Genomic DNA, 57671 nt, shown 5'->3' on the forward strand with positions numbered 1-57671 from the left:
GTGTCTATATAGAAAGCGCCCGGGGGGGGGCGCGGGTCGCGCGCCCCCGCCCGCCGGGCCGGGCCAGCGGGCCGGGCCCCCCCCACCGAAAGGCGGGCCCCCCCCCCCGTCACTTGCTCCCCTCCCCACCCATCCCGTGCACCGGAGAGGACTCCCCCCGTGCGAAGAACACGCATCCTCACGGCCGTACTCGCCCTCGCCGCCGGACTATTGGTCGGCACCCCGCCCGCACTGGCCGCGGACACCCCCACGACGACCACCGCGAGCACCCCCACGAAGACGCTCGCGGCGGACGCGTACACCTGGAAGAACGCCCGTGTCGACGGTGGCGGCTTCGTCCCCGGCATCGTCTTCAACCGCTCCGAGAAGAACCTCGCCTACGCCCGCACGGACATCGGCGGCGCCTACCGCTGGGTCCAGGCCACGAAGAGCTGGACGCCGCTGCTCGACTCGGTCGGCTGGAACGAGTGGGGGCACACCGGCGTCGTCAGCCTCGCCTCCGACTCCGTCGCCCCGGACAAGGTGTACGCGGCGGTCGGCACGTACACCAATGGCTGGGACCCGACGAACGGGGCCGTCCTGCGCTCCGCCGACCGCGGGGCGAGCTGGCAGAAGACCGATCTGCCCTTCAAGCTGGGCGGCAACATGCCCGGACGGGGCATGGGTGAGCGGCTGGCCGTCGACCCCAACAGGAACAGCGTGCTCTACCTCGGCGCGCCCAGCGGCAAGGGGCTGTGGCGCTCCACGGACTCCGGAGTGAGCTGGTCGCAGGTCACGGCGTTCCCGAACCCGGGCAACTACGTCCAGGACTCCACCGACACCAGCGGCTACGCCTCCGACAACCAGGGCGTCGTCTGGGTCACCTTCGACGAGTCCACCGGCACCCGGGGAAGCGCCACGCAGACGGTCTACGTGGGGGTCGCCGACAAGGACAACGCGGTCTACCGCTCGACGGACGCGGGCGCGACCTGGTCCAGGCTCGCCGGACAGCCGACCGGTTACCTCGCGCACAAGGGCGTCCTCGACGCCGTGAACGGCTACCTCTATCTCGCCTACAGCGACAAGGGCGGCCCGTACGACGGCGGCAAGGGCCGGCTGTGGCGGTACGCGACGAAGACCGGGACGTGGACGGACATCAGCCCGGTGGCGGAGGCCGACACCTACTACGGCTTCAGCGGGCTGACCGTCGACCGGCAGCACCCGGGCACCGTGATGGCGACGGCGTACAGCTCCTGGTGGCCGGACACCCAGATCTTCCGGTCCACGGACAGCGGCGGGACCTGGACCAGGGCGTGGGACTACACGTCGTATCCGAACCGGTCCAACCGCTACACGATGGACGTCTCGTCCGTGCCCTGGCTGACCTTCGGCGCGAATCCCTCGCCACCCGAACAGACCCCCAAACTCGGCTGGATGACCGAGGGGCTGGAGATCGACCCGTTCGACTCGGCCCGGATGATGTACGGGACGGGCGCCACGATCTACGGCACCGAGAACCTCACCGACTGGGACAGCGGGAGCCAGTTCACCGTCAGGCCCATGGTCCAGGGTCTGGAGGAGACGGCCGTCAACGACCTCGCCTCTCCCCCGTCGGGTGCTCCGCTGCTCAGCGCGCTCGGTGACATCGGCGGCTTCCGGCACACGGATCTCACCAAGGTCCCCTCGATGATGTACACCTCGCCGAACCTCACCAGCACGACGAGCCTCGACTACGCCGAGACCAACCCGAACACGGTGGTACGCGTCGGCAACCTCGACTCCGGGCCGCACATCGGCTTCTCGACGGACAACGGCGCCAACTGGTTCGCGGGCAGCGACCCTTCGGGCGTCACCGGCGGCGGCACGGTGGCCGCGGCCCCGGACGGCAGCCGCTTCGTGTGGAGCCCGGCGGGCACCGGGGTGCAGTACACCACCGGGTTCGGTACGTCGTGGTCCGCGTCGAGCGGTATCCCCGCCGGTGCGGTCGTCGAGTCGGACCGGATCGACCCGAAGACGTTCTACGGCTTCAAGTCCGGCACGTTCTACGTGAGTTCGGACGGCGGCGCGACCTTCGCCGCGTCCACGGCCGGCAACCTGCCCGGCGGGGACAGTGTGCGCTTCAAGGCACTGCCCGGCACCAAGGGCGACATCTGGCTGGCGGGCGGCGCGAGCGACGGCGCTTACGGGCTGTGGCACTCGACGGACGGCGGCACGAACTTCACCAAGCTGTCGAAAGTCGACCAGGCCGACACGATCGGCTTCGGCAAGGCGGCGACCGGCTCCTCCTACCAGACGCTCTACACCAGCGCGAAGATCGGCGGCGTACGCGGGATCTTCCGCTCGACGGACAAGGGCGCGAGCTGGACGCGCGTCAACGACGATGCCCACCAGTGGGGTTGGACCGGCGCGGCCATCACCGGGGACCCGCGGATCTACGGGCGCGTGTACGTCGCGACGAACGGGCGCGGGATCATCTACGGCGACACGTCGGACACCGGGGGCGGTGACGGTGGCGGCGGTACGGACCCGACACCGCCGTCCACGGGGGCCTGCACGGTGACGTACAGGATCACGAACCAGTGGCAGGGCGGCTTCCAGGCGGACGTGGCCCTCACCAACACCGGCTCCACCGCCTGGAGCGGCTGGAACCTGGGCTGGTCCTTCACCGACGGCCAGAAGATCACGCAGCTGTGGAACGCCGACCACACCCAGTCGGGCGCGGCGGTGACGGCCAGGAACGTGGGCTGGAACGCGAACGTGGCCCCCGGTTCGACGGTCGGCTTCGGCTTCACGGGGAGCTGGACGGGGACGAACACGAAACCGTCGGTCTTCAAGCTGGGGGGTCAGGCCTGTGCGGTGAGTTGAGCCTGCGGCCCACCGCCCTCAGGGGTACTCGTCCGCCGGTCCCACCGGGTCGGACGGGTCCCCTGAGCGTCGGGGGGGGTCCCGAGATGATCACAAGTGCATCACCTCCTCCACCTGACACTCACAGATCCTTCACACCCCCCGATATCGTCACCCCACCACGAACCATCCCTGGGGGGATCCATGTCGTACAGCCAGCCGCCGTCGTTCGGAAACGGGTGGCAGCCCGTCCCGCCCGGACAGGCCCCGCAGCCGCCGCGACCGCGCTGGGCGCGCAAGCGCTACGTACTGCCGACCGTCGCGTTCGCGTTCTTCCTCGGTGTCGGCGCCGGCGCCGGTGACAGCGGTGACGGCGGACAGAAGACCAACACCACGAAGGCCGCTGCCGAGAAGGTGCGGCCCACCCCCACCGTCACCGTCACGACGACCGCGACCGCGACGGCCACGGCGACCGCGAAGCCGAAGCCGGCCCCGACCGTGACCGCGACGAAGACCGTCAAGGTGAAGGTCACCGTCACCGCGCGCGCCGCCTCGGGCAGCGGCTCCGGCGGCAGCGGCAGCAGTGGCGGTGGTGGAACCAGTGTCAGCACCTGCTCGATCACCTCGAACGCCGGCAACTGCTACTCGGCGGGTCAGTACTGCCGCAACAGCGACCACGGCGCCACGACGACCACCGCGGGCGGCACCAGGATCACGTGCGCGTACCGCTCGGGCGGATGGCGCTGGACGTACAGCTGACGGCATCCCGCCGCCCCGGACCGCCCGGCGGGCGCGAAGCTCGGCCCGGCTGGTCGCGGGCAGCCGCAGAACCTCCCGTGGGGAGCCGGGAGGAGCGGCGGGCCCCGTGAAGAGCACAGCTCAGGCGGGGTCCGAGGGGTGGCGGTCCGGGCCCGGAAGGGCCAGGAAGGTCACACGCACACCATGCATCAGGAACCGGCCACAGCAATAGAGTCCGGCCGAAAATCGCTCGCGTGAGTCGTGTGAGCCGCCGGGACGAACCGGTGGCGGCTCCTGGCCGGGCCTCCTAGTTTGTGCGTTCGTGACCGATGAACGGAAAGCGCGCCCGGACCGGCTCGGCCTTGGCCGGGTGTTCGACGAGGTACCGGAGCTCTACGACCGGGTCCGGCCGGGATACCCCGACGAGCTGTTCGCGGACCTCACCGCCGTCACCGGCATGGACGCGAGGTCGTCGGTGCTGGAGGTGGGCTGCGGCACCGGTCAGGCCACGCGGTCCCTGGTGGCGCTCGGATGCTCGGTGACCGCCGTGGAACCGGGCACCGGCATGGCCGCGCTCGCGCGCGAGCGGATCGCGGCCCTCGGGGGCGCCGGCGTCGGCGTCGGGATCGGGATCGAGACGTCGACTTTCGAGGAGTGGGACGACCGGGGGCGGCGCTTCGACGTCCTCGTGGCCGCGTCGTCGTGGCACTGGGTCGACCCGGCGATCGGCTGGCCGCGAGCGCACGACGTGCTGCACCCCGGAGGCTGGGCGGCGCTGCTCGGCCACGTCGTCGTCCGCAGGCCGGGAGAACCGGAGGTCTACGCCGAGACCTCCCATCTCCACGAGCGGTTCGCCCCCGGCAACCCCGACTGGGGGCATCCCCCGCTGGAGGACGAGGTGCGCGCCACCGACGACGGCTGGGGCCTCGTCGAGGACCCGGGAAGGCTGTTCGGCCCGACGATCGTGCGCTGGTACCCGACCGTCCAGTGGTTCGACGGGAACGGCTTCGCCGATCTGCTTCGCTCGACCTCGCTGTACCGGCGGCTCGACCCGGAGATCCGCGAGCCGCTGCTCGACGCGATCGCCGAGCACATCAGGACCCGGATGGACGACCGGGCGGCACGCCGCTATCTCACCGTCCTGCGGGTCGGACGGCGCGCCGAACGAGGCGAGGGGACCGCGAACCAAGGACGCCGTCCAGCCGTACCGAGTGTGCGAGGCATGGCTCAGCGAGAACAGTGACGCCGCCGGCTACCTGGGCGAGCACGGGCACGACAACCGCCCGTGACAGCAGCGAGCCCCGCCGGGCATCACTCCGGCGGGGCATCAGCAACAACCCGACTAGCTAGTCGTTGTGTTGACAGCCACTCTACGAGCCGCCACTGACAACGGGGTCACGCTCCTGGCTTGGCGTCAGCACGTCGGCCCATGACCCGGTGCGCCTTCCCCAGCGATCTCGTGGTGGCACATCGGGACCGAGGCCGGCCGGCCGGGCAGGCAGCCAGGCAGGCAGGCAGGCAGGAATTGGCCACGCCCCCGGCAACGTAACTTCCGGTGCGGGCCCCCTGCAGGGGCCGGGAACCGTCCAAGTAGGCGGCGCCCGCGAGGAATCGGTCGACGCGGTTGCCGTAGGAGTCGCCCCAGGACGAGACCGTGCCGCACGCCGGGACGGCGTGGACGGAGTCCGCCTGCTCCACACCGTTCACGATCGCGCGGACCGTGCAGTCGGCCTGCGCGGGCTCGCCCGTGTGGAAGTAGTTCGTGGAGCCGCTGACCGGGGCGGAGTTGACGTTGGTGCCGACGCGGTAGACGTTGAACGGCACGTCGTTCGGGTCGGTGCCCAGCCGGCGCCAGCCGATCAGGTTGCCGCTGTCCGTGTGGACACTGACGACGCCCCGGTCCAGGGCTTCGACCTGTCTCGCCGTGGCCGCCCGGGCCGGACCGGCGCCGAGGACGGTGAGACCGGCCGCGAGGAGGGCCGCGACCGCCAGGGCCGAGCCGATCGCGCGTCCGCGGTGCTGCCGTTGCGGGTGCCGCACGGTGGATACATCCTGAGAGGACAGACTGCTTACGTCCTCTCAGTCGCCTCTGGCCGCACGGGAGTTGTCGCCTCGCGGCAAGCACGCTCTACACGTATCTGCGGGCCAGTTCCGCGACCGTTTCGGCTATGTGGGCGCGCAGTTCGGGCGGTGCCAGAACTTCGATGGCCGTCCCGAGGCGCAGGAAGTCGTCGTGGGCCTGGTCCAGGGACTCGACGGGGACGGTCGCACGGGTCCAGCCCCGCTCGTCCGTAAGCCCGTTGGCCGCTACGGCCTGGCCGGCGGGACCGTTCAGGACGGCTCCGGGCGCGATCCGCACGACCGCCTCCGCCCGGTGCAGCCGTTCGTGGAAACCCCGTTGATAAGCGGTCCAGTACGCCGCGAGGTCGAATCCCTCGGGCCGGGTGAACTCCGCCTCGGAAGCGTGGAGTTCGAGGATCTGGTCCACGCGGTAGGTACGTGGCCCCGGACCCGCGACGACGTACCAGCGGCCCGCCTTCAGGACAAGCCCGTAGGGTTCCAGGCGGCGCTCCACGTCGGTGGGTTCGCGCCAGCGGCGGTAGCGGATGTCGAGGACCCGGCCGTTCCAGACGGCGTCGGCGACCGCGGTGAGATACGGGGTCGCGTCGGCGTCCGCGTACCAGCCCGGCGCGTCCAGGTGGAAGCGGCCGCTCACCCGGTCCGCGTGCTCGCGCAGTTCACGCGGGAGGGCGGCCCGCACCTTGAGCTGGGCGGCCGCGAGCACCGCGCCGAGTCCGAGTTCGGCGGCGGGTCCGGGGACCCCGGCGAGGAAGAGCGCCTCGGCCTCCTCGGTGGTGAGACCGGTGAGGCGGGTGCGATAGCCGTCGAGGAGGCGATAGCCGCCCGCGTGTCCCGCGTCGCCGTACAGCGGGACGCCCGCCGCGCTCAGCGCCTCGACGTCCCGGTACACCGTCCGGACCGAGACCTCCAGCTCCTCGGCGAGCTGGGCGGCGGTGAGTCTGCCGCGGGTCTGGAGCAGCAGCAGGATCGAGATGAGACGGCTGGACTTCACTGACACAGGATGTCAGTGAAGCGGGCCTAGCGTCCCAGCCATGGCTTCAGCTTCCTCCACACCGTCCACCGCTCCAGCGGTGGTGTCGGCCTCAGTGCCCTCCGCGGCATCCGATGCGTCCGTGTCTTCCGGCGGCTCCGTGTCTTCCGGCGGTTCCAGGGCTTCCGGCGGCTCCGGGGCTTCCGCGATCTCCGACGCGTCCCCGTCCCGTGCGGCCTTCAGGGAAAAGTTCCTGACCGTGCCGCCGCCCGTCGAGATGGCGGGACGGCGGATCAAGCGGTACCACGTGACCGCGGACCCCGCCGGTATCGAACCGGAGGTCGAAAGGGCGGCCTACGCGATCCTGCCGCGGCTGCTTCCCGAGCCGGACGGCACCCCGCCCGCCACGTTCGTCGTCCTGCACCGGGGCGCCGACGACGGTGCCTATCTCAACGCGTACAGCTGGGTGTGGGACAACGTCCTGCACTTCCGGGGCGCCGCCGCGGGCCAGCCTGTGCTCGGCTGCCCCGACCGGGACCCGACGAACTTCGTCGTCACGGAACGCCCGTGGATCGGCTGCGTCTGGGAGCTGCCGCCGATCCTGCACGAGCGGGACGCCTGGGTACGGCATCTGCTCGCCTCCGAAGTACCTGACCTGGCCGCCTACTTGACCGACTCCCTGCCTGAAGGAACCACAGGAGACCGCGCATGAACGACGTCCGGGACAACGTGTCGGCCCTGAACGGCTTCGACTTCCTCCACGGCGACTGGGACGTCGTCAACCGCCGTCGTACGGACTTCCTCGACCCGGAGAGCGACTGGGAGGAGTTCTCCGCGGTCAGCCGCTGCTGGAACCTGTTCCGCGGCGCCGCGAACATCGACGAGATCGACGTGCCGAGCCAGGGATGGACGGGCCTGACGCTGCGGCTCTTCGACATGGAGACCGGGCGGTGGTCGCTGAACTGGTCGTCCAGCCGCAGCGGCCGGCTGTTCCCGCCGGTGCTCGGGCGGTTCGGACCGAACGGACGCGGCGAGTTCCACGGCGACGACACCCATGACGGGAAGGACGTGCGGGTGCGGTTCGTTTGGTCGGGGATCTCAGAGACGACGGCCCGGTGGGAACAGGCCTTCTCCGTGGACGGGGAGAAGACCTGGCTGACCAACTGGACCATGGACTTCACCCGGAGGAAGGCCCTCTGACGCCGGACCCGGGCCGGTTCGCACGAGTTCAGTTCCTTCGGAAGGCCCGCAGGGTGAAGTCCGGTTCGCGGCGCGGGACATCGGGTCCGGGCAGGGTCTCGATCCGCTCGGCCAGCCGAGGTCCGCCAGCCGCGTAGAGCCGTCCGTCGCGGATGTACCGGGCCACACGGCGCGGGGTCCGGCCCTGGCCGTGGCCGCGGAAGAGGGCCGTGCCGCTCGGGACCAGGCCGTGCTCGGCGGCGTACGCCGTGACCCGTTCGTTCGCGTCCTCGGCGTGCTCGGCGCGACAGAGCGCGGTCAACGCGTCGATGTCGCTGCCGACATGGTGGGCCGCCGCCTTGTCGACGGTGGTGACGAACACACCGCCGGGCCGCAGGACACGCGCGGCTTCGGCGACGACGGCCCCCGCGTCGTCCAGCAGATGGAGCAGCCAGACGGCACACACGGCGTCGAACGAGCTTTCCGGGAAGGGGAGTCGGCGGGCGTCGGCGCGGACGACGGCTCCGGGGAGGCGTTCCGCCGCCCGGCACGCCATGCCGTGGGCCGCGTCCGCCCCCGTCACTCGCAGCGCCGGCCGTCCGGCGGCGAGTCCGCTCGTCACGATGCCGGTGCCGCAGGCCACGTCGAGCAGGCTGCGGGCATCGTCGGGGACCAGGGCGAGCACGGCGGCCGCGGCAGCGGCGGCCCGTGGTTCGCCGCCGCGCGTCGCGTCGTAGCGGTCCGCTTCCTTGTCGTAGTCCAGCACGGAGGTCAGCTCGCCCCGTGTCCCGGCGCGAGTTCCTCCACCCTGCGGGCGAGATCGAAGTCGAGCACGGTGACGGCACCGCCGACGCTGTGCGTGTTCACGGTGAGGGCGATCGTGTTGTAGCCGAGGGTGAGGTCGGAGTGGTGGCCGAGCTCCTCCTGCACCTGGGCGATGTGCACGACCATCGCGGTCGCCGCGAAGTGGGAGCCGAGCCGGTACGTACGGGCGAGCCGGTCACCATCCAGCGACCAGCCGGGCAACGCCGCAAGCCGCTCCTCGATCTCCTTGGGCTCCAGCGGTTCGACGGCCATGGACGTAATCCCTTCGTACGGCGGGTGAGGCGCGCGGGGCGGGGGGCCGGGGTGGCGCAGGGGACGGACCGGCGGCGAAGGCCAGGCGGGCCGACCCTTCACCCAGCGTGCCACAGCCGTCACCCCTCGGCAGGGCACACGGGCCGCGGCGGCTCGCCGCGACGGCCGGACGGGTGCCGACCGGTCACCGCCCCGGCACATCGCCGGTGCCGGGCGCCCGTCGGCGGCGGGGCCGAGGGTCGCCGGGCGTCACCGTCGGCGTTCCTCGGGGCTCGCCCCATGGGAGAGCTGCGAAAAGCCTCGGAGGCCGTCGACCCCCGGCCCACGATGTCCCAGGAGCGCTGCGACCTCGGGCGCCCGGCGGCCGGACGGGACCGGCGGTCACGCCGCACGCCCGGCGGCCAGGAGGCCCGGCGCGCCCCCGGTGGCCGCACGAGCGCATACTCGGCATCGGGAACCAGGGGGAAAGCAGTATGGGAATCGATGGCATCGCCGCCGCCACGGACGACGAGCTGTTCGTGAAAGCTCTGCAGGAGATCAGCGCGGAGGACGGTTCCGTCCCCTGCCTGGTCGCCCTGCACGGACGACCGACCCGGTATGTCTTCGAGCCCGCTGCGCAGTTGCTCGCGTGCGAGGAGCCGACGGAGCGGGAACTGGGGGCGCGGGTTCTGCGCGAGCTGGGCCCCTACGACAGCGAGGGCCGCCGGCCGTTCACCGCGGAGACGATCGAGATCGTCGTGGCGGAGATGGCCGACGAGCCGGACCCCTGCGTCCTGGGATGGATGATCTCCGCGCTCGGCCACCACAACGCCGAGGAGACCCTCGACCTGGTGCTCGGCCACCAGTGGGACCCGGCGCAGCCCGTCCGCTTCGCGGTGGCCGCCGCGCTCCCCGACCTGGCCGACCGCGAACACACCCAGGACCGGGTCGTCGAGGCCCTCCTGGAACTGGCCGAGGACGGCAACGAGGCGGTGCGCTGGTACGCCCTGTGCGCGCTGTTCAACGAGACGGCCGGAATCACCGACGAACAGAAGATCGCGTGGGCCACCGCCCTGGCAGAACGGGGCGACACCGAACGACGTGCCCAGCTGCGCCACCTCGGCACGGCCCTCGACGACCATGCCGATAGCGCCCTGCGCGACGCCCTCGAGCAGGCACAGGACGTCTGAGTCACCGCCTCACCTACCGCGCCGGGAGCGGCCAATATTCAGGAGAAAGCCATTTCCCGACCGAACCCCGTGCCGCGCATCGGCACAGCAACGATCGATAGGGCCGGAATCCTCGCCCTTCGGGGCGAGGAGCATGTCAAGGTCTTCACATGAGCCCTGTCCCGTCCGGTTCCCCCGCCGTCCCCCGTACCTCGGCCGACGGCGGTGTCGGGCCGCTGCTGCGCGGCTGGCGGGAGCAGCGGCGGGTCAGTCAGCTCCAACTGGCCCTGCGGGCGGACTCCTCGGCCCGGCACATCAGTTTCATCGAGACGGGCCGCTCGCGCCCCAGCGAGGAGATGGTGCTGCGGCTCGCCGAACACCTCGACGTGCCGGTCCGCGAGCGCAACGCGCTGCTGCTCGCGGCGGGTTACGCCCCGCGTTACGCGGAGACCCCGCTGGACGACCCGTCGATGGACGCGCTGCGCGAGGGCATGGAGCGGCTGATCCAGGGCTACGAGCCGTATCCGGCGCTGGTGGTCGACGCGACGTACGACGTGGTGGCCGCGAACCGCGGGATCGCCCTGCTGCTGGACGGTGTCCCGGAGCGGCTCCTCGTGCCGCCGCTGAACGCGATGCGGCTGACGCTGCACCCGGAGGGCCTGGCGCCGCGCATCCGCAATCTGCGCACCTGGCGGGATCACCTGCTCGCCCAGATGGACCGGCAGATCGCCCTGCGCCGTTCGGAGCCGCTGCGCGCGCTGTACGAGGAGGTGGCGGCGTATCCGGTCCCGGACCGGGACGCGGGGGCGGACGACGACGAGTCGCTCGGTCCCGTCCCTCACTTCGCGCTCCCGCTGCGGATCGAGCACGAGGGCCGGGTGCTGTCGTTCATCTCGTCCATCTCCACGTTCAACACCCCGATGGACGTGACGGTCGCCGAGCTGGCCATCGAGACGTTCCTCCCGGCGGACCCGGCGACGGGCAAGTACCTTCATTCGCTGCACTCGTGATGTCTCGTCACCGGGCGGGCGATTACCGGTGACGGTGGTGCGGGGAGGGAACGGAGCGCGGACGGAGACTTACGAGGCGTCATATCGCGCTGCTTGTAGTCGGGTTGAGGCCAAACGATGATGGTTCCGCACGGACATGGCACACTGCACCCATACTTCGGCGCGTGGGGAGGCGTGGCGTGAGTGAGCGGCGGCCGGCGCCCACGGTGGGGCAGGTGGTCCTGGGCCGACGGCTGCAGGAGCTGCGCGAGACCGCGGGCCTGAAACGGGAAGAGGCGGCGCGTGTCCTGAGGGTCGCGCCGGCGACCGTGCGCCGGATGGAGACGGCCGAGGTCGCCCTCAAGATCCCTTACGTGCAGGTCCTGTTGACGACGTACGGCGTCTCCGACGACGAGGTCGAGATCTTCGTGGCGCTGGCCGAGGAGGCCAACGAGCCGGGCTGGTGGCAGCGGTACCACGACGTGCTGCCGGACTGGTTCAGCATGCACGTCAGCCTGGAGGGCGCGGCCCGGCTCATCCGCAGTTACGAACCGCACTTCGTGCCGGGGCTGCTGCAGACCGAGGAGTACGCGCGGGCCGTACTGGAGGCCGGGACCGTCGGGCAGACGGGCGCCGAGGCCATCGACCGGCATGTGGCGCTGCGCATGAAGCGGCAGGCGCTGCTCACCCGCGAGGAACCGCCCCACCTCTGGGTGATCATGGACGAGACGGCTCTGCTGCGTCCGGTGAGCATCCGGGGTGAGGTCATGCGCGAGCAGATGGACCGGCTCCTCGAATGGGTCGAGCTCGATCACGTCACGCTCCAGGTCGCGGAGTACGCGGCGGGGCCGCACCCGGGGACGTACACCTCCTTCGCACTGTTCCGCTTCGCCGAGCGGGAGCTGCCGGACATCGTCTACAGCGAGTACGTGACCGGCGCTCTCTACCTCGACGCGCGTGAGGAGGTCGCCCTGCATCTGGAGGTGCTGGACCACATGTCCGCCCACGCCGCCTCCGCCGAGCGCACCAAGGAGATCCTCCGGGAGTTCCGCGACCGCTACTGAGCGGGTCCCGATCCCGGGGCCCCGTCCCGGGTGCTCCCTCCGTCCCCTTCGCGCTCCTCGTCCACGATCTCCGCGTCCACCACGACGTCGTCGTCACCCGCGCCCGGGGCCTGCCCGGTGGGCGGCTGTTCCTGCGGGGCCGACCCCTGCTGGGCCTGGGCGTACATGGCCTGGCCCATCTGCTGGCTGACGGTGGCCAGCCTCTCGACGGCGCCGTGCAGGGCGGCGGTGTCGGTGGAGGAGTCCTCCAGGAGCTGTTTGAGTTCGTCGGCCGCGGAGGCGACCTGGGCCCTGGTGTCCGTGGGGATGCGTTCGTCGTTGTCGCGGACGAACTTCTCGGTCTGGTACACGAGTTGCTCGCCGTGGTTGCGGGTCTCGGCCGCCTCCCGGTTGCGCCGGTCCTCCTCGGCGTACTGCTCGGCCTCGCGCACCATGCGGTCGATGTCGTTCTTGGGCAGCGCGGAGCCGCCGGTCACGGTCATCTTCTGCTCGCGCCCGGTGGCCAGGTCCTTCGCCGAGACGTGGGTGATCCCGTTGGCGTCGATGTCGAAGGCGACCTCGATCTGCGGGACCCCGCGCGGCGCGGGCGGCAGACCGGTGAGGTCGAAGACGCCGAGCTTCTTGTTGTACGCGGCGATCTCGCGCTCTCCCTGGTAGACCTGGATGCCGACCGAGGGCTGGTTGTCGGCGGCCGTCGTGAAGATCTCCGAACGCCGGGTGGGAATTGTGGTGTTGCGCTCGATGAGGGTGGTCATGATGCCGCCCTTGGTCTCGATGCCGAGGGACAGCGGGGTGACGTCGAGGAGCAGGACGTCCTTCACGTCGCCGCGGATCACACCGGCCTGGAGTCCAGCGCCGAGGGCCACGACCTCGTCCGGGTTGACGCCCTTGTGCGGGTCCTTGCCGGTGAGTTCCTTCACCAGGTCGGTGACGGCGGGCATCCGGGTGGAGCCGCCGACCAGGATGACGTGGTCGACGGCGGACAGCTTCACACCGGCGTCCTTGACGGCCTGGTGGAAGGGCGTCCTGCAGCGGTCGAGCAAGTCGGCCGTCAGTTCCTGGAACTGAGCGCGCGTCAGTTTCTCGTCGAGGTGCAGCGGGCCTTGGGTGGTGGCGGTGATGTAGGGCAGGTTGACGGTGGTCTCGGTGGACGAGGAGAGCTCGATCTTGGCCTTCTCGGCACCCTCGCGCAGCCGTTGCAGAGCCATCTTGTCGTGTCCGAGATCGATGCCGTGCGCGGCCTTGAAGCGCTGGGCGAGGTGCTCGACGATCCGCTGGTCCCAGTCGTCACCGCCCAGCCGGGTGTCCCCGTTGGTCGCCTTGACCTCGATGACCCCGTCGCCGATCTCCAGGAGCGAGACGTCGAAGGTGCCGCCGCCCAGGTCGAAGACGAGGACGGTCTGCTCCTCGCCGCGGTCGAGCCCGTACGCGAGGGCCGCGGCGGTCGGCTCGTTGATGATCCGTAAGACCTTCAAGCCCGCGATCTCGCCCGCCTCCTTCGTGGCCTGGCGCTGCGCGTCGTCGAAGTAGGCCGGCACGGTGATCACGGCGTCCGTGACGTCCTGGCCGAGGTAGGCCTCGGCGTCCCGCTTCAGCTTCTGCAGGACCCGAGCGGACAGTTCCTGGGCGCGGTAACGGGTGCCGTCGACGCTGCCCTTCCCGGGAAACCGCCAGTTCACATCGCCCATGTACCGCTTCACGGACCGCGCGGTGCGCTCCACGTTCGTCACGGCCTGCCGCTTGGCGACCTCGCCGACCAGCACCTCGCCGTTTTTGGCGAAGGCCACCACCGAGGGCGTGGTGCGTGCTCCCTCGGCGTTGGCGACGACCGTCGCCTCACCGCCCTCCAGGACTGCCACCACCGAGTTCGTCGTACCGAGATCGATTCCGACCGCACGTCCCATGTCCGTCCCCTTCCGCCCCGGCTCTGCCCGCCCTCAAGCACAAAACCTGTGTTCTCGCTTGTCAATGGCGCGGACGGCCGTACCGGGTCGGACACGCCGGTGCCGCGCCCCCCACAGGGAGGGCGCGGCACCGGTGTACGCGCGTCAGGCGAGCTTCGCCGACAGGGTGATCGTCGTGCCGGTCAGGGCCTGGCTGACCGGGCAGTTCTTCTTGGCGTCCTCGGCCGCCGCGACGAAGCCGTCGTTGTCGAGACCCGGCACCGTGCCCTCGACCGTGAGGTGGATGCCGGTGATGCCCTCGCCGGGCTGGAAGGTGACGTCGGCGTTGGTCAGGAGCTTGGTGGGCGGCGTCCCGGCACCCGCGAGGGCGTGCGACAGCGCCATGGAGAAGCAGCTGGAGTGGGCGGCCGCGATGAGTTCCTCGGGGCTGGTCTTCCCATTCGCGTCCTGGGCCCGCGACGCCCACGTCACCGGCTGCTCGCCGATGCCGGAGGAGTCGAAGGTGACGACGCCGCTGCCCTCGAGCAGGTTGCCTTCCCACACGGTGTGTGCGGTGCGCGTGGTTGCCACGGTGATTCCTTTCGGGAGTGGTCCCGTTGCCGGGGTCCGTGCCTCCCATCCGATCACACCTGGGCCCGGTGCACCCCGCGCTTCGGGCGGCGACCTGCCGGTGCGTGTCCGGGATTTCGTCGCCGAGGGCGGTGGAAGGCCCGCCGGGACGGCGCGGCGGGAACTCAGATCACCCGGAAGACCGGCCCGCGCGCGGTGAACGGGAGCCGCGCGCCGTGCGGGATCAGATAGGCGTGTTCGCGCCGCACCCGCAGCACGTCGCAGTATCCGTCCGTGATCACCAGGACGGGCGCGCCCGGCGGGAAGTCGTCGGCACGGTGCAGCAGATCGATGCCCGGTTGCAGCACGGTGCCACCGCGCCCGTGCACCCGTACGCGTCCGGCGATCTCCGTGACGGGCAGATAGCCCGCGTCGTGCGGGGCGGCGTCGCAGAACACGACGCGCGCGGCCGGTACGTCACGGGCCCCGGCGTACGAGGCGATGGCGCCCAGTGCCTTGCCGAGCAGGGTGCGGTCCATGGAGGCGGAGGTGTCGAGGACGACGCCGAAGGTGCAGCGGGCGATCTCCTCGGGCGGGAACCAGCGGCCCGCGCGCGGGATACCCGGGGTGGCCGCCTGCCGGCGGGAGGGACGGGCGTACGAGCGCAGCGGCTCGGGGCGGGGCACGAACTCGTCGAACCAGCGGGCGAGTCGGGCGTCCCAGGGCAGCGGCGGATGACTGAGCGCGCGGATCTCCTCGACCAGACCGCCGGGGAGGAAGCCGCGCTCCTGCCGCTGGTGCAGATCGAGGCCCCGGGCCAGGCCACGCCGGTAGAACTCGTCGAGGTCGACGTAGTCGCGCGCGGAACCGAGCGGTCCGCCCAGGATGTCACCCACGCCCTTGCCGCGCAGGGTGGCCAGGCGGCGCACGCGGCGCAGGTCTCCGGCGATCCGGTCGTACACCTCCTCGGCCGACAGGTCCTTCAACTCCGGGTCGTGGAGCAGCCCTTCGGGCATCGTGCCGACCTGCATCTCGCACAGCCAGCCGTTGATCACGTAGTCGGCGGCGACGTTGAAGAGGTACGGGTCCCGGGTGCCGCGGCGGTCGCCGTGGCGCAGGGCGGCGTGCAGCATCTCGTGGGCTAGGACGAACCGCCATTCCTCGTCGTCGAACCGGCGCAGCGGGTTGATGTAGATCTCGGCCGCCTCGGTGTCCACGGCGGCGACGGAGATGCCGTGGGCGCGGGCGAGTTCGGCGTCGGCGACGAGGGTGATGCCGGCGGCGAGGCCACCGAGCAGCGGGTAGGAGGAGACGAACCAGCTCAGCGCCCGCTCCCAGGGCCGGAGCGGGGTGGGCCCGTCGCCCAGGGAGACGCGTCGTCCGCCCGCCACGTCCATCGCGGCGGCCATGGTACGGGTCAGCGCGTGCGCGAAGGCCACCTGCCAGTCGGTCGGAGTGGCTCCCTGCCAGGTGCTCCAGGACACGAGGACCTGGTCCGGGGCGCCGCCCGCCGTACCGCAGTGTTCGTACCGGGGCGGGATGCCGTCGCGGCGCCAGGCGGCGGCGAGCCGTTCCTCGTCCCCGTCGGGGTAGGAGTCCGGGAGGTCCTCGGGGGTCAGCCGCGCCGAGAAGCCGCGCAGGAAGCGGTTCACCACCACGCAGCGGGCTGCGAGGTCGACGCGGTCCGGCTGCTCGCGTTCGCCCGTCGCGGCCGGGAGATGACCGAAGCCCAGATGGATGACGGCGTGCGCCACGGCCCAGGCCCAGGTGACGGGGTCGGCGCGCCGGGTCGGGTTGACGTGCACGGTCCCGTTGGAGTCGACGGCCACCAGCCCGTCCCGGGGAACTCTGGCGCACGTCTCCTCCCGGCAGACGCGGAAGTTCACGGCGTCCAGCGCCGGGTTGGTCCGTACGAGCCGCATCCCCTCGGCGAACGCCTCGGCGGCGGGATCGGGCTTGGCCCCGGTCCCGGCCTTGCGGGAACGGCTCATCGCCGCGCCTCGACCAGACGCGGCATGTCCCGGGCGGCCTCCACCAGGAACCACGCGGGCAGGACCGGATTGCCGTCGGCGTCCGAGGCGATGACGGTCTGGGCGACCTCGACGGATATCTCCGCGAGCTGGATCAGCAGGGACTTGGCCCGGTACGCGGTCTGGCGGGCGTTCGCCGGGATGTGGTCCCGGCCGGCCGGGAGTTCCTTGATCAGACGGCCGCGGAAGGACTCCGCGAGGTAGTAGAGGAGGTCGCGGTCCTCCATGCGGGAGGGCCAGCGGGCGTCGCCCTTGAGGACGGCCTCGATGCCGAAGCGACTGCGCACGATCTTGACGTAGCCGCAGAACGCGACCGCGTGCGCCGGCGTCAGGGTGCCGTGGGCGATCACCTTCAGGGTCTCCTCGTCGAGCCCGTCGCCGAAGGAGCGCAGCGCGTCGGAGAGCATGTGCCAGGAGCGCGGCGTGGAGAAGGGCTCCTCGGTCTTCGGCGGCTTGGACCACAGGTGGTCGGGGCGGTCGGTGACGTGGTCGAGCACCCAGGGGTGGATGTCGTTCGCGGCGGCCCAGACGAGCCAGTCCTTCGGAGAGGCCTCCAGATGAACATGCGTGAGGCGGTTGACCAGCGCCGAGGCGATCGGGCGGGCCAGCGCGTTGTCCGTCGCGCGATTGCCCGCGCCGATCACGATGGAGCCCTTCGGCAGCTCGTAGTCACCGATGCGGCGGTCCAGGATCAGCGAGTAGAAGGCCTTCTGCACATCGGGGGTCGCCGCGTTCAGCTCGTCCAGGAACAGGCAGTACGGCTCGTCGCGGGCGATGGCCTGCGGCGGACAGAAGACGGAACGCCCGTCGCGGATCTGCGGCACACCGATCAGGTCCTCGGGCGCGAGCTGCGTACCCAACAGGCTCACGCACTCCAGCCCGAGCGATTCAGCGAACTCCCTGACCAGGGAGGACTTTCCGATGCCGGGGGCGCCCCAGAGGAAGACCGGCCGCACGGTGGCGAGACCGAGCAGCAGCTCCGGGACACGGGAGGGAGTGACGGTGACGGCTGCCTGCACAGGCGGGCTCCTTGACAGCGTGAGAGGGACGGGAGAGGTGCGAAAGATGGGAGAGGTGCGAGGGACGCGCGCGAGAGCGCGGCGTGCGATGCCCACAGTGTGGCTACGGCGGTACGCCCGCCGCCTCCCATTTTCCGTCGCACACGACCCTTCGCGGCCGGTGAACAGGACGCCTTCGCCCGGTGGTCGGAACGCCTTCGGCCGGTGGTCGGGACGCCTTCGCCCGGTGGTCGGAACGCCTTCGGCCGGTGAACGGGACGCCGCACGTCCCCTCGCGCCGGAATACCCGCTCAGGCCGCCCGCTCGTCCGGGCGGGACGGCAGCGGGACTTGGGCGCCGTCGCACTCGCGCAGCCAGCGCCGCAGCACGTCGTGCACGCGCTCGGCGCCGACGAGTGCGGCGTCCGCGCCGACCGGTGGGGACAGGGTCAGCGGGGAGAGGAGGAACGGGTGCCCCTGGGCGCCCCCGAGCCCCCCGTGCGAGCCGATCTGCTCCTCGAAGGCGAGGACCTCGCCCTCCACCGGGTCGTACCAGGAGTTGACCATGATGTCGGCGGTGTGCGGGAACGTGTGCGTGCGCCGCACCGCGGCGGCGGCGCCGGGGCCGAAGTCGGCCAGCGGGCCAGGGTGTTCGTCGTCGAGCCGGCCCACCGGCACCTCGGCGCCGTGCGCGCCGAGGACGAGGCCGCCGTGCTCCTCGCTGCGCACCAGGAGGAAGCCGACGCCGGGGTGGTTGGCGAGCGTGGACAGCAGCGCGGGGTGACGCCGGTCGATCTCCTCCCGGCTCATCCGGTGCGGAACGTCCGGGAAGGAGACGAGACCGAGGTTGCCGGAGGCCAGAACCAGGGGTTCGGAGCGACGCCCCGCCGGTCCGCGCCACTCCTCGCGCTCCTCCACCGGCCGGCGCAGCGCGGCCCGGACGGCGGTCCGGGCCTCGGCACCGCTGTGGGTGCGCCGGACCTTGCGGGGCACGGGCAGCCCGCAGCCGGCCCGGACCAGATGGCCGAGGCTGAGGCCGTACCTGTTCAGGAAGGTCTCACCCGGGCTCTGGCCGTGGTCGGAGAGCACGACGACGCGGTAGGGCCGCGGGGCGTGCTCGGCGACCTTCTCGATCAGCGCGAGCGAACGGTCGAGCCGCTCCAGGATCCGCTCGGCGTCCCGGCTCCGCGGCCCGGAGTGGTGCGCCACCTCGTCGTAGGCGACCAGGTCCGCGTAGACGGCGTTGCGTCCGGCGAGCATGTCGCCGATCACCGCGGCGACCACGACGTCCCGTTCCACCACGGTCGCGAAGGCGCGGACGAACGGATACAGACCGCCGCGTCCGACGCGGGGCCGTCGTCGCTGGAGGCGGGCCCGGGTGGACTGGCCCGTCTCCCTGAAGACCTCGGCCACGAACGACATGGCCGTACGGACGGCGTTGGCCGGGTCGGAGAAGTACGCGAAGTATCCGGCCCGTGAGCGGTTGTCCCGTCCCCGGCGCGCGGCCACGGACAGCACGAGGGCGAGCTCGTCGGCACCGCCGCCGAAGAGGTTGCCCCGGCTCGCTCCGTCGGCCGTGAGCAGGCCGCCGTCGCCGGTACGCGCGACGGCCCGTCGCTGGAGCTCGGCGGCACCGGTCGGCCGGTTGCAGACCATGACCTCCTGGGTGTCCTTCTCGTACCAGCGGAAGGCCGGGACGTCGTGGTTGGTGCCGTGCAGGATGCCGAGCTGGCTGGCGCCGGTCTGGCTGGACCAGTCGGTTCTCCACGGGATGAGCCGGTGGCTGGGACGGTTCCCGTCGAGCCATCGGGCGGCGGTCGGCATGAGCCGTTTGCCGATCGCCTCCCGCAGCACGTCGTGCCCGACGCCGTCGAGCTGGAGGAAGACCACGCCGGGGGTCGAGGGGCCGGGCCGTCCGGCGGCGCGTCTGCGGCGCCGGTCGGCGAGCCGGTAGAGGCGGCGCCGGTACGCGTCGTCGTCCCGTACGGCGAGGGCGGCGCCGGTGGCCGAGGCGACGGCCGACATGACGGCGGCCACGACCACGGCGGTCTCGGGCGCCGCCTCGCCGTGCCCGGAGGGGTTGAGCCGCAGGGCGATCAGCAGCAGCGAGCCGTTCAGGAAGAAGACGAGCAGGCCGAGCACGAACGCGGGGACGAGCAGCAGGGTCCGCACGAGCAGGGGCCACACCAGCGCCGACAGGAGGCCGAAGACGCCCGCGCCGGCCGCCGCGGTGACGGCGATCCGTGTCGCGCTGTCCCCGCTCTCCGACTGCAGCCGGAAGTCGGGCAGCGCACCGGCGAGGACGAGCATCGTGAGCGTGGACACGGCCCACACCGTGATGCTGCGCCCGGCCGCGCTGGCGAGGCGCCGCCAACGTCCTTTGTCCACGCCCAGTCCACCTCACGTCCCGGCCCGCCCGGTCCGCGCGGCCTTCTCCCACCCTGTCACAACGGCCGGAGATCCCCAGAAGTCCCCAAATAGCCGCGAGAAGTGCCGTGAGAAGTGCCCGAGAGCTGCCTCGACGGGCTTCCCCGTGCGGCGGTGAGGGTTCAGCGGCCGTCGTAGCCGGCGGTCGGCATCGACAGGCGGCGGTGGACCCTGGCCTTCATCTGGGCGTCGTACGACGGTTCGGCGGTGCCGACGGTCTCGACCCGGACGCCGCGGCGGGCGCACTCGGCGGTGAACTCCTCCACCGAGGCGAGGGCGCGCTCCAGCACCCGGCGGCTGGGCGCGACGAACAGGTCCACGAGACCGGCCTCGACGTCCGCCCACAGGCTGCGGTGGTCGGGGCGCAGTCCGCGTACGAGAAGTTCCCGGGTGACGACGTAGCCGTGCTCGGCGGCCCAGCGGGCGCACATCGCGTGCTGGCTGCGGGAGTCGACGAGAAAGGGGTCCTCGTCGAGCTCTTCCAGAGGGGTCAGGCTCGCGATCGCCATGACGCGGAGCGACGAGGAGTGCGGCGGCGGGCCGCCGTGCTCGTGCGGGCGTGTGAGGGCGTGCGCGCCGGAGGCACCGCGTGCGTCTCCCATGGTGTCCCCCTCACCTCCTGGTTTCGCCGCAGACCCTACTCCTGCCCGTAGGCTCGGGGGGAGTCGTGCGAAGGAGGCAAAGAGGTGCCGGTGGAGATCACCTGGTGGGGGCACGCCACCTGCACGCTGGAGGACTCCGGGACACGCGTGCTCACCGATCCCCTCTTCGCGCGCCGGCTCGCGCACCTGCGGCGCAGGCGCGGGGCGCCGCCCCCTCCCCCGGCGGCGGTCGCGGACGTCGCGCTGGTCTCCCATCTGCACGCCGACCATCTGCATCTGCCCTCGCTGGCACGGCTGGCCCCGGGCACCCGGCTGCTCGTGCCGCGCGGTGCCCCGCGTTCGGTGCCCGGGCTGCGCAAGCTGCGCCATCTGCGGCTCACGGAGGTCGCGCCCGGTGACCGCACCCGGGTCGGTGACCTGGCCGTACGCACGGTTCCGGCCCGACACGACGGGCGCCGGCTGCCGATCGGACCGCACCGCTCTCCCGCCGTGGGGTATGTGATCGAGGGAGAGGCGCGGACGTACTTCGCCGGGGACACGGGGCTGTTCGCGTCGATGGCCGAGGAGGTCGGTCCGGTCGACGTGGCGCTGCTGCCGGTGGGCGGCTGGGGCCCGTATCTCGGGGAGGGGCATCTGGACGCGGGGCGCGCGGCGGAGGCGCTCGCCGCGTTGCGTCCGCGCAGCGCTGTGCCGGTGCACTACGGCACGTTCTGGCCCATCGGGATGGATGCCGTGCGCCCCCATGAATTCCATGCGCCGGGCGAGGAGTTCGTACGCCTGGCCGCCGAACGTGCGCCCCAGGTGGCGGTGCATCTGCTGAGCCAGGGAGAGAGCGTACGTCCGGAGGCCGCTCGGTGATCTTCCTGGCCGCCACGGCGCCGGTCGTGCCTCCGGAGTCCACTCAGCAGGCGATCGGCTATCCGTCGCTGTTCCTGCTGGTGCTGATCGGCGCTCTGGTGCCGGTGGTGCCGACGGGGGCTCTGGTGAGTTCGGCGGCGGTGGTGGCCTTTCACCAGGAGTCGCCCTTCGCGCTGCTGACGGTGTTCCTGGTCTCCTCGGTGGCCGCGTTCCTCGGCGACATGTCGCTCTACTGGCTCGGGCACCGCGGCATGGGCTCGAAGAACGGGTCGCGCTGGCTGGAGGCGATCCGGGAACGCGCCCCCGAGGACCGGCTCGCTCAGGCACAGGAGAAACTCGACGACCACGGCATCGCCGTCCTCGTCCTGTCCCGCCTCGTTCCGGCGGGCCGCATCCCGGTGATGCTCGCCTGCCTGATCGCGAACATGCCGCTGCGTGTCTTCGCCCGCGGGGACGTCCCGGCCTGCCTCGCGTGGGCGGCCACCTACCAGATCATCGGCATCCTCGGCGGATCGCTCTTCCCCGAGCCGTGGCAGGGCGTGGTGGCGGCGGTGGCGCTGACCGTCGCGATCAGTGTGGCGCCGAGTATGTGGCGCAGGTTCCGCCGTACGAAGGCCTCCTAGGGGGCGCGCTCGCCGTCTGCTACGAGGGGGCGGTCACCGCTTCTCCCGCGGGGCTCTGCGGGGAGCGCTTCACTCCAGCACCCGGGACCCTCCCACCGCCAGATCCCACAGGTTCTCCCGGGCCAGGCCCGCCCGCTCCCAGGCCGCCCGCACGCGCCGCAGGGGTTCCAGGACCGGTTCGGCCGAGAGCACGAAGGTGCCCCAGTGCATCGGGGCCATCCTCCGCGCGCGCAGGTCGACGGCCGCCTGCACGGCCTCCTCGGGGTCGCAGTGCACGTCGCTCAGCCACCAGCGGGGGTCGTACGCGCCGATGGGCAGGAGGGCGAGGTCGATCCCCGGGTGGCGCTGCCCGATGCGGGTGAACCACTGGCCGTAGCCGGTGTCGCCCGCGAAGTAGACGCGCCGCCCCTCGGGTGCCGTGAGCACCCAGCCGCCCCACAGGGAGCGGCACGTGTCGGTGAGGGTGCGCTTGGACCAGTGGTGGGCGGGGACGAAATCGAAGCGGACACCTTCGAGTTGGGCCGCCTCCCACCAGTCGAGTTCGGTGACCCGGCCGAACCGCCGTCGCCTGAACCAGCGTCCGAGCCCGGCTGGTACGAACACCGGTGTGTCACGCGGGAGTCGGCGCAGGGTCGGGGCGTCCAGATGGTCGTAGTGGTTGTGGCTGATGACGACCGCGTCGACGCGCGGCAGCGCGCTCCAGGCCACTCCGACGGGGGTGATCCGGGCCGGGGTTCCCACGATGCGGCGGGACCAGACCGGGTCGGTGAGGACGGTGAGCCCGCCGATCCGGATCACCCAACTCGCGTGCCCGGCCCAGGAGACGGCGACCGTCCGGGCGTCCACGCCGGGCAGCGGTCCCGGCGCGAAGGGCAGCAGCGGGATCTCGGCGAGCCCTTCGGCGGACGGGCGCGGCGCACCCTCGCGGGCGAGCCGCGCGAAGGCCCGCAGCCCGGGCAGCGGCGCGGTCAGCCGGTCCACGAAGGACCGGGGCCAGACGCGCCGCTCACCGAGGGGACGCGGCTCGGCGAGCGGACGGGGCTCGGCGAGCGGCGGCGACGGCGGAGGAGAGGGAAGAGGAGGAGGGAGCGCGGCGGGGTTCCCCGGCGCGGGGGCGGTCGCGGCCAGGGGATCGTCGGTGTCCTGCGGCTTCGTGCTCGTGGTCGACTCGGACTGCTGCGTCATCGCGGAGGCTCCCGTCGCTCTGCGTCGTCGCGGAGATCGCCGAAGGCCGACCCCAGGAGGGTCAACGCGCGGTGCACGTGCGGCAGTTCCAGCGGCGAGGGGGAGTCGAGGGATTCCTCCCGCTCCTCATCGGTGGAGCCGAGCAGTGGTCCGGTGCCGAGGCGGAAGCGCAGGGAGGCGAGGTCGTCGCCGAAGCGGTGTCCGCCCGGCGCGGGCATGCCGAGCCGGGCGGAGAGCCAGTCCTCCAGGTCCTGCGCGTCGCCGACGCCGTGCGCGCCGAGGGCCGAGCGGAGCGGGCCGAGGTCGACGTACAGGTGCCGGCCGGCCTGCGGGGGTCGCGCGACGGCGCCCGCGGCGGTGACCAGGCGGTGGGCGGCGTCGGCCACGCGCGCGTGCAGGCGTACGGCGGCGGTGAGCCGTTCGGTGATCGCGGCGGGCTCGCCGAGGGCGTACGCGGCCGCCGCCGCGACCGGTTCGGCGACGCGCGCGCCCAGCACGGTGAGCACGTCGAGGACGCGGGAACGCAGGGACGCGCCCGCCTCGTTGTCGGGGAAGCGGGCGACGGCGGCGGGCCAGCCCTGGGGCAGGAAGGCACCCGCGAGATCGGAGATCACGCAGACGTCGTCGGGGAGCATCTCGGCGGGGCTGAGCAGCACGGTGTCCCGCGGCTCGTGCAGGGTGTCGCGCCAGGTCTCGTCACTGACGATGTACAGCCCCGCGCCCGCCGCGGCCTCCACGGCCTCGTGCACCACCTCGGGCGGGGCGACGGTGGCGGTCGGGTCGTCGGCGACGGACAGCAGGAGCAGCCGCGGGTCGCTGCCCTCCGCGCGGACCCTGCGGACGGTCTCCAGGAGGGCGTACGGATCGGGGACGCCGCCGCACTCCGCGGGCGTCGCCACATGGAACACGGATCTGCCCAGCAGGCGTGCCTGCGGCGCCCACCACGCGGCACACGGGCGGGTCACGAGGATGTCGCCGCCGAGCGCGCCGGTCAGGGCCAGCAGCAGCGCGGCGGCTCCGGGGGCGGCCGCCACCCGGTCGGGCGCGGCGCGCAGTCCGCGCCGGGTCCAGTAGCCGCTGGCGGCGTCGAGGAGCACGGGGCCGCCGCCGCAGGGCTCGGCGGCGGAGCGGTCCGCGGCGGCGGCCAGCACGGCACGGAGTTCCGGCAGCACGGGCAGGCCCTGGTCGGGCAGGGGCGGACCGTACCGGACCGGTCCGTGGCCTTCGGGGTCCGTCCGCCGCATACCTGCCTCCGCACCGTGGATGCCGCCGTTCCCTGTTCCGGAGCCTGCCTGCCCGTGCGGTTCCGGGCGCCTTCGCCCCCTCGTACGCCTACCTCTGCCAGCTCCGCCGTCGGCGCAGTCGGTGCAGCCGGTGCGCGGTCGCGCCCAGGGCACCGGCGATCAGCAACCCGCCGGTGACCAGGGCCGGCACGGAGTCCGTGAAGACACCGCCCTCACCGGCGTGCACGCCCCGCCGGCCGACGGGCGGACGCTCGGCCGCTCCGGTGCCGGTCCCGCTGTCGGGCCCATGGGTCGCCGTGTCGCCGCGGGCCACGGAGTACGACGCGGTCCACTGCTTCCCGTGACCGCCCGGGGGCGCGGGACAGACCCCGCCGACGTTCCACCGTCCGTCGGCGCCCCCGGGGTCGGGGGCCGCCTCGTCCGGGCCCACCGTGCCGGGGGCCGTGAAAGCGGGGCCCACGGTGTCCGGGCTCACCGGCTCGGGGACCGTGTCGGGCCCCACGCTGTCCGGGCCGAGGTCGTCGGGGCCCACCGCGTCGGGGCCCACCGCGTCGGGACCGACCGGATCCGGGCCGACCGAGCCCGGGCCGACCGAGCCCGGGCCGACCGAGTCCGGGCCGAGGGCGTCCGGAGCGACCGTGTCCGGACCGTCGGTGCCGGGGATCAGCGAGTCGTGGGCCGCGGGGTCGTCGGCGGCGCCGGAAGCGGGGGCCTGGGCATCGGGCCCGGCGGTGTCCGAGCCCCCGGCGTCGGGGTTCACCGCCTCCGTACGCACGTCCGCGCGCGCCCCGCCGGAATTCTTCGCGTCGGAGGCGCTCGACGCGCCGGAGCCGAGCGTGCCGGGGCTCACCTCGGTGAAGCCGCGTCCCGTGTCGTCGGACCCTCGCGTGGCCGGGTCGGCGGCCGGACCGAGCTCGCCGGACGAGATGTGGGCGGTGCCGCTGTAGGAGGCGGCGCCCGCGGTGGCCGGGTCGGCGCCCCCAAGGCGGTGAAGCTGGACCTTGCCGTCCTGGAAACCCTGGGAACTGGCGTCGATGGAGTCGGGCAGGGTCCCCCCGATCGCTTCGCACCTCACCGTGACGGTGACGGTGCCGCCGGGTTCGACGGAGCCAGGACTGACCTCCGCGGCCGGATCCGCGGCCGCGCCCGACGCGGCGGCGCCGAGAGCGGCGCCGGCCAGGGCGGTGGCGTACAGGACACGGGCGGTACGGCGCATGAGCGGGGCTCCTTCGGCGGGCTGCGGTCCGAGAGCCACGGCCGTCGTGTCCCTCGGAGCCATCAGAGCCCGCCGTACCGCCGGGCGCGAACGGCCGGGCACCATTCGCGGGAAAGCGGGGCCCGAGCGGGTGACATCACAGGCGGGGCGCCACCGGTCCCCCGTACACACCCCGCGACCGCGCCCGCGCCGGTGACCCGCCTCCGTCGAAAGCCCCGTAGGCCCCCGAAACCCGAGCCGTACGACCCCCGGCCCGAGCCGTACGACCCCCGGCCCGAGCCCGTACGACCACCGGCCCGAGCCCGTACGACCCCCGGCCCGAGCCCGTACGACCCCCGATGCCGAAGCCCCTACGCCCCCGAGGCCGGAACCGCCGGGCCTCAGGCCGCGTCGCGCATGATCTGGTCGCGCAGCCGGGTGCAGCAGCGGCTGATGAGGCGGGAGACGTGCATCTGGGAGATGCCCAGTTCGTCGGCGATACGGCTCTGGGTCATGTCGCTGAAGAACCGCATGTAGAGGATGGCGCGTTCCCGCTCGGACAGGGCCTGGAGCCGGGGTTTGACGGCCTCGCGGTCGATGACGGTGTCGAGGGCCGGGTCGGGCGAACCGAGGGCGTCGCTGAGGGAGTAGCCGTCCTCGCTGCCCGGCAGTTCGGCGTCCAGGGAGAGCGCGGTGAAGCTCTCCAGTGCCTCCAGGCCCGTACGGACGTCCTCCTCGCTCATACTGGCGTGCTCGGCGATCTCGGCGACCGTGGGCCTGCGGCCCGGGATGGTCTGGGACAGGTCCTGGGAGGCGAACCGGACCCGGTTGCGCAGGTCCTGGACCCGGCGAGGCACGTGCAGGGTCCACATGTGGTCACGGAAGTGACGCTTGATCTCGCCGGTGATCGTCGGCACCGCGTAGCTCTCGAAGGCGTTGCCGAGCTCGGGGTCGTAGCGGTCGACGGCTTTGACCAGCCCGAGCGACGCGACCTGGCGCAGGTCCTCGTGGCTCTCGCCGCGGTTGCGGAAGCGGCCCGCGAGCCGTTCGGCCATCGGCAGCCAGGATTCGACGATCTCGGCCCGGAGCGCGTCGCGCTGCTGTCCCGGCGGGAGCGTGGCGAGCCTGCGGAATGCCTCCCCGGTGTCGGGGGCGTCGTCGTGCGGATGGTGCGTCGCGCTCGCTTGAGTTCGCATGGTGCGTCGCAGCTCCCTCGATGGTGCCATGTGATGGACAGTCATCGTGGGAACGCACCCGTGCACCGGACGAGTACACCCATGGCGCGGCTGGCCGCTCCCACGGACGTGCCTCCTGTCCGAAGCACTGCAGTGGCGTCTGCCCCGCGCCATGCGGGGCAAACACCCTTCCATTCTCCCTGGCTTCGGACCGCGCGTCCTCCCGGGGCCCTCCTCGGCCCGGGTCAGGGGCGGCGGCCGACCAGGCAGAGGAGCTTCGTCTGGACGTCGGCGCCGGGCGGGGGCTCCTCCGGGGCCGCGAAGAGTCCGGTCCGCTCCAGTTCCGCCGCGTGCGGGGTGACCTCCCGGACCGCGAACGACAGCAGGTCGTCCGGGAGTTGTTCGTCGGCGCCGATGGCGCGGGACAGGTCCCAGGTGTGGACCGTCAGATCGGTGACGAGCTGCGCGCAGTAGTCCTCCGCCGGCATGTCCGCGAAGGAGAGATGGACCGTGCGGTCGAGCGCGCCGGGCTCGGCGAACACCGAGCGGGAGGCGTCGGCCACGGCCTCCCAGGCGGCGACGGGGTCGGGACCGAGCGGATCGCCGTCCAGGCTGTCGCCGACCGAGTCGACGGTCGCGCCGTCGCGGACCAGCGCGGGCACCCACGCCTGCTCGGAGACGAGATGGCCCACGAGGTCGCGCACGCTCCAGGCGGCGCAGGGCGTGGGGGCCTCCCACTGGTCGTCGCGGACCGCGTGGACCCGGCGGCCGAAGAGCTCCAGGGCCTCCGTCTGCCGGACCAGGACCGGGTGCGGGTCGGTCGTCATGCCGGCGGCACCCCCGCGGGTCCGCGTTCCCGGGCACCGTCCCGGGTACGGGCCGCCGCTACGCGCCGCCGCGGGTGGCGGCGCAGATACTCGCCCTCCAACTGGGCCATGCGCACGTTGTGGGTGTGCAGCGCGTCGTTCGAGCCGTGCAACAGCGTGTCGTGGCGGGTGCGGTGGATGGCCTCCAGCTCTTTCATGAGCTGCTGATCGTCCAGCCGGCCCGGGTCGACTCCGGTCATGGTGCTACCCCGCTCGTCGTGGCCGTCGGTGCGGTCCGGGCATCCGCCCCGGGCAGACACTGCCCCGAGCGGCGTCCGGGAGGGAGCCGTGGATCGAGACCCACTCCCTCCACTCTACGAACATCCGGGGTGCCGGGCCTCCCCGGAACGTGCCCGGCACCCCCGCGTCCCCACCGGGGCCCAGCCCGGGCGGGGCCTCCGCTCCCGCCCGCCTACCGCTCGCGCTTCCCGCCCGCCTACCGCTCACGCTCCACGCGGCGCTCGTCCCACACCGGCTCCCGTGTCTCCCGTACGCGGCCGTCCGAGCCGAAGACCAGGTAGCGGTCGAAGGAGCGGGCGAACCAGCGGTCGTGGGTGACCGACAGCACCGTCCCCTCGTACGCCTCCAGGCCCTCCTGAAGCGCCTCCGCGGACTCCAGGTCGAGGTTGTCGGTCGGCTCGTCGAGGAGCAGGGCGGTCGAGCCCTCCAGCTCCAGGAGCAAGATCTGGAAACGCGCCTGCTGGCCGCCCGACAGCTTCTCGAAGCGCTGCTCGGCCTGGGCGGTCAGCTCGTAGCGGCGCAGCCGGGAACTCGCCGCTCCGCGGTCCTGAGCGTGCTCGGTCCACAGGATGTCCAGGAGCGTGCGGCCCTCCAGTTCCGGGTGGGCGTGGGTCTGCGCGAAGTGGCCGGCGACCACGCGGGCGCCGAGCTTCCACTCACCGGTGTGCGCGACGTCGCCGCCCGCGAGGAGCCGCAGGAAGTGCGACTTTCCCGAGCCGTTGGAGCCGAGGACGGCGACGCGCTCGCCGTAGTAGACCTCCAGGTCGAAGGGCTTCATCAGGCCGGTGAGCTCAAGTCCCTTGCAGGTCACCGCCCGCACGCCGGTCCGCCCGCCGTGCAGCCGCATCTTGATGTCCTGCTCGCGCGGCGGCTCCGGAGGCGGTCCGGCCTCCTCGAACTTGCGCAGCCGGGTCTGCGCCGCCGCGTAGCGGGACGCCATCTCATGGCTGACGGCGGCCGCCTGACGGAGGTTCAGCACCAGCTTCTTGAGCTGCGCGTGCTTCTCGTCCCAGCGCCTGCGCAGCTCCTCGAAGCGCGCGAACCGCTCGCGCCTGGCCTCGTGATAGGTCGCGAAACCGGCGCCGTGCACCCAGGCGTCCGCGCCGGCCGGGCCGGGCTCGACGCTGACGATCTTCTGGGCGGCGCGGGCGAGGAGTTCGCGGTCGTGGGAGACGAACAGGACGGTCTTGCGGGTCTCCTTGAGCCGCTCCTCCAGCCAGCGCTTGCCGGGCACGTCGAGGTAGTTGTCCGGCTCGTCGAGGAGCAGCACCTCGTCGGTGCCACGCAGCAGCGCCTCCAGCACCAGGCGCTTCTGCTCGCCTCCGGAGAGGGTCCTGACCAGGCGCCACTGGGCCTTCTCGTAGGGGACGCCGAGGGCGGCCATCGTGCACATGTCCCACAGGGTCTCGGCCTCGTACCCGCGGACCTCGGCCCAGTCGGACAGCGCCTGCGCGTAGCGGAGCTGCGACGCCTCGTCGTCGACGGTCATCATCGCGTGCTCGGCGGCGTCCACGGCCTGGGCCGCCTGGCGGATGCGGGGCGGGGCCACGGAGACGAGCAGCTCGCGCACGGTCGTCTCGTCGCGTACGGACCCCACGAACTGCCGCATCACCCCGAGTCCGCCGCCGACGTTCACGGTCCCGCCGTGCGGTTTGATCTCTCCCGAGATCAGCCGCAGCAGCGTGGTCTTCCCGGCCCCGTTCGGGCCCACGAGGGCCACGACGGCGCCCTCCCCCACCCGAAACGACACATCGCCGAGCAGCGCCCTCCCGTCGGGAAGGTAGTACTCAAGGTGTGCGGCTTCGAGATGTCCCATGGGCAGGCATTCTCCGGGGAGCGGGGGTGCGGGGCAAACGCGTATAGGACGACGGGGTCGGAGAGCGGGGGCGGGAACCGCCGGATCCGGGGTAGACGGGGCCGCATGACCACGACCCCGGTTGTCGACCTGACCGCCCTCGTACCGGGCCGCCACGCCCTTCGGGACCGCCTCCTCGCCCTGGACTGCCGGCTCTTCGAGGCGGTCGCGGCGCGGCACTGGCCGGGCGGCGACCCCGTGCTGCCGCGGCTGAGCCGGAGCGCGAACCACGGTGTGCTGTGGTTCGCGACGGCCGCCGCCGTGGCGGCGAGCAGGACCCCGCGGGCCCGCCGGGCCGCCGCACGGGGTGTCGCCTCGCTCGCCCTGGCCTCCGCCGCGATCAACACCGTCGGCAAGCGCTCGGTGCGCCGCACCCGCCCCGGGCTCGGTCCGGTCCCCGCCGTCCGGCGGCTCAAGCGGCAGCCGATCACCACGTCGTTCCCGTCGGGGCACGCCGCGTCCGCCGCCGCCTTCGCGACGGGGGTGGCACTGGAGTCCCGCGGCTGGGGCGCGGCCGTCGCACCGCTGGCCGCGGCGGTGGCGCTGTCCCGCGTCTACACCGGCGTCCACTTCCCGAGCGATGTCGTGGCCGGTGCGGTCCTGGGTGTCGGGGCCGCGTACGCGGTGCGCGCGCTGGTGCCCACCCGGGACGGGCTCACCCCGCCCGGCCGTCCGCGCACGGACGCGCCCGCGCTGGCCGACGGCGAGGGCGACGGGCTGGTCATGGTGGCCAACACGGCCTCGGGCACCGTGGAGCGGGTCGGGGCGCTGGCCGCCGCGCTGCCGCGGGCGGAGATCGTGGAATGCGAACCCCACGGCATAAGGGAGGAGCTGGAGAAGGCGGCGGCCCGTGCCCTGGTGCTGGGCGTGTGCGGCGGCGACGGCACGGTGAACACCGCGGCCGAGGTCGCCCTGCGCCACGGGATCCCCCTGGCCGTTCTGCCGGGCGGCACGCTCAACCACTTCGCCCACGACCTCGGCGTGGAGGGCGAACGCGATCTGGTCCGCGCGCTCCGGGAGGGCGAGGCCGTCCAGGTGGACGTGGGCCGGTTCGCGTCCGGCGGCAGGAACGGCATCTTCCTCAACACCTGCAGCCTGGGCATCTATCCGGAGTTGGTGCGCGAGCGGCGGAACCGGTCCAGGGTGATCGGCAGTTGGCCCGCCGGAGTCCTGGGCGCGCTGCGCGTGCTGCGCGCCGACCATCACCCGCTGCGGGCCGAACTCGGCGGCCGCAGCCACCCGTTGTGGCTCCTGTTCGCGGGCAACGGCACCTACCACCGGATGGGCCTGGCTCCCGCCCGCCGCTTCGACCTCGCGGACGGCCGCCTCGACGTACGGGTGGTGCACGGGGGCCGCCATCCCGCGATACGGCTGCTGGCCGCGGCCTTCGCGGGGCCGCTCACCCGCTCGCCGGCCCACGCGGCCGTACGGGTGGGCCGCCTGCGCATCGAGGGCGTCGCACCCGGCACGCTGCTGGCCTACGACGGTGAAGTCACCGAGGTGGGCGGCGAGGTGACGCTGCACAAGAGCCGCGAGGCGCTGACCGTCTACCGCCCGCTTCCCGCCCACTGACCAGGCAGTCTCCTCGCTTCGTCCACATCGCAAGATGCGGGTCTCATTATTCGGCATGACCGCGTACGGTGATGACATCGCCTCAGGGAGTGCGCACACCCCCGGGAGACCCGTACGACGAGAAGGGGATCGGTCATGTCTCAGTCACAGTCGAAGCCGCAGGAGACCGCCGTCTACACGCACGGCCACCACGAGTCGGTGCTCCGGTCGCACACCTGGCGCACAGCCGCCAACTCGGCGGCCTACCTGCTCGACTCGCTGAAGCCGCACATGAAGATCCTGGACATCGGCTGCGGACCGGGCACCATCACGGCGGACCTGGCCGAGCGGGTGCCGGACGGCCGGGTCACCGGCGTCGACCACGCCCCCGGCATCCTGGACCAGGCACGCCGGACGGCGGCCGAACGCGGCCTGGGCAACGTCGAGTTCGCCGTCGCCGACGTCCACGCGCTGGAGTACCCGGACGACACGTTCTGCGTGGTCCACGCCCACCAGGTGCTCCAGCACGTGGGTGACCCGGTCCAGGCGCTGCGCGAGATGCACCGGGTCACCAAGCCCGGCGGGATCATCGCGGTCCGCGATTCGGACTACTCGGCCATGACCTGGTATCCGGCGGTGCCGGGCATGGACGACTGGCAGGATTTGTACCTGAGGGTGGCCCGCGCCAACGGGGGCGAGCCCGACGCCGGCCGCCGTCTCAAGTCATGGGCACTCGCGGCCGGCATCCGGGACATCACGGCCACGTCGAGCACCTGGACCTTCGCCACCGAGGACGAGCGGGCGTGGTGGAGCGGACTGTGGGCCGACCGTACGGTGGCCTCGGCGTACGCGGAGCGGGCGACGCAAGGGGGCCATGCGACCACGGAGGAACTGCTGGCGGTGTCGGCCGCCTGGCGGCAGTGGGGACGGCAGGAGGACGGCTGGTTCTCCGTGCTGCACGGAGAGATCCTCTGCCGAAAGGCGGCGTGACACCGCTGGGAGAGTCGGGGGCGGCCGCGCGCGGTCACGGCGGCGAACGGCTGCACGCGGCCCGGGGCCAGGGCGCGTCCCGGCCACCGGGCTGCTCGCCGCCACCGGGCCGCTCGCCCAGCCAGTACGGCGCCGCCCAGCCCGGACGGCGCCGCTCAGCCCGTACAGCTCGTGAGACCGGTGAACCCGGTGAGGCCCGCGAACCCGGTGAGGCCCGTGGATCCCGTGAAGGAGTACGCCGCCCACGGCCCCGTCAGCTCCACCCGCATCCCCGGCTCCTCACCCTCGCCGTTCACCCGTTCCACGAAGGCCCCCGAGTCCGCGCGCGGCACCAGATAGGCCGCGTCGAGGACCCTGTGCCCCTCTCGCCCAGGAGACGCCTCCCGGGACGAGGCCGGGGCCGTCGGGGTCAGCAGCCGGTTCTCCTCGGCGCACTCGGAGAGGGTGTGGTGCAGCCGGCGAGTGAACGCCCCGGCGTGTTCGGGGGCGGTGTCGGCGTACACCCGCACATCCCATTCCACGCGTCCGTCGAGCCGGTCGAGCGTCCGCAGGAAGTCCTCCCTGCGTTCGTCGATCATCACGCGTACGCCGCTGTCGTCCCGCAGGACGGTGGCGAGCCGGAGCGGCAGCGGGCTGGTGACGGCGGTGAGCGCGTCGAGGACGCCCTGGTGGGCACGGGCGGTCGCCTCCAGCCAGTGGACGTCCTCCAGCCGGCGGCGCAGCGGCTCGGCGTCGAAATCCCGCTCCGGGACCGAGCCGACCACGGCGATCAGGTCGCCGTGGCGCAGCAGTCTGGGCGGGACGCCGCCGACCCCGGTCAGCTCGACCGACAGCGCCGCCGGGAAGGGGCGGCAGATCGCGTAGACGTAGCGCAGAGCGCTCATGAATCTCCTCCCGCGCTTCCACTCGCGCCCCCCGCGGCGTACTGACCATGGTGCCCTCCGGACACCGGTCAGCGCACCATGGCCGTCTCGACCAGCAGACGGCCCGCCGCCGCGATCGACTCGGCGTCGATGCCCGCGGCGTGGAGCTGCTCGTCCGGGCTCGCGGAGCCCGGCATCGTACGGACGGCGAGGCGCACCAGCCGGGGCACGGGACGGCCGTCGGTGAAGGCGTCGAGCACCGCGTCCCCGAGGCCGCCCTCTTCCCGGTGGTCCTCCACCGTGACCAGGCAGCCGGTCTCCTCCGCGGCCTCGCGCAGGGTCGCGCGGTCCACCGGCTTCACCGAGTAGAGGTCGATCACCCGGGCCTGGATGCCCTCGCGGTCGAGCGCCTCCGCGGCGGCCAGCGCCTCGTGGACGGTGACACCCGCGGCGACGAGCGTGAGCCGGTCGTCGGCGGAGGCGCGGAGCACCTTGCTGCCGCCGACGGGGAACTCCTCGGTGGCGCTGTAGATGACGGGGCTCTCACCGCGTGAGGTGCGCAGATAGCGGATGCCCTCCAGGCCCGCCATCGTGGCGACGAGCTTCCCCGTCTGGTTGGCGTCGCACGGGTACAGCACGGTCGAGCCGTACACGGACCGGAACATCGCCAGGTCCTCCAGGCCCATCTGCGAAGGCCCGTCCTGGCCGATGGCGACGCCCGCGTGGGAGCCGACGAGGTTGATCCCGGCACCGCTGACCGCGGCCATGCGCACGAAGTCGTGGGCCCTGGTGAGGAAGGCCGCGAACGTCGAGGCGTACGGCACCCAGCCGCGCGCCGCCATGCCGACGGCGGTGGCGACGAGCTGCTGCTCGGCGATGTAGCACTCGAAGTAGCGCTCGGGGTGTTCCTTGGCGAAGAACTCGGCACGGGTCGAGTCGCCGACCTCGCCGTCCAGCACGACGACGTCGCCGCGGGCGTCGCCGAGCGCGGCGAGCGCCTTTCCGAAGGCGTCACGGGTGGCGACCTCGTCACCGGTCTCGTACCGGGGCAGGTCGAGGTGTCCGGACCGTACGGCGTGCAGCATCCTGGCGGCCGGCGGCGGCTGGACCGCGACCCGGTGGTCGTGCACGCCGCCGAGTTCGGCGATCGCCGCTTCGGCGTCCGGCAGCGGTTTGCCGTGCATGCCCTCGCGGTCCTGGACCGATGCCACGCCCTTGCCCTTGAGGGTGCGGGCGAGGATCACGGTGGGCCGTCCGCCGGTGGAGTCCGCCTCGGCGAAGGCCCGGTCGATCGCGTCCACGTCGTGGCCGTCGATCTCGACGGTGTGCCAGCCGAAGGCGGCGAACCGGCGCGCGTACGCGTCGAGGTCGTGTCCGTGCCGGGTCGGCCCGCGCTGGCCCAGGCGGTTGACGTCGACGACGGCGGTCAGGTTGTCGAGGTGCTCGTACCCCGCGTGCTCGGCGGCCTCCCACACGGAGCCCTCGGCGAGTTCGCTGTCGCCGCACAGCACCCGGACGCGGTATCCGGTGCGGTCGAGGCGCTTTCCGGCGAGCGCGATGCCGACTCCGACCGGCAGTCCCTGGCCGAGCGATCCGGTGGCGGTCTCGACCCACGGGAGCCGCCGGGGCGTGGGATGCCCTTCGAGCCGGCTGCCGGCCTTGCGGAAGGTGAGCAGCTCGGCCTCGTTCAGCGCGCCGGCCGCCTTGTACGCGGAGTACAGGAGCGGTGAGGCGTGTCCCTTGGAGAGGACGAAGCGGTCGTTGCCGGGATGCCGGGGGCGCTCGAAGTCGTAGCGCGTGTGGTTGGCCAGCAGGACCGCCATCAGGTCGGCGGCGGACATGGACGACGTCGGGTGCCCCGAGCCCGCGGCGTCGGCGGCCCGGACGCTGTCGACGCGCAGTTGCCGGGCCAGGTCGTTGAGCTCGCGTGTGTTCATGGTGTCCCTTCCCTGCGTCCGGCGGTTTCCGGACAGCTCGGCGCTCCGGCCTCTCCTCGCAGTCGCGGGTGAGGCCGGTCTCCGCCCGCCGTACGGGCTTTCCGCGTCCCCCCGACCCGGGGACCCAAACACGGGCATGCCCGGCGTTTCACGGCCGCGGTACCCGGGGCGCCCTCTCATCGCGCCCGGTGCGGCCGGACCTCGGGGTCGCCGCAGGGGCCCGTGTCCGCGCCGGGGACGTCGGGCGGCCCGGACGGGATCGGCGGGCGCACCACTTCATCGCCCGCGGGTACCCGCACGGCCGGACACGTAACGGAACCGGCCGGGTGCCGTGGGCGATCGTCCGCATCGGTCTCCCGTGCCGCGCGACGGCCTCGGATGCTCCACCCGGCGGTGGCGCAGCCGAGGCCGTCGTCACGAGGAACCCGAGGAACCCGAGGAACCCACGAGGAACCCTGGGACGGACGCCTCAGGACGTGGACGGGGGCCGCATGCGGAAGTCGTAACGCGCCGGGAGCGGCTCGTCGGCGATCCGGGACCACAGCCGGTCGATGGTCTCCGCGCCTTCCCGCAGGTCGGCGACCTCGAAGCCCGCGTCGAAGATCGCCCGCGCGTCCTCACGGCGGCCCTCGGCTAGCAGCAGTTCGGCCTCGACGAGGCGGAACCCGCCACGGTCCCGGGTCCTGGGGTGCAGCCGCTCCCACACGGCACGCGCCTGCGCCGGGCGGCGGGCCCTCAGCAGCGCCTCGATGGCCTCGCGGCCGAGCGCGGCGGTCACGGCGGTCCACCGTTCCCCGTCGTCGCGCCGCTCCCGGCACAGATCGTCGAAGGCCTCGGCGTAACGGTCGGCGGCCCGCTCGTCGTTGCCCGCCTCCTGGTCGGCGACGGCGAGGCAGCGCAGCAACGGCCAGAGCGACGGGGCGAGTTCGAGGGCCCGCTCCCAGCTCCGTACGGCCTGGGCGACGTCTCCGGCATGCCACTGGGCGACGCCGAGGTGGTACTCGGCGGCGGGGCCGGCGGGCGCCGTCTCCAGCATGTCGCGCCAGTGCGACGCCACCAGTGTCTCGCCGGGCGGCCCGACCCGCCGGAGCTCGGGGAAGGCGCCGGAGCTCAGCAGTTCACGCCACGGCTCCTGGTCCTCGCCGAGCGTGCTCTCCTCGAAGGGCGTCCCGGGCAGTTTGTGCGCGGCGCGCAGCACTTCGAGCGCGCCCCAGCCGGAACCGACGGCGAGGACCTCGCCGGGCGCGGTGTCGGCGTGCGGCAGCCAGGCGGCGTACGCGGCGTCGACCGCGGCGCGGGAGAGGGCGCTCTCCAGCCGGCCCTCGGCCTCCGCCCGCGCGGCCTCCCAGTCCGCCCCGTGCGCCGTCTCCGCGCTCACGGACAGCGGCCCGTACGCCTCCAGCCAGGAGACGTCGCTCTCGGCCTCGAGCCGTACGTGTTCGAGCTGGGTACGGGCGAGTCCGGCCTGGATCTCGCAGTACCCGCCGGTCCCGGGCTCGGTGAGCCACTCCTGCCAGCGCCGGCCACCGGGTCCCGAGCCCCAGACGAAGAGCTTGCGCCCGCGCAGGACGTCGGTGGACGTCTGGACCAGGCCCTCGCCCGAGCCGTCGACCGCGGCGATCCAGCGGCGCCGCCCGTCGGGCACCTCGTAGAAGTAGTCGGCGGGGAAGGTGCTGTTGAGGGGGTACGTCCGGTCGGTCCCGTCGTACGCCGGCACGGGCACCCGGCGCAGCCGTCGCTCGTAGCCGAAGTGCCAGGCCTCCTCGGCGGGGGCGAGCACCCTGCGCTCCTCGGGGACCGCGATGTTGGACCACCAGTACAGCGGGGCGGGCCTCTCGTGCGGGTTGCGGACACGGACGCCGACGTACAGGAAGTCGGAGCCGTCCGGCAGCCACAGATCGACCTGGAAGGGGAGGTCGCGCAGGCGTTCCCACTCCCACAGGCGCAGCATCTCGCCGCCGTCCGGGGCGGGGACGCGGGCCGCGTGGACGGGTGAGCACGACAAGGTGGTGTGCCCGGTCGCCCCGATGTTCCACTCGATGCCGCCGGAGAACCAGGCGCCGTTGAGGGCGAAGCAGGCCGGCTGGAGCACCGGGTTGGTGTAGAGCAGTTCCGTCTCGGTGGGTTTGTGGAAGAGCGAGACGACGCGGCCTCCGTAGCCGGGCAGCACGGTGGCGCGCAGCCGGTCGTTCTCGATCACTATCGTGTCGAGTCCGCGCGGCGCCCTCTCTCGCTCGTACCCGTCGCGTATGCGTTCGGGCAGCACGCTGCGCAGCGGCTCGTACCCGATCTGCCGGGCCATGTCGCCCGGCAGACCGACGCGGTCGCGGTCGTCGATCTGGTGCATCTCGTCGAGGGTCCGCAGGGGCGGCAGCGGGTTGCTCGGGCCCAGTTCCGCCGCGGGAAGGGCCAGTACGTCACGTCGGATCGTCGTCACGACGACCATGGAACATGGTGATCGGCCTGCTGACCAGGGTGTCCGCTCATCAGAATCCGGTCAGGATTCCGCAAAGACGCGGCCGGTCAGCCGGGTTTGACCATCTCCGCGGTGATCGCCCACCGCTCGTGGTCCCGCCAGGCACCGTCGATGTGGATGAAGGCCGGCGAGAAGCCTTCGAGGCGGAAGCCGCAGGTGCGGGCCAGCGCGATCGACCCCGCGTTGCCGGGCTGCGCGTTGATCTCCAGCCGGTGCAGGCCCATCTCCCCGAAGGCGTACCGGACGACGAGGCCCAGTGCCTCGGTCATGAGCCCGCGCCCGGCCGCGTGCGCGAAGGCGCCGTAACCGAGGGCGCCGCACAGGAAGCCGCCCCGGACGATGTTGTTGATGTTGATGAAACCGGCGATGCCGCCGCCGTCCCGTTCGCAGACGAGGAACCCGGCCTTGGTCGGATCGTCGATGAGCCGGCCGGCGTAGACGGCATAGGAACCGACGTCACCGGGCGGGAAGAGCCAGGGGTGGTGCAGAGTTCTGCTCTCCCTGGCCCGTGCGGTGAACTCCGCGCCGTCCTCGAGCGTGAAGGGGCGGATGCCCACACGGGGGCCCTCGGCGAGAAAGCCGACGTTCTCAGGCATCCGGTCACCCTACGCGATCACTGGCGCGGCGGCAGCTTCATCGGGTCAGCGCAGCGCGGGCTCGTCCAGGGTCAGTGTCCCCGCGTCCGCGTCGAGCTCGGCGCGGAGTCCGAACGGCATCGTCAGCGTCCCCTCCGCGTGCCCGAACCCGGCATGCTCGACGACCGGAACGCCGAGCGGGCCGAGCCGGTCGGCGAACACCGCGCGGAGTCTGTCGTACGGGCCGCAGTCCTGCCAGGAGCCGAGTGCGACCCCGGCCACCCCGTCGAGCCAGCCGCCGCGCAGCAACTGCGTCAGGATCCGGTCCAGCCGGTAGGCCTCCTCGCCGACGTCCTCGATCAGGAGCAGCCCGCCGCGGGCCCCGGCACGGGCGTGCGGGGTGCCGAGCTCGGCGGCCAGCAGGCTGGCGCAGCCGCCGAGCGTGACACCGCGGGCCTTCCCGGGCACGAGCGGCACGGCTTCGGCCGGGGCGATGGTCCGCACCGACTCGGGTTCGAAGAGCGTCGCCCGCAGATGCTCCCGCGACCTCTCGTTCTTCAGGAAGCCGAGGGACGACACCATCGGACCGTGCAGGGTCGCGAGCCCCACCCGCGTGGCGAACGCCTCGTGCAGGGCGGTGATGTCGCTGAAGCCGACGAAGACCTTGGGACCCGCGGCGCGGATGGCGTCCCAGTCGAGGAGGTCGATCATGCGCTGGGCGCCGTAGCCGCCGCGGGCGCACAGCACCGCGGCCACGTCCGGGTCGCACCAGGCCGCCTGGAAGTCGGCGGCCCGGTCCGCGTCCGTCCCCGCCAGGTAGGCGAACTCGGTGTGCCGGTCCAGGACATGGGGTGCCACGACCGGGTCGAGGTCCCAGCCGCGCAGGATGTCGAGGCCGGCTTCGAGCCGTTCCTCGGGGACGGGCCCGCTGGGTGCGACGACCGCCACCCTGGCCCCGGCGGCGAGCCGCGCGGGCCTGGTCAGTGCGGTGATCGGTGCGGTCGTTCGGGTCACTCGTGGGGCTCCAGGTGCTGATGGTTCATGTGCTGGTGTTCAGGTGCTGGTGTTCAGGTGCTGGTGTCGAGATGCGGGTGTCAGGTGTTGACGTCGTGTGCTGGTGTTCAGGTGTCGGCGTCGGGTGCTGGCGTCGGGTGCTGGTGTTCAGGTGTTGGCGTCGGGTGCTGGTATCAGGTGTCAGCGTCGGGTGCTGGTGTTCAGGTGCCTTTGCGCATGTGTCTTCGGTTCATGTGTCTCCGGCGGCCGGGGCGCCTCACTTGGACAGCTCCAGGGTGGGGATGCCGGGCGGGTTCAGTCCGAGGACCTGGGCGTACAGGGAGAGTTCGGACTCCAGGGCGCGCACCATCGTCTCCGCGCGACGGAAACCGTGCCCTTCCCCCTCGAAGGCGATGTAGGCGTGCGGGACGCGGCGGCCCTGCTCCTCGACCCTGGCCAGGAAGCGCTCGCACTGCACGGGCGGGCACACGGCGTCCTCGAGCCCCTGGAGCAGCAGGAAGGGCACGGTGATCCGGTCGGCGTGCGTGGACGGCGACCGCTCGGTGTACCGGGCCGGCACCTCGGCGATCGGACCGACGAGCGATTCCAGGTACCGCGACTCGAAGTCGTGGGTCTCCCCCGAGGCCCATTCGGTGAGGTCGACGACGGGATAGAGGATCGTGCCGCAGGCGTAGACATCGGTGGTGGCCAGCGAGGCGGCCGTGGTCCAGCCGCCCGCGCTGCCGCCACGGACGGCGAGCCGGCGCCCGTCTGCGGTGCCCTCCTCGGCGAGCGCGAGCGCGACGGCCGCGCAGTCCTCGACGTCGACGACACCCCACTGCTCCCGCAGCAGGTTGCGGTACTCCCGTCCGTGACCGGTCGATCCGCCGTAGTTGACCTCGGCCACCCCGATGCCCCGGGAGGTGAAGTAGGCGATCTCCAGGTCGAGCACGAGCGCCGACCTGCTGGTGGGGCCGCCGTGGACCCAGACGACGTACGGCGGGAGTTCGTCGGCGCGGCCGACGTGACCGGGGTGGTGCGGCGGGTAGATGTGCGCGTGGACCTCGCGACCGGCGGGGCCGGTGAAGGTGCGGATCTGGGGTTCCGGGTAGTACGCGGGGTCGACCGGGTCGTCGTGCGCGGCGCCGATCACCCGGGCCCGCCCGGTGCGGGCGTCCAGTTCGACGACCTCGTGGGCGCTGCGGGGACTGGCCCCCACGCCGACGACCCTGCTGCCGTGCACGGCGAGCGTGGGCGCGAACTCGGTCCAGGGACCGGCCGCGTCGACGACTTCACCGGTCTCGGGGTCCAGAATCCCGAGCGCGGTGGCGCCCCGTCCGTGCACGACGGCGACCAGCCCGCCGTCCAGCGGCGCGAACCACCGGAGGCCGATCTTCCAGAGGGGGCCGCCGAACTCCTCCTCGCGCGGACAGACGGCGATCGCCTCCCCGTCCGCGCCGAGGCGGTGGAGGTTCCACCAGCCGCTGCGGTCGCTCGCGTAGAGGAGCGTGCCGTCGGCCGCCCAGTCGGCCTGGACGACGGACTCCTCCGGGCCGCCCGCGACGGGCCGCGCGGCGGACAGCGTGCCGTCCTCGGTGACGTCCGCGAGGATCACCTCGGTGCCGTCCCACGGCATCCGCGGGTGGTCCCAGGCCAGCCAGACCGCCTGCCGGCCGTCCGGAGAGAGCCGGGGCCCGGTGACGAACCGGTGCCGCCCGTCGGACAGTTCGTGCACGGCGTCCCGGTCCCGCGCCGCGGATCCGTCCAGCGGCACCGCGACGACGGCCCGGCGCACATCGGTGGGCCCGTCGCCGGTGAACTCCTCCATGACGCACCAGACTTCGCCGCGCTCGGGCCGCACCTGCGGGTCCACCCACCGCAGTCCGCCCCCCACGGGTGAGAGAGGGGTCAGCGGGCGCGGTTCGCTCCCGGGTTCGCAGCGGTAGAGACGCTGGTCGGCGAAGTCGACGAAGACGATCAGCGGGCCTTCGGGACGCATGACCCCCGCCCAGGGGCTGCCGCCGTACTCGATGACGCGGCTGCGTACGTTCCACGGGGCCGGGAGGACCGGCTCCTCGGTGCCGTCCGCCCTCCGCCGCACCAGCGTGCGCCGCCCGCCCTCGGTCGGCCGGGGCTCGGTCCACCAGGCCTCGTCTCCGACGAAACCGACGAACTCGGGATGGCCGTCGTGCGCGGCGGCGAGCCTCGCGTCGATCGGCGAGGGCCATGCGCCGTATGACGTGGTCTGCATCTCGTCCCCCTAGGCCGTGCGCAGAAAGCGGTCGAGGACGCGGACGCCGAAGTGGAGCGCCTCGACCGGGACGCGCTCGTCGACTCCGTGGAACATCGCCTGGTAGTCGAAGCCCTCCGGGAGCTTGAGCGGGGAGAAGCCGTAGCCGGTGATGCCGAGGCGGGAGAACTGCTTGGCGTCCGTGCCGCCGGACATGCAGTAGGGGACGACATGGCCCTCGGGTGCGAACTCCTCGACGGCCGCGCGCATCCGCGCGTACGTCGGTGAGTCCAGCGGCGCCTGGAGCGCCACCTCGTGGTGGTGGAACTCCCACTCCACGTCCGGTCCGCTGAGCCGGTCCATGGTGGTGCGGAACTCGTCCTCGCCGCCGGGCAGATAGCGGCCGTCCACGTAGGCGACGGCCTCCCCGGGAATCACGTTGATCTTGTAACCGGCGCTCAGCATCGTCGGGTTGGCACTGTTGCGGACGGTCGCCTCGACGAGCGCGGCTGCCGGGCCGAGCTTGCTCAGGAGGGCGTCCACGTCGTCCAGGCCGCCGTCCACGCCGTACAGGGCCGCGAGTTCGGTCAGGGCGGCCCGCACGGTCGGGGTGATGCGCAGTGGCCACTCGTGGGCGCCGATGCGGGTGACCGCCGCGGCGAGGCGGGTCACCGCGTTGCTCCGGTTCACCTTGGAGCCGTGCCCCGCCCGTCCACGCGCGGTGAGTCTGAGCCAGCCGGTGCCGCGCTCCCCCGCGGCGATCGGATAGAGCTGCCGTCCGCTGCCGTCGTGGAAGGTGAACGCCCCGGACTCGCTGACGCCCTCGGTGCAGCCCTCGAAGAGTCCGGGGTGCTCGTCGGCCAGGAAGCCCGAGCCGTCCTCGGCGCTCGCCTCCTCGTCCGCGGTGAAGGCGATGACCAGGTCACGGCGGGGCCGTACCCCTTCGCGCGCCCAGGACCGGACGACGGAGAGGATCATCGCGTCCATGTTCTTCATGTCGACCGCGCCGCGTCCCCAGACGACGCCGTCACGGATCTCCCCGGAGAACGGGTGGACACTCCAGTCCTCGGCCTGGGCGGGCACCACGTCCAGATGACCGTGGACGAGCAGCGCGTCGGCGGACGGGTCGGTGCCCTCCAGCCGGGCCACGACATTCGTACGCCCCTTGGTGCGCTCCAGGAGCGTGGGCTCCAGGCCCGCTTCGGCCAGCCGCGCGGCGGCGTACTCGGCGGCCGGGCGCTCCTGGCAGTCCCCGCCGCCGCGGTTGGTGGTGTCGATCCGGATGAGGTCCGAGGTGAATTGGACGACCTCGTCAAGTGCCCGTTCGTCAGCCATACTGCTCCTCCACCGCGGCCGAGACGATCGTGGTGACCGCCTTGAAGGTCCGAATCCCCTCGTACATCGTGTCGCTGGTGTACGCGATCTTCCGCTCGCCGACTCGGCCGACGCCCGGGACGACGGTGGCGGCCATGGCCAGATGTTCGGCGTCGAACTCCAGGGCGATCGTGAACGGCCCGCCGGCGACCGGCTCGTGACGCACCGCCAGGGCGGCCGCCTCCTTGGCCGCGGCCCGGATGTCCGCGGAGGTCCTGGCCGGTGTGCGGCACACCGCCGCGTACCGCGAGACATGGTCCTTCACGGCGACCTTCAGCGCCTCGGGCGCATACCCCAGGGCGTCCTCGCAGGCCACGTCGTCGCCGGTGACCAGAACGACCGGCACGCCGTACTCGGCGACGACGCGCGCGTTCAGCAGCCCCTCGCTGGCCCGCACGTCGTCGACCCACACGCCCGTGATGGAGTTCGCCAGATAGGTGTGGGCGAGGACGCCCTCCATGCCCGCGCCCGCGTGGTAGCCGACGAAGGCGATGCCGTCCACGTCCCCTTGCTGCACGCCCTCGACCATGGACAGTGACTTGTGCCGCCCGGTGAGCATCTCCGCTCTCTCGTCGAGCCGCTCCAGCAGCAGGTTCCGCATGGTCCAGTGGGCTTCGTTGATCAGCACCTCGTCGGCGCCGCTGTCGAGGAAGCCGAGCACCGCGGCGTTCACGTCCGAGGTGAACAGCCCGCGGCACCGCTCCCACTGCGGAGTCCCCGGCAACACGTCGGCCGGCCAGGTCACACCTGTGGCGCCTTCCATGTCGGCGCTGATGAGGATCTTCATGCCGAAACCGTACGCGCTTCGGCCCGGACCCGGCAGAGCCTGTGGACAACTCTCGCCGGTCAAGGCCGCTCATGTCACCCGGCGCGTCCGGCCACCAGCCACCGCGACGGAAGTTCGATGAGGGTGCCGTCGGGCGTGTGCTCGGTCGTGAAGAGCGGGAGCTCACCGCTCGCGAGGACGGTGAGGCCGGCCTGGCGCAGATGCTCGGGAACCGCCGCGTCCTCGACCTCGCCCGGCGCGATGCCGTGCCGGAACACCGGGGCCAGCTTGGCCGGAGGGCCGTCCGGGCCCTGCGCGAGGGCGCGCAGGATCGGACCGGCGGCCTCGGCGAGCTCGACCAGGAAGACCCGGCCCCGGTCGCCCGCGAGGGTGGCCAGGCCGTCCGCCAGCGGCTGCCGGTCATCGGGCTCCGACTGGTGGAGCACGCCCCGCATGTAGACGTTGGCGTCACCGAGCTCGGCGTGCAGCGCCTCGGTCTCGGTCTTGTCCGCCGCGTCGAGCAGGCGGTACCGGGCCCGGCCCGCCGGATCCGCGCCGCGGGCGTGATCGAGCGCCGCGGACACGAGGTCGGTGCCGACGACCTGCGGGAACCGGTCGGACAGGAAGCGGGTCTGGGTGCCGTTGCCGCAGCCGAGGTCCACCAGGGGCAGGTCCGGCGCCGTCAGGTGCGGCTCGAAGTGGGCGAGGTGGACCGCGGCCGTGAGCGCCGGCTCGGCGTCCCAGAGGACCCCGCCCTGTCCGCCGGGGGCCTCGCGCCAGAAGCCCTCCCAGGCTCCCCTGTACCGACTGCTCACGCTCATGCCCGCTCCCGGGGTCGCGACCGCGCCCGCCGGGACCCGGCGGGCCTGATCGGTCTACCGCGCCGGGCGTACGCCGACAAGCCGCCGGCGCATTCCTTCACCGCTCATTCGAACCCCGTCCCCCTTCACCCACCGGAGCCGCGCCGGTGTGCGGGACGCACCGCGAACGGATCAGCCGCGCGGGAGTGTCAGTTCGAACCACACGGTCTTGCCCGCGCCGGTGCGGCTGGCGCCCCATTCGCGGGACAGCGCGCTGACGAGCCGCAGTCCGCGTCCGAACTCGTCGCCCGGACCCGCGCTGAGCAGGATCGGGAGCGTGTGGTCGTCGTCTCCCACCTCGCACAGCAGGGTGTCGCCGCGAACGAGCCGCAGCTCGATCCTGCGGCTGTGCGCGTGGCGTACGGCGTTGGTGACGAGCTCGCCGACCATCAGCTCGGCGTTGTCGGCGAGACCCGTCAGGCCCCACGTGTGAAGCTGTTCGCGGACGACGGCGCGCGCTCTGCCGGCCTCCGCCGGGTCGAGCGCCAGGCGCCATTCGGCGACGGCCTCGGGCCCGATGCCGTTGAGCCGGGCCATCAGCAGGGCGACGTCGTCCTTGCGCCCGCCCCGTGTGTTGAGGGCACGGATGATGGTGTCGCAGGCCTGGTCCATGGAGGCGGCCGGGTGGGCGGCGGATTCGCACAGGGTGGCCAGGCCGACACCGATGTCCTCGCCGCGCACCTCGACCAGGCCGTCGGTGCACATCACGAGCCGGTCCCCGGGCTCCACCCGTACACGGACCGCTTCGAAGGGCACTCCGCCGACGCCGATGGGCGCTCCGGTCGGCAGGTCGAGCAGTTCGCTGCGACCGTCCGCGGCGCGGACCAGGACCGGCGGGATGTGGCCCGCGTTGGCGAGGTGCAGCATTCCGGCGATCGGGTCGTAGACGGCGTACAGGCAGGTCGCGAGGTAGGTGTCGCCGAGGCGCTGGGCGAGGTCGTCGAGGTTGCGCAGGAGCTGGGCGGGCGGCAGGTCGAGCGCGGCCATGGTCTGTACGGCGGTGCGCAACTGGCCCATCATCGCGGCGGAGTTGAGGCCGTGGCCCATGACGTCCCCGACGACCAGGGCGGTGCGCGAGCCGGGCAGCTTCACCGAGTCGAACCAGTCGCCGCCGACGCGCCCGAGGAGTGTTCCCGGCAGATAGCGGGTGGCGATGTCGCAGCCGGCCATGCGGGGTTCGATGGTCGGCAGCATGCTGTCCTGGAGGGTCTCGGCGACGCTCTCCTGATAGGTGTACATGCGCGCGTTGTCGAGCACCAGGCCCGCGCGGGCGGCCAGTTCGGCGCCGGTGACCCGGTCCATGTCGTTGAACTCGACACGCTCGGGATGCCGCAGCAGGATCATGAACCCGAGCACCACCTGACGGGCCTTGAGGGGCACGACCAGCATGGAGCGGTTGGTGATGAGCGGCCTGATGTCGCGCTTCTCGAACTGCGCGGCGATCATGTGCCCCATCCGCTCGCTGATGCGCGGCACGAGGACGGGCTCGCCGGTGGTCATGCACTGGAAGAAGGGTGTGTGCGCCGGGAAGGGCATGGCCTCGCCGACCGGCACGACGTCGTCCCAGCGGCCCGGCTCGTCCGTGTGCTCCAGGGCGACCCGGTGCCACAGGGTGGTCGTGTCGGGGACGCCTTCGGGGAAGCCCTCACCGGCTACGACCTGCTCGCGCAGATAGGTGCCCGCCACGTCCGTGAAGCGCGGCACGACGGCCCGGCTGACCTCCACGATGGTCCGCGACAGGTCGAGGGAGGTACCGATGCGCCCGCTGACCTCGTTCAGGAACTCCAGGCGCTCCCGCACCGCCACGTACTCGAGGTCCTCGCCCTCGTCGTCCGGGAGGTCCCGCGGCAGGGGCGCTCCGGAGGCGGCGGCCCGGACGGCCCGCTCGCGGCGCGCCCTGCGTTCCGCGCGCCGGGGCACACCCCAGTCGGGGGTGACGGGCACCCGGTCGTTCTGGCTGAACTCCAGCACTGGATAGCCCAGTTCCAGCACCTGCGAGACGATGCGGGCGCTTTCGCCGACGCTCATGCTGGGCAGGATGTCGGGGAGCCGACGGGCCAGTTCCTCGGCGCCGGGGAAGTCGGTGTGCAGCGCGAAGCCGGGTGCGATGCGCTCGAAGGAGACGTCGTCGTCCTCGTGCCGCATCGCGGCCGCGTCGGCGGCGAGCACGAGCAGCCGCTCCGGGCCGGGACCCACCAGCGGGTAGGCCCACCACAGGACGTCGATCCGCTCGGGACCGGCCGCGGTGAGCCGGGCGCGTCCGGCGGCGGGGTAGGAGAGATGTCCGTCCAGGGAGGACTCCAGGCCGGGCCCGAGTCCGTCGTACGTGGCACGGCTTCCGAAGGGAGTCGCGCCCGAGTCCTCGGGGAGCGCCCCGGAGACCGGGAGCAGGTCCACCGCGTGGCGGCCCAGCGCTTCTTCCTTGGGGGCGCCGAAGAGACGCCGTGCGCCGCTGCTCCAGTGCGAGACGAGTCCGTCGCGGTCGACGACCACCACGGCCAGCGGGATGCGGCCGGCGTGCTCCGGCGCGCCGTTCCCAGCTCCGGGGCTGGGAGCCGCGCCCGCTTCGGTGCCACGGTCCATGGCCCAGGCCTCTCTCCCCACGGCTCCGCAAGATCTGTGCCGCCTCGACCACCGTACGGCGACGGCCCGTCGCGATGTGCGGCAACGCGGGAATTGGCGCCGACAGGGGCGGCTCCGGCGCGCGGTGCGCCCGCCCGGGCGTCCGTCTGGCCGGGCCGGCATGTGGGTGAGCGCGCGTCAGTCCTCGTGTCCCACCTGCAGGTCGTGCTCGGTGCGGCCGCCTCCGGCGACCTGGAGCACGGTGGCCACGGGCGGGTAGCCGGCGGCGATGACGGTGTACTCGCCGGACGACAGGTCGATGAACCGGAACGTCCCGTCCGGGCCGGTGGTGAGGGTGTCGACCACGTTGCCCGCGGCGTCCAGCAGGGTCACGCGCGCGTCCTCCACGGGCCGTCCGCCGCCCGCCCGGGTGCGAGGGCCGGTTCGTCCCGCACCGAAGTGATCCCGCCCACGTGTCCGCTCCCCTCGTCGCGCCCGCCGCACAATTGCCGCCAATCGCGACAACTTCCGGCAAGCGTGACGAGTTACGGCACAGTGTCGTGCGGGAGGGAGATCCACCCGAAACGGTGAGGACACAACACGCTGTCGGGAACGGCCTCTTGGCGGCCGCGACCGTCAAGTCGCCGCCCGGAGGCCGCACCTGAGCCTCCGGGAACCGCCGGCTCCCGGAGGACGGGGCTCACTTCTCGGCGTGCGCCGCGAGGTTGGCGAGCAGGGTGTCGTAGATGCGGCCGAGGCCCTTGGGCGCGAAGGTCCGCTCGAAGAAGCCGCCGATGCCGCCCGCGCCGTTCCAGACGCTGGTGACCACGACGCGCGACTTCCCCTCGCCAGCCGGGGTGACACGCCAGGTGGTGACCATGGAGGAGTTGCGGTCCTTCTCGACGAGTTCGCCGTCGGTGGGCTCGCTCACCTCCAGCAGGCAGTCACGGACACGCTTGCTCGTGGCCTGGAGCTTCCAGTGCACGAGGGTGCCCGCGCCGTCGCCGCCCTCGCGCACCTCGTACTCGCTGAAGTGCTCGGGCAGCAGCTTCGGCCGCGCGCCGCTGTAGTCGGCCAGGGCGTCGAACACCGCCTCCGCGTCCGCCGCGATGACCCGCTCCGTCGTGGCCTCGACCTGCGCCATGGCACTTCCTCCAGCACTTGGTTCCCGGGATGTACGGCCAGCCAACCACCCGGCGCCCCGGCCGCCCAAATCGGGGTGCCCGTGATCGCGCACGGGGCGGCCCGGGAATCGCGCGGAGCGACTCGGGAATCAGGTCGCACGATCAAGGGAACATGTGTTCTATTCTCTGTCCAGTACTACCTAGGAGGCGCCATGCGCTGGGAGAACCTGACAGCGGACCCCGCCGGGGGCCCCGCCCGGGACGCCGCCCTGTTCGGCGCGGACGCGGTCACGACGAGGACCTTCGACACACCGGAGTTCCGGGGGATCACGTTCCACGAGATCCGGGCGCGGTCGATCGTGAACCGGGTGCCCGGGGCCTCCCGGATGCCGTTCGAGTGGACGGTCAACCCCTATCGAGGCTGCTCACACGCCTGCGTCTACTGTTTCGCCCGCAAGACGCACAGCTATCTGGACCTCGACACCGGCCTCGGCTTCGACTCGCAGATCGTGGTCAAGGTCAACGCTCCGGAACTGCTGCGCCGCCAGCTCGCCTCGCGCCGCTGGCTCGGCGAGCACATCGCCATGGGCACCAACGTCGACTGCTACCAGCGCGCCGAGGGCCGCTACCGGCTCATGCCGGGCATCATCGCGGCCCTGCGCGACCACGCGAACCCCTTCTCGATCCTGACCAAGGGCACGCTCATCCTGCGCGACCTCGATCTGCTGAAGCAGGCCTCCGAGGTCACCGACGTCGGGATCTCGGTCTCCGTGGGCTTCACCGACGGCGAGCTGTGGCGCACCGTGGAGCCGGGCACCCCGGCCCCCGAGCGCCGCCTGGACGTCGTCCGGACCCTGACGGACCACGGCATCGGCTGCGGTGTCCTGATGGCCCCCGTGATCCCCTTCCTGGGTGACCACCCCGCCCAGCTTCGCGCCACCGTACGGGCCGTCGCCGCTTCGGGAGCCACCTCGGTGACCCCTCTGGTGCTGCATCTGCGGCCCGGCGCACGCGAGTGGTTCATGGCCTGGCTGGAGCACCACCACCCCCACCTCGTACGACGCTACGAGCGGCTGTACGCGGAGGGCGCTTACGCTCCGAAGTGGTATCAGCGCCGGATCACCCGTCAGGTCCACGAGCTGGCACAGGAGTACGGCATCGGCCCCGCGCGCGCGGGAATGCCGCGCCGGATCACTCCACCCGAGCCCGTTGACGCACCGGCTCCCGTCGCCCCGGAACCTACGCAGTTGACGCTGCTCTGAAGGCCGATGACGATCCGTCACGGCGGCCTGCCGCGCGCCCCCGCGCGACCTTTTCCCCGAAGGCCGCGGGTACGGCTCGTGACGGCATCCGAGCGCATCGGGCGACCCAATCGGGTCGAGTCTCGCCGTAACACGTTCCTCCAGGACCACCGCCCGGCACGATACGGCGAAGGCCGTGGCGTGCACGGCTCAGATTCCTCCGTCCTGGGAGGCCTTGTGAAGAAACACGCAGCCGCGCTGTGCGGGGCGGCCGTCGTGCTGGCCGGGATGATCACGTCGATCCCCGCCGACGCGAGCACCGGCCCCGCCGCCGCACCGCCCACCACCCGGACCGCCGGACCCGTCTGGAAGAAGTGCGGCACCACCGCCTATCCGACGCTCCAGTGCGCGTCCGTGAAGGTGCCGCTGGACCACACGAACCCCTACAGCGAGCGGATCACCCTCGCCCTGTCCCGCGTCCCGCACACCGCCAAGACGTACCAGGGACCGCTGCTGGTGAACCCGGGCGGTCCCGGCGGCAGCGGACTGACCCTGGCCGGTTTCGTCGCCTCCGCGCTGCCCGAGGCCGTGGCGGCGCAGTACGACGTCATCGGCTTCGACCCGCGCGGTGTCGGCAAGAGCAAACCGGCCCTGGACTGCGAGCCGGGGCACTTCAAGCCCGTCCGCCCCGACACCGTTCCGGGCACCAGGGCCATCGAGAAGGCCAACCTCGCCCGCGCGAGGAACTTCGCCGTGGCGTGCGCCAAGAAGTACGAGAACCTGCTGCCGTACCTCGACACGGTGAACGCGGTCCGCGACATGGACGCGATCCGGGCCGCCCTCGGCGCCAAGAAGATCAACTACTTCGGCTACTCGTACGGCACCTATCTGGGAGCCGTGTACGCCAAGCTCTACCCCCAGCGGGTGCGCCGGCTGGTCCTCGACTCCATCGTCGACCCCACCGGGGTCTGGTACGACGACAACATCGGCCAGGACTACGCCTTCAACGACCGGCACCTCGCGTTCCTGGCGTGGGTCGCCAAGAACAACGCGGCCTACAAGCTCGGCACCGACCCGGCCGCCGTCGAGGCCAAGTGGTACGCGATGCGCGCGGCGCTCGCCAAGGACCCCGCCCAGAACAAGGTGGGCGCCTCCGAGCTGGAGGACACCTTCATCCCGGGCGGCTACTACAACGGCTACTGGCCCTATCTCGCCGAAGCGTTCGCGTCCTACGTGAACGAGAAGAAATCCGACGCGCTCGTCGAGGCGTACGAGAACTTCGGCGCCGTCGACGCCTCGGGCGACAACGGATACAGCGTCTACACGGCGGTCCAGTGCCGTGACGCGTCCTGGCCGCGCGACTGGAGCCAGTGGCGCGAGGACAACTGGGCGGTGTACGACAAGGCGCCGTTCATGGCCTGGAACAACGCCTGGTACAACGCGCCGTGCGCGTTCTGGTCCACGGACTCGCTCCGGCCGGTGGACGTCTCCAACCGCAAGCTGCCTCCGACGCTGCTGTTCCAGGCGACCGACGACGCGGCCACTCCCTACGAGGGAGGGGTGACCGTCCATCACCAGTTGCGCGGCTCCAGCCTGGTGGTCGAGCAGGGCGGCGGCAACCACGGCATCACACTGAGCGGCAACGCCTGCCTCGACAAGTACCTCGCCGCCTATCTGACCGACGGCAAGGTGCCGCACGGCGGCGGCGAGGCCGACGCGGTGTGCAAGGCACTGCCCGACCCGAAGCCGCTGTCCGAGAAGGCCCTGTCCTCCTCGTCACAGGGCTCGACCCTGCACGGACTGCTCGGCTACCGGGGCTGAACCTCCCCCGCCCGCAAGCCCGTCGGGGGCACTGTCGGACCCATGGTCCACGATGGACCCATGAACGATCCGACGACCGCCTCCGCCCCCGACGGCCTGCGGGTCCGTGAGATGACCCTCGCCGACTGTGCGCGCGTGGCCGAGATCCGGGTGCGCGGCTGGCAGAACGCGTACGAGGGCCTGATGCCGCGGTCGTACCTGGACGGACTCAGCGTGGCAGAGGACGCGGCGCGCCGGCGCGACCGCCTCGAACAGGGCGACGGGTCCGTCGTGAACCTGGTCGCGGAGCGCGCCGGATCCGTGGTCGGCTGGGCCTGCCACGGCCCGCACCGGGACGACGAAGTCCGTTCCAGGGACGTCGAGTTGTACGCCATCTATGTACACCCGGACGTGCTGGGTCAGGGGATCGGGCAGGCCCTGCTGCGGGAGTCGGTGGACCGCTGCGCGGCGGCCGGACACGAGCGCATGCTGCTGTGGGTCCTCAAGGAGAACACCCCGGCCCGCCGTTTCTACGAGAGAGCCGGCTTCGGCCCCGACGGCGCCGAGGAGCCCTTCGAGGCGGCCGGGGTCGCGGTGCCCGAGGTGCGCTACGCCCGCGTGCTGACCGGCGCCGGCCCTGCCCGGGCCCGGACACACGCACCGGCGGAGCCGGCCCCGGAACCGACCTAGGGCCGGCTGGACGGGAACCACCGGACGGGAATCACCGGACGGGAACCGTCGGACAGGCCCTAGATCCGGCCCTCCGGCAGCCGGGCCAGCGCGCGCACGGCCGTCTCCGCGAGCGCCGGGTGGGCCAGCGCCTCGTTCAGGACCCGTCTGGCGCTCGCGTCACCCAGGACGCCGAGCCCCTCCGCACACGCGAGGGCGACCTTGCGGTAGGGGTCGTGCGGGCGCAGCCTGCGCTCCAGGGTGGTGATCAGCGCGGGTACGGCCTCGGGAGCGCGCAGTTCGACCAGGAGCCGCACCGGCTGGAGCGCGTACGCGACCCGCAGCTCGTTGGTGGCGAGCGCCGCGGCGGCGCGGGCGGTGCGCGGGTCACCGAGCCGGGCCAGAGCGCGGGCGGCGGACGCGCAGCGGTGCGGATCGCGGTGGTTGAGCAGCAGGACGAGTGCCTCGAAGGCCCGCCGGTCCCCTGCCGTGCCGAGCCGGAAGGCGACCAACTCCCGCGCCCAGAGCGGCTGTCCCGGCTCGGTCAGCGCCGCGGCGAGCACCTCGGGGTCCGCCGTCCCCACCAGACGTTCGTATGCCGCCGAGGCGCCGGACCCGGCCTCGGCCCGCAGACGCTCCGTGAGCGATCGCAACGCTTCGTCCATGGCTCGAGCTTAGGCAAGCCCGCTAGGCCCTGTCGTCAAATTCCCGTCTGCCCCGCGACGCCATGCACGCACTCTCGACGCACCGGGCACAGACCCAAGTACATCCAGTACGAGGGTCTGAGCCCGGCACGCCGAGAGCACGCACCTGACGCCGCAGGGCCCGCCCTCCGGGCGGACGACGGGAATTTGACGACAGGGCCTAGGTGCGGGGACGTACATCACAAAGTCGGGGGCTGGCGCGCTCGTTACCGGCGGGTTAAGCTCAGACGAGCGAGTTACCCACTCGTGTCTCACCTCTCGGTGGCCTGGTGACGCAGCCACCGTGAGCGCAGTCGGTTCGGTACTTCAGGTACCTCTCAGTACGACATGGCTCCGGGACAGGGCCGGTCGGCTTTCACCGCCCATGGGCGCCCGTTCGACGGCGCCTCGGGACGGCACCGGGCGTGTGCGCTCGTCAGCCCGGAAACACCCGCAACCTCCGCACGGTGTGCGCCTGTCGGCGTACCCGCGTGCGCTCCTCAGTCGTCACCAATTTCTGGAGTCCCGCGATGGCCACTCCCCTGTCCGACACCCCTCTGTCCCCGCTGAAGACCGTCGCCGTCATCGGCCTCGGCACCATGGGCACCGGCATCGCCGAGGTCCTCGTCCGGGCCGGCCGTGACGTGATCGGCATCGACATCAGCGAAGCCGCGGCCTCCCAGGCCGTGGCCACCCTCGAAGCCTCCACCGCCCGCGCCGTGCGCCGCGAGCACCTGAGCGACGCGGAGCGCACCGACGCCCTCGCCCGCTTCCGCACCTTCACCGACCTCGCGGCCGCCGCCGACGCCGACCTCGTCATCGAGGTGACCCCGGAGTCGTACGACATCAAGCAGCAGGTCTTCCGGGCGCTCGACGGCATCGTGCGCCGTGAGGCGATCCTCGCGACGGGCACCAACGCCCTGTCCGTGACGCGTCTGGCCGCCGACTCGGCCCACCCCGAGCGCGTGCTCGGTCTGCACTTCTTCAACCCGGCGCCCGCGATGAAGCTCGTCGAGGTCGTCTCCTCGGTGCTCACCGCGCCGACGGCCGTCGCGGCGGTGACCGACCTGGCCCTGGAACTCGGCAAGGAGCCCGTCGCGGTGGGCGACCGCCCCGGTTTCGTCGCCGACGGACTGCTCTTCGGCTACCTCAACCAGGCCGCCGCGATGTACGAGGCGAAGTACGCCTCCCGCGAGGACATCGACGCGGCGATGAAGCTCGGCTGCGGACTGCCCATGGGCCCGCTCGCGCTGCTCGACCTGATCGGCGTGGACACCGCACGGACCGTCCTGGAGGCGATGTACTCCGAGTCGCACGACCGGCTGCACGCCCCCGCGCCCATCCTCAAGCAGCTCAGCGAGGCGGGCCTGACCGGGCGCAAGTCCGGCCGCGGCTTCTACTCGTACGAGGCCCCGGGCAGCGACGCCGTCGTGCGGGACGCGCTGACGCCGCTGGAGGGCGCCGTCCTGGCGGAGGGCCGCACGGTCCGCTCGGTGGGTGTCGCCGGCTCCGGCACGATGGCCTCCGGGATCGCCGAGGTCTTCGCCAAGGCCGGGTACGAGGTCGTCCTCGCCGCCCGTACCGAGGAGAAGGCGCAGACCGCGAAGGCCCGCATCGGCAAGTCGCTCTCCCGTTCCGTCGACAAGGGCCGCATGACGGCCGAGGCGGCGGCGCGGACCCTGGAGCTGATCACACCGACCGGCAGCTACGACGACTTCGCCGACGTGGACCTGGCCCTGGAGGCGGTCGCCGAGGACCTGGAGATCAAGCAGCAGCTCTTCGGCACGTTCGACAAGGTCTGCAAGCCCGGCGCGATCCTCGCCACCACCACCTCCTCGCTGCCCGTCGTCGCCTGCGCCCGTGCCACCTCGCGCCCGCAGGACGTCATCGGCATGCACTTCTTCAACCCGGCCCCGGCGATGAAGCTCGTCGAGGTCGTGCGGACCGTGCTGACCGCGGACGACGTGCACGCCACCGTGCGCGAGGTCTGCGCGAAGATCCGCAAGCACCCGGTGGACTGCGGTGACCGGGCCGGCTTCATCGTGAACGCGCTGCTGTTCCCGTACCTGAACAACGCGATCAAGATGGTGCAGGAGCACTACGCCTCGCTGGACGACATCGACGCGGCGATGAAGCTGGGCGGCGGCTACCCGATGGGGCCCTTCGAGCTCCTCGACGTGGTCGGACTCGATGTCTCGCTGGCCATCGAGAAGGTCCTGCACCGCGAGTTCCGGGACCCGGGACTGGCCCCCGCCCCGCTCCTGGAGCACCTGGTGGCCGCGGGCTGCCTCGGCCGCAAGACGGGCCGCGGCTTCCGCGAATATGCCCGCCGCTGAGGGTCCGGGCGACTGGTTCGCCGAAGACGGCGACTGGGGCGGACTGCTGGGCCCCGCCGGACACCCCCCGCCCTTCCAGGGCGGGGGGATCCCCGGACATGCGCGCACCCCTGCGCACATGCAGTACGTTCGGGGCATGCCCCAGCCCGCCAGGTCCTCACGTACACCAGCCACGCCCGACGCGCCGGAGAGCGCCGCGGGCAGTCGCGCGGCGGCCCAACGCCTCAAGATGCGCCGGGAACTGGCGGCCGCGGCCATGGAGCTGTTCGCCGCCAAGGGGTACGAGGCGACCACCGTCGACGAGATCGCGGCCCGGGCCGGAGTGGCCCGCCGGACGTTCTTCCGCCACTTCCGCTCCAAGGAAGAGGCGATCTTCCCCGATCACGACGACACCCTGATCCGGGCCGAGGCGGTGCTCAACGCGGCACCCCCGCACGAGCATCCGCTCGACACCGTGTGCCGCGGCATCAAGGAAGTCATGAAGATGTACGCGGCCCAGCCGGAGATCTCCGTCTCCCGCTACAAGCTGACGCGCGAGGTGCCGACGCTGCGCGAGGCCGAGATCGCCTCGGTGGCCCGCTACGAGCGGCTCTTCACCCGCTATCTCCTCGGCCACTTCGACGAGCACGCGCACGACGACGACGCCAACGACGATCCGCTGCTCGCCGAGGTCGCCGCGTCGGCCGTGGTCACGGCCCACAACCACGTCCTGCGGCGGTGGCTGCGGGCCGGCGGCCAGGGCGACGTGGAGTCCCAGCTCGACCACGCCTTCGCGATCGTCCGCAAGACGTTCGGCACCGGGATCGGCGCGGGACGGGAGACCGCGCCGCGACCGGCTCCGGCCTCGTCCTTCACCGAGGGGGACGTCCTGGTGACCGTCGCCCGTGTCGACGCCCCGCTGGACCAGGTGATGCGCACCATCGAGCAGGCCCTCAAGGAACGGTCGTAGCGGCCCGCCGTCCAAGGACGGCCCACTTCTCCGACCACGCGCCGGACACGCTCACTTCGAGCGCGTCCGGCGTTTTTTGTGCCCTGGTTTGAGTGTTTTGCGGCCCGATCTGATCGATCATCGCTCACGTGTTACGTAAAGATTTCACCTGAGCGCAACTTCTGGCACTCCGTGCCTTGTCAGGTGACACGGCGTGCCATACGTTGAAGGAGTCCGGGCGGCCGGCGTGCAGAGACCATACGTACGCCGGCTGTCCCCGCAAGCCCCATGGCCTGCGCGCCCGGACGCCTGCGTCACAGGCAACCTCCTGCGCCAACCACAGCGCTGCCACAGCACCACCTCCGCCGGACCGACGGCACATCCCTCAGCAGCAGCACCGACGTACCCCTCAGCGTTCTCCCTCGGAACGCGCATCGCCGGAGGCAACACCGTGAAGGAAATCCTGGACGCGATTCAGTCGCAGACGGCCACGTCCGCCGACTTCGCCGCTCTTCCGCTCCCCGACTCCTACCGCGCGATCACCGTGCACAAGGACGAGACGGAGATGTTCGCCGGGCTCAGCAGCCGCGACAAGGACCCCCGCAAGTCGATTCACCTGGACGACGTGCCGGTGCCGGAACTCGGCCCGGGCGAGGCCCTGGTCGCGGTGATGGCGTCCTCCGTGAACTACAACTCGGTCTGGACGTCGATCTTCGAGCCGGTGTCGACCTTCAACTTCCTGGAGCGCTACGGGCGGCTCAGCGATCTCAGCAAGCGCCACGACCTGCCGTACCACATCATCGGTTCGGACCTCGCGGGCGTCGTCCTGCGCACCGGCCCGGGAGTCAACTCCTGGAAGCCCGGTGACGAGGTCGTCGCGCACTGTCTGTCCGTCGAGCTGGAGTCCTCCGACGGCCACAACGACACGATGCTCGACCCCGAGCAGCGCATCTGGGGCTTCGAGACCAACTTCGGCGGCCTCGCCGAGATCGCGCTCGTCAAGTCCAACCAGCTCATGCCGAAGCCGGACCACCTGAGCTGGGAGGAGGCCGCGGCCCCCGGGCTGGTGAACTCCACCGCCTACCGGCAGCTGGTCTCCCGCAACGGCGCCGGCATGAAGCAGGGCGACAACGTGCTCATCTGGGGCGCGAGCGGTGGACTCGGCTCGTACGCCACGCAGTTCGCGCTCGCCGGCGGCGCCAACCCGATCTGCGTCGTCTCCAGCGAGCAGAAGGCGGACATCTGCCGCTCGATGGGCGCCGAGGCGATCATCGACCGCAACGCCGAGGGCTACAAGTTCTGGAAGGACGAGCACACCCAGGACCCGAAGGAGTGGAAGCGCTTCGGCAAGCGCATCCGCGAGTTCACCGGCGGCGAGGACATCGACATCGTCTTCGAGCACCCCGGCCGCGAGACCTTCGGCGCCTCGGTCTACGTCACCCGCAAGGGCGGCACCATCACCACCTGCGCCTCGACCTCGGGCTACATGCACGAGTACGACAACCGCTACCTGTGGATGTCACTGAAGCGGATCATCGGCTCGCACTTCGCGAACTACCGCGAGGCCTGGGAGGCCAACCGGCTCGTCGCCAAGGGCAAGATCCACCCGACGCTCTCCAAGGTCTACTCCCTGGAGGACACCGGGCAGGCCGCCTACGACGTGCACCGCAACCTCCACCAGGGCAAGGTCGGCGTCCTCGCGCTGGCGCCCGAGGAGGGCCTGGGGGTCCGCGACCACGAGAAGCGCGCCCAGCACGTCGACGCCATCAACCGCTTCCGGAACGTCTGAGGTCCACCATGACAGAGCGTCAGACAGCCGACGGGCAGAGGGTGTCCGAGCAGGCGCAAAGAGTGAAGGACCGGCCGTGGCTCATGCGCACGTACGCCGGCCAC

Annotated in this window: 47 protein-coding genes and 2 pseudogenes (1 of these 49 running past the window's edge); 19 read left to right on the plus strand and 30 right to left on the minus strand. The window is 72.3% G+C overall.

The window, feature by feature from the left end; genetic code table 11:
- Positions 1-159 precede the first annotated feature (159 nt).
- The 3 genes from ACFXGX_RS02145 (at position 160) to ACFXGX_RS02155 (ending at position 4804) form a co-directional block, all read left to right on the plus strand.
- Positions 160-2844, plus strand: a complete 2685-nt coding sequence (locus ACFXGX_RS02145; protein WP_384783698.1) for a cellulose binding domain-containing protein — start codon at positions 160-162, stop codon at positions 2842-2844.
- 183 nt (positions 2845-3027) lie between these two features.
- Positions 3028-3582, plus strand: a complete 555-nt coding sequence (locus ACFXGX_RS02150; RefSeq protein WP_384783700.1) for a hypothetical protein — start codon at positions 3028-3030, stop codon at positions 3580-3582.
- Positions 3583-3883: 301 nt separating this feature from the next.
- On the plus strand, positions 3884-4804 hold the full coding sequence (locus ACFXGX_RS02155) for a class I SAM-dependent methyltransferase (protein ID WP_384783702.1): 921 nt from the start codon (positions 3884-3886) through the stop codon (positions 4802-4804).
- Between the two features lie 287 nt (positions 4805-5091).
- Here the strand turns inward: ACFXGX_RS02155 and ACFXGX_RS02160 are convergent.
- Positions 5092-5601, minus strand: a pseudogene (locus ACFXGX_RS02160) (rhamnogalacturonan lyase); the annotation flags it as partial.
- An 88-nt stretch (positions 5602-5689) separates the two neighbouring features.
- On the minus strand, positions 5690-6634 hold the full coding sequence (locus ACFXGX_RS02165; protein ID WP_384783704.1) for a helix-turn-helix transcriptional regulator: 945 nt from the start codon (positions 6632-6634) through the stop codon (positions 5690-5692).
- Between the two features lie 256 nt (positions 6635-6890).
- Here ACFXGX_RS02165 and ACFXGX_RS02170 point away from each other — a divergent pair, with 256 nt between their 5' ends.
- Together ACFXGX_RS02170 and ACFXGX_RS02175 are read left to right on the plus strand one after the other, a co-directional pair.
- Positions 6891-7325 carry a hypothetical protein gene (locus tag ACFXGX_RS02170; protein WP_384783822.1) on the plus strand — a complete coding sequence of 145 codons (435 nt, stop codon included), beginning with the start codon at positions 6891-6893 and terminating at the stop codon, positions 7323-7325.
- Positions 7322-7813, plus strand: coding sequence for a hypothetical protein (locus tag ACFXGX_RS02175; protein ID WP_384783706.1), 492 nt, complete (start codon positions 7322-7324; stop codon positions 7811-7813). The genes ACFXGX_RS02170 and ACFXGX_RS02175 overlap by 4 nt, the downstream gene beginning before the upstream one ends.
- A gap of 28 nt (positions 7814-7841) precedes the next feature.
- Here ACFXGX_RS02175 and ACFXGX_RS02180 read toward each other — a convergent pair whose 3' ends face one another.
- Positions 7842-8558 carry a class I SAM-dependent methyltransferase gene (locus tag ACFXGX_RS02180; protein WP_384783708.1) on the minus strand — a complete coding sequence of 239 codons (717 nt, stop codon included), beginning with the start codon at positions 8556-8558 and terminating at the stop codon, positions 7842-7844.
- Between the two features lie 5 nt (positions 8559-8563).
- A complete protein-coding gene (locus ACFXGX_RS02185; protein ID WP_384783710.1) occupies positions 8564-8869 on the minus strand; it encodes a 4a-hydroxytetrahydrobiopterin dehydratase in 306 nt (101 codons plus the stop codon).
- A 473-nt stretch (positions 8870-9342) separates the two neighbouring features.
- Between ACFXGX_RS02185 and ACFXGX_RS02190 the strand changes: the two genes are divergently transcribed.
- The 3 genes from ACFXGX_RS02190 to ACFXGX_RS02200 all read left to right on the plus strand — a co-directional run bounded on the left by ACFXGX_RS02190 (position 9343) and on the right by ACFXGX_RS02200 (position 12070).
- Positions 9343-10038: a hypothetical protein gene (locus ACFXGX_RS02190; protein WP_384783712.1), complete on the plus strand. Its 696-nt coding sequence runs from the start codon at positions 9343-9345 to the stop codon at positions 10036-10038.
- Positions 10039-10187: 149 nt separating this feature from the next.
- On the plus strand, positions 10188-11027 hold the full coding sequence (locus ACFXGX_RS02195) for a helix-turn-helix domain-containing protein (protein WP_384783714.1): 840 nt from the start codon (positions 10188-10190) through the stop codon (positions 11025-11027).
- A 179-nt stretch (positions 11028-11206) separates the two neighbouring features.
- A complete protein-coding gene (locus ACFXGX_RS02200) occupies positions 11207-12070 on the plus strand; it encodes a helix-turn-helix domain-containing protein (protein ID WP_384783716.1) in 864 nt (287 codons plus the stop codon).
- On the opposite strand, the gene dnaK is transcribed toward ACFXGX_RS02200, so the two are convergent.
- From dnaK to ACFXGX_RS02230, 6 genes are all read right to left on the minus strand, one after another.
- Positions 12064-13974, minus strand: a complete 1911-nt coding sequence (gene dnaK / locus ACFXGX_RS02205) for a molecular chaperone DnaK (protein WP_384783718.1) — start codon at positions 13972-13974, stop codon at positions 12064-12066. The genes ACFXGX_RS02200 and dnaK overlap by 7 nt on opposite strands.
- Positions 13975-14118: 144 nt before the next feature.
- Entirely contained in the window at positions 14119-14544 is a 426-nt protein-coding gene (locus ACFXGX_RS02210; RefSeq protein ID WP_384783720.1) for an OsmC family protein, read from the minus strand.
- 164 nt (positions 14545-14708) lie between these two features.
- On the minus strand, positions 14709-16514 hold the full coding sequence (locus ACFXGX_RS02215) for a hypothetical protein (protein WP_384783722.1): 1806 nt from the start codon (positions 16512-16514) through the stop codon (positions 14709-14711).
- Positions 16511-17572: an ATP-binding protein gene (locus ACFXGX_RS02220; RefSeq protein ID WP_384783724.1), complete on the minus strand. Its 1062-nt coding sequence runs from the start codon at positions 17570-17572 to the stop codon at positions 16511-16513. Before ACFXGX_RS02220 ends, ACFXGX_RS02215 begins: the two co-directional genes overlap by 4 nt.
- 290 nt (positions 17573-17862) lie before the next feature.
- The gene (locus tag ACFXGX_RS02225) at positions 17863-19860 is read right to left on the minus strand and encodes an alkaline phosphatase family protein (protein ID WP_384783824.1); all 1998 of its coding nucleotides are present in this window, start codon (positions 19858-19860) and stop codon (positions 17863-17865) included.
- A 239-nt stretch (positions 19861-20099) separates the two neighbouring features.
- The gene (locus tag ACFXGX_RS02230; protein ID WP_384783726.1) at positions 20100-20579 is read right to left on the minus strand and encodes a hypothetical protein; all 480 of its coding nucleotides are present in this window, start codon (positions 20577-20579) and stop codon (positions 20100-20102) included.
- 84 nt (positions 20580-20663) lie between these two features.
- Here ACFXGX_RS02230 and ACFXGX_RS02235 point away from each other — a divergent pair, with 84 nt between their 5' ends.
- Entirely contained in the window at positions 20664-21437 is a 774-nt protein-coding gene (locus ACFXGX_RS02235; RefSeq protein WP_382795248.1) for an MBL fold metallo-hydrolase, read from the plus strand.
- Positions 21434-22060, plus strand: coding sequence for a DedA family protein (locus tag ACFXGX_RS02240; protein WP_384783728.1), 627 nt, complete (start codon positions 21434-21436; stop codon positions 22058-22060). The genes ACFXGX_RS02235 and ACFXGX_RS02240 overlap by 4 nt, the downstream gene beginning before the upstream one ends.
- 69 nt (positions 22061-22129) lie before the next feature.
- On the opposite strand, the gene ACFXGX_RS02245 is transcribed toward ACFXGX_RS02240, so the two are convergent.
- From ACFXGX_RS02245 to ACFXGX_RS02275, 7 genes are all read right to left on the minus strand, one after another.
- On the minus strand, positions 22130-23245 hold the full coding sequence (locus ACFXGX_RS02245) for an MBL fold metallo-hydrolase (protein WP_384783730.1): 1116 nt from the start codon (positions 23243-23245) through the stop codon (positions 22130-22132).
- Positions 23242-24489 carry an aminotransferase class I/II-fold pyridoxal phosphate-dependent enzyme gene (locus ACFXGX_RS02250; protein WP_384783732.1) on the minus strand — a complete coding sequence of 416 codons (1248 nt, stop codon included), beginning with the start codon at positions 24487-24489 and terminating at the stop codon, positions 23242-23244. Before ACFXGX_RS02250 ends, ACFXGX_RS02245 begins: the two co-directional genes overlap by 4 nt.
- An 88-nt stretch (positions 24490-24577) precedes the next feature.
- Positions 24578-25705: a hypothetical protein gene (locus ACFXGX_RS02255; RefSeq protein ID WP_384783734.1), complete on the minus strand. Its 1128-nt coding sequence runs from the start codon at positions 25703-25705 to the stop codon at positions 24578-24580.
- Positions 25706-26085: 380 nt separating this feature from the next.
- Positions 26086-26880: an RNA polymerase sigma factor SigF gene (locus ACFXGX_RS02260; RefSeq protein WP_384783736.1), complete on the minus strand. Its 795-nt coding sequence runs from the start codon at positions 26878-26880 to the stop codon at positions 26086-26088.
- Between the two features lie 224 nt (positions 26881-27104).
- Positions 27105-27686 carry a TIGR03086 family metal-binding protein gene (locus ACFXGX_RS02265; RefSeq protein ID WP_384783738.1) on the minus strand — a complete coding sequence of 194 codons (582 nt, stop codon included), beginning with the start codon at positions 27684-27686 and terminating at the stop codon, positions 27105-27107.
- The gene (locus tag ACFXGX_RS02270; RefSeq protein ID WP_384783740.1) at positions 27683-27925 is read right to left on the minus strand and encodes a DUF6158 family protein; all 243 of its coding nucleotides are present in this window, start codon (positions 27923-27925) and stop codon (positions 27683-27685) included. Before ACFXGX_RS02270 ends, ACFXGX_RS02265 begins: the two co-directional genes overlap by 4 nt.
- Positions 27926-28161: 236 nt before the next feature.
- Positions 28162-29781, minus strand: a complete 1620-nt coding sequence (locus ACFXGX_RS02275; protein WP_384783742.1) for an ABC-F family ATP-binding cassette domain-containing protein — start codon at positions 29779-29781, stop codon at positions 28162-28164.
- A 105-nt stretch (positions 29782-29886) separates the two neighbouring features.
- Here ACFXGX_RS02275 and ACFXGX_RS02280 point away from each other — a divergent pair, with 105 nt between their 5' ends.
- Together ACFXGX_RS02280 and ACFXGX_RS02285 are read left to right on the plus strand one after the other, a co-directional pair.
- The gene (locus tag ACFXGX_RS02280) at positions 29887-31392 is read left to right on the plus strand and encodes a bifunctional phosphatase PAP2/diacylglycerol kinase family protein (protein WP_384783744.1); all 1506 of its coding nucleotides are present in this window, start codon (positions 29887-29889) and stop codon (positions 31390-31392) included.
- 135 nt (positions 31393-31527) lie between these two features.
- A complete protein-coding gene (locus tag ACFXGX_RS02285; RefSeq protein ID WP_384783746.1) occupies positions 31528-32361 on the plus strand; it encodes a class I SAM-dependent methyltransferase in 834 nt (277 codons plus the stop codon).
- 155 nt (positions 32362-32516) lie between these two features.
- On the opposite strand, the gene ACFXGX_RS02290 is transcribed toward ACFXGX_RS02285, so the two are convergent.
- The 12 genes and pseudogenes from ACFXGX_RS02290 to ACFXGX_RS02345 all read right to left on the minus strand — a co-directional run bounded on the left by ACFXGX_RS02290 (position 32517) and on the right by ACFXGX_RS02345 (position 48141).
- Entirely contained in the window at positions 32517-33245 is a 729-nt protein-coding gene (locus ACFXGX_RS02290) for a GvpL/GvpF family gas vesicle protein (RefSeq protein WP_384783748.1), read from the minus strand.
- A 68-nt stretch (positions 33246-33313) separates the two neighbouring features.
- Positions 33314-35161 (minus strand): transketolase, encoded by a 1848-nt coding sequence (locus ACFXGX_RS02295; RefSeq protein ID WP_384783750.1) that lies wholly within the window; start codon positions 35159-35161, stop codon positions 33314-33316.
- Between the two features lie 469 nt (positions 35162-35630).
- Positions 35631-37607 (minus strand): DUF5107 domain-containing protein, encoded by a 1977-nt coding sequence (locus ACFXGX_RS02300; protein ID WP_384783752.1) that lies wholly within the window; start codon positions 37605-37607, stop codon positions 35631-35633.
- A 77-nt stretch (positions 37608-37684) separates the two neighbouring features.
- Positions 37685-38233, minus strand: coding sequence for a GNAT family N-acetyltransferase (locus ACFXGX_RS02305; RefSeq protein ID WP_384783754.1), 549 nt, complete (start codon positions 38231-38233; stop codon positions 37685-37687).
- A 45-nt stretch (positions 38234-38278) separates the two neighbouring features.
- A complete protein-coding gene (locus tag ACFXGX_RS02310; RefSeq protein WP_384783826.1) occupies positions 38279-39205 on the minus strand; it encodes an LD-carboxypeptidase in 927 nt (308 codons plus the stop codon).
- 277 nt (positions 39206-39482) lie between these two features.
- Entirely contained in the window at positions 39483-41456 is a 1974-nt protein-coding gene (locus ACFXGX_RS02315; RefSeq protein ID WP_384783756.1) for a prolyl oligopeptidase family serine peptidase, read from the minus strand.
- 9 nt (positions 41457-41465) lie between these two features.
- Positions 41466-42770 carry a M20/M25/M40 family metallo-hydrolase gene (locus tag ACFXGX_RS02320; protein ID WP_384783758.1) on the minus strand — a complete coding sequence of 435 codons (1305 nt, stop codon included), beginning with the start codon at positions 42768-42770 and terminating at the stop codon, positions 41466-41468.
- Positions 42763-43596 (minus strand): M55 family metallopeptidase, encoded by an 834-nt coding sequence (locus ACFXGX_RS02325; RefSeq protein WP_384783760.1) that lies wholly within the window; start codon positions 43594-43596, stop codon positions 42763-42765. Before ACFXGX_RS02325 ends, ACFXGX_RS02320 begins: the two co-directional genes overlap by 8 nt.
- 74 nt (positions 43597-43670) lie before the next feature.
- Positions 43671-44396, minus strand: a complete 726-nt coding sequence (locus tag ACFXGX_RS02330; protein WP_384783762.1) for a class I SAM-dependent methyltransferase — start codon at positions 44394-44396, stop codon at positions 43671-43673.
- 171 nt (positions 44397-44567) lie between these two features.
- Positions 44568-47018, minus strand: a complete 2451-nt coding sequence (locus ACFXGX_RS02335; RefSeq protein ID WP_384783764.1) for a SpoIIE family protein phosphatase — start codon at positions 47016-47018, stop codon at positions 44568-44570.
- 177 nt (positions 47019-47195) lie between these two features.
- Positions 47196-47426: pseudogene (locus ACFXGX_RS02340) on the minus strand (carboxypeptidase-like regulatory domain-containing protein); the annotation flags it as partial.
- Between the two features lie 271 nt (positions 47427-47697).
- Positions 47698-48141 (minus strand): SRPBCC family protein, encoded by a 444-nt coding sequence (locus tag ACFXGX_RS02345; RefSeq protein ID WP_384783766.1) that lies wholly within the window; start codon positions 48139-48141, stop codon positions 47698-47700.
- 192 nt (positions 48142-48333) lie between these two features.
- Here ACFXGX_RS02345 and ACFXGX_RS02350 point away from each other — a divergent pair, with 192 nt between their 5' ends.
- From ACFXGX_RS02350 to ACFXGX_RS02360, 3 genes are all read left to right on the plus strand, one after another.
- Positions 48334-49383 (plus strand): Rv2578c family radical SAM protein, encoded by a 1050-nt coding sequence (locus ACFXGX_RS02350; protein WP_384783768.1) that lies wholly within the window; start codon positions 48334-48336, stop codon positions 49381-49383.
- 216 nt (positions 49384-49599) lie between these two features.
- A complete protein-coding gene (locus tag ACFXGX_RS02355; RefSeq protein WP_384783770.1) occupies positions 49600-51183 on the plus strand; it encodes an alpha/beta hydrolase in 1584 nt (527 codons plus the stop codon).
- Positions 51184-51243: 60 nt separating this feature from the next.
- Positions 51244-51852, plus strand: coding sequence for a GNAT family N-acetyltransferase (locus tag ACFXGX_RS02360; RefSeq protein WP_384783771.1), 609 nt, complete (start codon positions 51244-51246; stop codon positions 51850-51852).
- 59 nt (positions 51853-51911) lie between these two features.
- Here ACFXGX_RS02360 and ACFXGX_RS02365 read toward each other — a convergent pair whose 3' ends face one another.
- On the minus strand, positions 51912-52496 hold the full coding sequence (locus ACFXGX_RS02365) for an adenylosuccinate lyase (protein WP_384783773.1): 585 nt from the start codon (positions 52494-52496) through the stop codon (positions 51912-51914).
- A 548-nt stretch (positions 52497-53044) separates the two neighbouring features.
- On the opposite strand from ACFXGX_RS02365, the gene ACFXGX_RS02370 reads away from it, so the two are divergent.
- The 4 genes from ACFXGX_RS02370 to ACFXGX_RS02385 all read left to right on the plus strand — a co-directional run.
- Positions 53045-54850 carry a 3-hydroxyacyl-CoA dehydrogenase family protein gene (locus tag ACFXGX_RS02370; protein WP_384783775.1) on the plus strand — a complete coding sequence of 602 codons (1806 nt, stop codon included), beginning with the start codon at positions 53045-53047 and terminating at the stop codon, positions 54848-54850.
- Between the two features lie 136 nt (positions 54851-54986).
- Entirely contained in the window at positions 54987-55799 is an 813-nt protein-coding gene (locus tag ACFXGX_RS02375; RefSeq protein ID WP_384783777.1) for a TetR family transcriptional regulator, read from the plus strand.
- A 430-nt stretch (positions 55800-56229) separates the two neighbouring features.
- The gene (ccrA, locus tag ACFXGX_RS02380; RefSeq protein ID WP_384783779.1) at positions 56230-57567 is read left to right on the plus strand and encodes a crotonyl-CoA carboxylase/reductase; all 1338 of its coding nucleotides are present in this window, start codon (positions 56230-56232) and stop codon (positions 57565-57567) included.
- 8 nt (positions 57568-57575) lie between these two features.
- A protein-coding gene (locus ACFXGX_RS02385) for a protein meaA (protein WP_384783781.1) crosses the window boundary here: on the plus strand, positions 57576-57671 show its 5' end (the start). The gene runs 1974 nt beyond the window's last position; the window shows 96 of its 2070 coding nt (coding positions 1-96); the start codon lies at positions 57576-57578; its stop codon lies off the right edge, out of view.

The sequence above is a fragment of the Streptomyces sp. NPDC059371 genome (assembly GCF_042751995.1).
In the GTDB taxonomy this organism is placed as follows: Bacteria; Actinomycetota; Actinomycetes; order Streptomycetales; family Streptomycetaceae; genus Streptomyces.

Bases quoted from the DNA above. Each gene is read 5' to 3' on its own strand.
- ACFXGX_RS02255 (WP_384783734.1), bottom strand. From the start codon at position 25,705: ATGCGCCGTACCGCCCGTGTCCTGTACGCCACCGCCCTGGCCGGCGCC.
- ACFXGX_RS02245 (WP_384783730.1), bottom strand. From the start codon at position 23,245: ATGACGCAGCAGTCCGAGTCGACCACGAGCACGAAGCCGCAGGACACC.
- ACFXGX_RS02300 (WP_384783752.1), bottom strand. From the start codon at position 37,607: ATGGTCGTCGTGACGACGATCCGACGTGACGTACTGGCCCTTCCCGCG.
- ACFXGX_RS02295 (WP_384783750.1), bottom strand. From the start codon at position 35,161: ATGAACACACGCGAGCTCAACGACCTGGCCCGGCAACTGCGCGTCGAC.
- ACFXGX_RS02365 (WP_384783773.1), bottom strand. From the start codon at position 52,496: ATGGACGAAGCGTTGCGATCGCTCACGGAGCGTCTGCGGGCCGAGGCC.
- ACFXGX_RS02290 (WP_384783748.1), bottom strand. From the start codon at position 33,245: ATGAGCGCTCTGCGCTACGTCTACGCGATCTGCCGCCCCTTCCCGGCG.
- ACFXGX_RS02360 (WP_384783771.1), top strand. From the start codon at position 51,244: ATGAACGATCCGACGACCGCCTCCGCCCCCGACGGCCTGCGGGTCCGT.
- ACFXGX_RS02320 (WP_384783758.1), bottom strand. From the start codon at position 42,770: ATGGCTGACGAACGGGCACTTGACGAGGTCGTCCAATTCACCTCGGAC.
- ACFXGX_RS02370 (WP_384783775.1), top strand. From the start codon at position 53,045: ATGGCCACTCCCCTGTCCGACACCCCTCTGTCCCCGCTGAAGACCGTC.
- ACFXGX_RS02150 (WP_384783700.1), top strand. From the start codon at position 3,028: ATGTCGTACAGCCAGCCGCCGTCGTTCGGAAACGGGTGGCAGCCCGTC.
- dnaK (WP_384783718.1), bottom strand. From the start codon at position 13,974: ATGGGACGTGCGGTCGGAATCGATCTCGGTACGACGAACTCGGTGGTG.
- ACFXGX_RS02230 (WP_384783726.1), bottom strand. From the start codon at position 20,579: ATGGGAGACGCACGCGGTGCCTCCGGCGCGCACGCCCTCACACGCCCG.
- ACFXGX_RS02280 (WP_384783744.1), top strand. From the start codon at position 29,887: ATGACCACGACCCCGGTTGTCGACCTGACCGCCCTCGTACCGGGCCGC.
- ACFXGX_RS02265 (WP_384783738.1), bottom strand. From the start codon at position 27,686: ATGACGACCGACCCGCACCCGGTCCTGGTCCGGCAGACGGAGGCCCTG.
- ACFXGX_RS02335 (WP_384783764.1), bottom strand. From the start codon at position 47,018: ATGGACCGTGGCACCGAAGCGGGCGCGGCTCCCAGCCCCGGAGCTGGG.
- ACFXGX_RS02185 (WP_384783710.1), bottom strand. From the start codon at position 8,869: ATGGCCGTCGAACCGCTGGAGCCCAAGGAGATCGAGGAGCGGCTTGCG.
- ACFXGX_RS02285 (WP_384783746.1), top strand. From the start codon at position 31,528: ATGTCTCAGTCACAGTCGAAGCCGCAGGAGACCGCCGTCTACACGCAC.
- ACFXGX_RS02215 (WP_384783722.1), bottom strand. From the start codon at position 16,514: ATGAGCCGTTCCCGCAAGGCCGGGACCGGGGCCAAGCCCGATCCCGCC.
- ACFXGX_RS02305 (WP_384783754.1), bottom strand. From the start codon at position 38,233: ATGCCTGAGAACGTCGGCTTTCTCGCCGAGGGCCCCCGTGTGGGCATC.
- ACFXGX_RS02350 (WP_384783768.1), top strand. From the start codon at position 48,334: ATGCGCTGGGAGAACCTGACAGCGGACCCCGCCGGGGGCCCCGCCCGG.
- ACFXGX_RS02270 (WP_384783740.1), bottom strand. From the start codon at position 27,925: ATGACCGGAGTCGACCCGGGCCGGCTGGACGATCAGCAGCTCATGAAA.
- ACFXGX_RS02190 (WP_384783712.1), top strand. From the start codon at position 9,343: ATGGGAATCGATGGCATCGCCGCCGCCACGGACGACGAGCTGTTCGTG.
- ACFXGX_RS02170 (WP_384783822.1), top strand. From the start codon at position 6,891: ATGGCGGGACGGCGGATCAAGCGGTACCACGTGACCGCGGACCCCGCC.
- ACFXGX_RS02275 (WP_384783742.1), bottom strand. From the start codon at position 29,781: ATGGGACATCTCGAAGCCGCACACCTTGAGTACTACCTTCCCGACGGG.
- ACFXGX_RS02260 (WP_384783736.1), bottom strand. From the start codon at position 26,880: ATGCGAACTCAAGCGAGCGCGACGCACCATCCGCACGACGACGCCCCC.
- ACFXGX_RS02250 (WP_384783732.1), bottom strand. From the start codon at position 24,489: ATGCGGCGGACGGACCCCGAAGGCCACGGACCGGTCCGGTACGGTCCG.
- ACFXGX_RS02315 (WP_384783756.1), bottom strand. From the start codon at position 41,456: ATGCAGACCACGTCATACGGCGCATGGCCCTCGCCGATCGACGCGAGG.
- ACFXGX_RS02330 (WP_384783762.1), bottom strand. From the start codon at position 44,396: ATGAGCGTGAGCAGTCGGTACAGGGGAGCCTGGGAGGGCTTCTGGCGC.
- ACFXGX_RS02345 (WP_384783766.1), bottom strand. From the start codon at position 48,141: ATGGCGCAGGTCGAGGCCACGACGGAGCGGGTCATCGCGGCGGACGCG.
- ACFXGX_RS02375 (WP_384783777.1), top strand. From the start codon at position 54,987: ATGCCCCAGCCCGCCAGGTCCTCACGTACACCAGCCACGCCCGACGCG.
- ACFXGX_RS02175 (WP_384783706.1), top strand. From the start codon at position 7,322: ATGAACGACGTCCGGGACAACGTGTCGGCCCTGAACGGCTTCGACTTC.
- ACFXGX_RS02325 (WP_384783760.1), bottom strand. From the start codon at position 43,596: ATGAAGATCCTCATCAGCGCCGACATGGAAGGCGCCACAGGTGTGACC.
- ACFXGX_RS02195 (WP_384783714.1), top strand. From the start codon at position 10,188: ATGAGCCCTGTCCCGTCCGGTTCCCCCGCCGTCCCCCGTACCTCGGCC.
- ACFXGX_RS02225 (WP_384783824.1), bottom strand. From the start codon at position 19,860: ATGCTCGTCCTCGCCGGTGCGCTGCCCGACTTCCGGCTGCAGTCGGAG.